Raw genomic sequence first — 56,766 nt, 5'->3', positions numbered from 1 at the left:
AGCTGACATTTGGCGCAACGCGCTATATTGCAGAGGATAACGAAGGAAACGCCGTTAATCCTAATCTGCCTCGCACCACGGTTAAAATGTTCACCAGCTACCGGTTGCCTGTCATGCCAGAGTTGACGGTCGGCGGTGGTGTTAACTGGCAAAATCGCGTGTATACCGACACCGTGACACCGTATGGCACCTTCCGCGCCGAGCAAGGTAGCTACGCGCTGGTGGATCTCTTCACCCGCTACCAGGTGACGAAAAACTTCTCGTTACAGGGGAACGTCAATAACCTGTTCGACAAAACCTACGATACCAACGTGGAAGGTTCTATCGTCTACGGCGCACCGCGTAATTTCAGCATTACCGGCACGTATCAATTCTGAATAACACCTGTAAAAAAGGCAGCCATCTGGCTGCCTTAGTCTCCCCAACGTCTTACGGATTAGTGGTTACGGATGTACTCATCCATCTCGGTTTTCAGGTTATCGGATTTAGTACCGAAAATCGCCTGAACACCAGAACCAGCAACCACTACGCCCGCTGCGCCCAGTTTCTTCAGGCCGGCCTGATCCACTTTAGACACATCAGCAACGCTGACGCGCAGACGGGTAATACATGCGTCGAGGTTAGTAATGTTTTCTTTACCACCAAATGCAGCAACCAGAGCCGGTGCCATTTCGCTGGTACCTGTCGCTTTTGCATCTTCAGTCGCGTCTTCACGACCCGGCGTTTTCAGATCCAGTGCTTTAATCAGCACGCGGAAGATGGTGTAGTAAACAATCGCATAACCGATACCGACGATCGGGAACAGCCACAGTTTGCTGCTGTTACCAGACAGAACGATGAAGTCGATCAGACCGTGCGAGAACGACGTACCGTCACGCATCCCCAGAAGAATACAGATTGGGAATGCCAGGCCTGCCAGAATCGCGTGGATGATGTACAGGATCGGCGCAACGAACATGAAGGAGAACTCGATCGGCTCGGTGATACCGGTCAGGAACGAGGTCAGCGCCGCGGAGATCATAATACCGCCCACTTTCGCGCGGTTTTCTGGTTTAGCAGAGTGCCAGATAGCAATTGCGGCAGCTGGCAGACCGTACATTTTGAACAAGAAGCCACCAGACAGTTTACCCGCAGTCGGGTCACCCGCCATATAACGCGGAATGTCGCCGTGGAAAACCTGACCTGCTGCGTTGGTGTATTCACCAATCTGCATCTGGAAAGGTACGTTCCAGATGTGGTGCAGACCAAACGGTACCAGGCAACGTTCGATGAAACCGTAAATGCCAAACGCAACTACCGGGTTCTGGTAAGCAGCCCACTGAGAGAAGGTCTGGATTGCAGAACCAATCGGCGGCCAAATGAAGGACAGCACAACGCCAGTAAAGATGGCAGCCAGGCCAGAAATGATCGGCACAAAGCGTTTACCGGCAAAGAAGCCAAGATACTCAGGCAGCTTAATACGGTAGAAACGGTTAAACATGTACGCTGCGATCGCACCGGAGATAATCCCTCCGAGTACGCCTGTATCCGCCAGGTGTTTAGAGGCGATTTCTTCAGCAGGTAAATGCAGTACCAGTGGCGCAACCACGGCCATGGTTTTAACCATGATGCCATAGGCAACAACTGCGGCCAGCGCGGATACGCCATCGTTATTGGTAAAGCCGAGGGCGACACCGATCGCAAAAATCAGTGGCATGTTTGCAAAGACGGAACCGCCTGCTTCTGCCATAACATGCGATACAACGGCGGGCAGCCAGCTGAAATTCGCGGAACCGACGCCCAGCAGAATACCTGCGATAGGCAGTACGGATACCGGCAGCATCAGCGATTTACCGACCTTTTGCAGGTTAGCAAATGCATTCTTAAACATAATTGAGAGTGCTCCTGAGTATGGGTGCTTTTTTTACGTTCTCACGCGTGGCAAGGGGGGAGAGCCTCGCCGTGTACAGGGCATCTAAGCGCCCTTTATTTATTACACAGAGTAAAATAATTCAGTGCCAATTTGTTTGACGGCTATCACGTTTCAACTTCAGATCATTGGAGAAGTTGCACATTTTGACAAAACATATGTCACAATATTTCAAACGTGGTTATTCACCGCCCAATTTTCGGCGGTGAACTTTACTCGTTTTAGCCATTAATTACGAGCTTTAAAAAAACTCATTCAACGGATGGATTGAAGGCGGGAAGCGTCGATGTGAAACAGACGGGCGAAGTTATCGGTGGTTACCTGCGCCAGTTCTTCAACGGCAACACCTTTCAACACAGCCATGTATTCTGCAACGTCACGAACCATCGCAGGTTGATTCTCTTTTCCTCGATGCGGTACCGGCGCAAGGTAAGGTGAGTCAGTTTCCACCAGTAACCGATCCAGGGGGACATAACGCGCAGCATCGCGCAGTTGCTCCGCATTACGGAAGGTCACAATGCCGGAAAAGGAGATGTAAAATCCGAGATCCAGTAATTTGCCCGCCGTTTCTCTGTCCTCTGTAAAACAGTGTAGTACGCCACCGCAATCCGTCACTTTTTCTTCGCGCAGAATTGCCAGCGTATCGGCGCGGGCGTCACGGGTATGGACGATAACCGGCTTGTTCAGTTCACGACCAATCTGGATATGATGGATGAAGGACTCTTGCTGACGTACTTTAGTTTCCGGTGTGTAATAATAATCCAGCCCGGTTTCACCCAGCGCTACAACACCCTCTTCTGCCGCCAGACGGCGTAAATCTTCTACATCGTAGGGATCATTCTGGTTGAGTGGATGCACGCCACAAGAAAATACGACGTTGTCACGTTCGCCTACCAGATCCCGCATGTGTAAATAACCCGGTAATGTTGTGGCGACTGCCAGACAAAATTTCACATCGCGTGCGGCGGCTTTCGCCAGAACGTCATCCACGTCCTTATGCAAAGATTCATAATCCAGACCATCGAGATGGCAGTGTGAGTCGACTAAAAACATGATGTCTCTCTTAAAGATGAGGAACCGGTAGCACAACGCCCGGTTGCAGGTAATGCTCAATACGCAGTAAAAGATCGGTGATGAGAAGCTCGCGGTTGATGCCTGTGACAGATATTAACTGTTCACGAATGTGGCAAACATCCCCCAGTATAGCCTGCAGGCGCGAGGGAGAAAGATGGTTTGCTAGTTCGACGACCAGGCCCGGCACATCAACATTGGTCACCTGCGCAGCGCCATGATGGCGTTTTAGCGCATCCATCAGCAACGTTGCCAGCCAGTGTAAACGCGCCGGAGCTTGTTCATGATTAAGGGCCGCCAGCAGCGAATACCAGTCGCCCGATGGCACGCTATATGCCAACGCCTGACACAATGTTTCACGAGCCTGCCAGTTATCTCCCTGAAACAACGCCAGTGCCGCGCCAGGCGAACCGGCGCTTAAGCGCAATGCGGCAAGTAATGCATCCTGTGACATTGTCACTTCGCGTGAAAGCCAGGTCACGGCGTACTGTTCCGGCGGCGGCGCAAGGTAATGTAACCGACAACGACTACGTAATGTTGCCAGTAAACGTTCAGGCTCGTGGGTAGCCAGGAAAAACCAGGTTTCTGCTGGTGGCTCTTCAAGCGTTTTCAGCAATGCGTTAGCCGCGGCGTCGGTTAGTAAGGCAGCATCGGTTACCCAGACAACTTTCGCACCACCTAAGCGTGCGTGCTCATTCAGCTTTTCGGTGACCTCACGTACCGCATCAATGCCCAGCGCATTTTTCCCTTTTTCGGGAGCCAGGGTGTAGTAATCGGGATGCGTGCCAGCCTGCATCAACTGACATCCACGACAGTGACCGCAACTTTTGTGGCCCTGCGGTTGTTGGCAGAGTAAATAACGGCTCAGGGCGTAGATTAAAGCATCATCGCCCATGCCCGGTAACGCCTGAATGAGTAGCGCATGGTGACCTCTTCCGGCCTGATAGCTGGCTACCAGTTTTTCGAAATCAGGTCGTAACCATGGATACCATCTCATGCGTCCAACTCCTTCACCCAGTGGGTCACGGTAGTGCGGATTGCATCCATCACGGCCTCCAGCGGCTGGGTGGCATCAATGGTATGAATACTTTTATCTTGTGCAGCCAGTTCCAGATAGCGGGCGCGGGTGCGATTAAAGAAATCGAAAGACTCTTGCTCAATACGATCCAGCTCGCCGCGCGCACGCGCGCGTTTTAAGCCAACTTCCGGGGTAACATCGAGATAGAGCGTTAAGTCGGGGCGAAAATCCCCGAGAACAGCATCACGCAGTGTTGCCAGCATATGTTGGTCAATACCACGTCCTCCGCCCTGATACGCCTGAGTGGAGAGATCGTGACGATCGCCAATCACCCAGGTGCCGTTAGCCAGCGCAGGTTTGATGACCGTTTCTACCAGTTGAACGCGCGCGGCATAAAACATCAGAACTTCGGCTTTATCGGTAATGACTTCATCGCCTACCGATTTGATATCCAGCACCAGGCTTCTTAACTTTTCGGCAAGTTGCGTACCGCCAGGTTCCCGAGTGAAAACCATGTCGCGGATACCCAGTTGCTCGAGCGTCTCAACCACCACATTACGCGCGGTAGTTTTGCCTGCGCCTTCCAGCCCCTCAATGACGATATACTTACTGCGCATTTTTTTCCTTAAGCACTTTCAGATAATCCTGCACAGACTTGTTATGACTGGCAAGATTGGTATTAAACGTGTGACCACCTTTACCATCGGCCACAAAATAGAGATACGGCGTTTTTGCCGGATGCGCAGCAGCCTTCAGCGAATCCGCCCCCGGCGTAGCTATCGCACCTGGCGGCAAACCGGTAATGGTATAGGTGTTATACGCTGTCGGCGTTTCCAGGTCTGCACGAGAAAGTTTGCCATTATAACGCTCTCCCATCCCGTAAATCACGGTCGGGTCGGTCTGCAGGCGCATACCAATGCGTAAACGGTTGATAAATACCGAGGCAACCTGATCGCGTTCACTGGCAACGGCGGTTTCTTTTTCGATAATTGATGCCATCGTCACCAGCTGATTTTTATCTTTATAAGGCAGACCGTCCGCACGCCCTTCCCAGGCGCTATCGACCGCTTTCACCATTTTCTTGTGCGCTCGCTTGAGTAACGCGACATCGGTAGTATTGGCGGTATACATCCAGGTGTCTGGCCAGAACCAACCTTCAATCCACTCCGGGTTTTCCAGTTCAAGTGCCTGCGCTACGGTGGCGTACTTATCGTCACTCAGCGTGTGCTTGATATACGGAGCCTCACGCAATTGCTTGAGGTAGTCGCTCAAACGCATCCCTTCTACCAGTCGCAGCGGGAACTGGGCTTCTTTACCGCTTTCCAACAATTTCAGCATCTCGCGCACGGTCATCTGCGGTGTAAAGCGGTAAGTCCCGGCTTTAAAGTGAGAAAGATCCGGTTCGATACGCAGCAACCATTGAAAAACCCGTGGGCGATTGATGATCTTATCGGTATAAAGCTGTTCACCTAGCGCCAGACGTCCGGTCCCTGGCTTCAGGGTAAATATCGTCTCTTCTTTGATAAGCAACTTGCTGTCGGCAAGATGGCGAACCTTCCAGATGCCCACACCAGCGGCGATACCCAGTACCACCAGCAATAACAAGATTATCAATAACACTTTTTTCATGACTAATTCGGGCGCTCACAAAGTGGGGCTAAATATTCATATAACGTTGCTGACGAAAAGGAGACATCGCCACAGGCACGTACGGGCATCACTGGCATTAACGCATTACAAATAACCATCTCATCTGCCTGCAACGCCTCTTCCAGAGAAGCTTGCACTTCGACAAGCTGATAAGAGGATTGTGCCAGCAAACGGATACAGAATTGTCGCATAATGCCGTTAACACCTGCCTGATCCAGTCGCGGCGTATAAACTACGTTGCCCTTCCGCCAGAACAAATTAGCCGCACAGCATTCCGTAACCCACCCTTCGCTGTCAAGGACCAGCGCCTCATCAGCGTTTGTCTGCTCAAGATGAGAGCGAATCAATACTTGCTCAAGCCGATTAAGATGTTTAATACCTGCAAGATGAGGATTGCGCCCCAGCCGCACCGGGCTTAGCGCCAACGTCATCCCCTCGTTACGCAAACGGTAGTAATGTGCAGGATAAGCCGTAACGGAGAGAATCCGCGTTGCCGGTCCACTGTTCAATGTGCTGTACCCTCGCCCGCCACTACCGCGACTGATCACGACTTTCAGTACACCATTTTGCTGTTCTGCTGCCAGCGTTTTCATCTCTTGTTCAAGCTGAGGCCAGAAGTCACAGGAAATCATCAACCGCTGACAAGCATCCTGTAGTCGCTGGATATGCGCCGATAACAAACTGACTTTACCGTCGATAACTCTGGCGGTGGTAAAACAACCATCACCAAACTGCGTTGCCCGATCGCTTACTGCCAGCGATTCCTGCTTATGACCGTTAATTAAGAACATACCGGCTCCTTATCAGAGAATTGTTAGTGTGGCAGCATGTTCACTACGGAACAAGTCGGAATAAAAGCTAAGAAAAAAGGCCCGCAAGCGGACCTTTTATAAGGGTGGAAAATGACAATTTAGATCTTTTTAAAGATCAAAGAACCATTAGTGCCACCGAAGCCGAAGGAGTTACACAGAGTGTATTCCATTCCGCTAACCTGACGCGCTTCGTGCGGTACGAAATCCAGATCGCAACCTTCATCCGGGTTATCCAGGTTGATGGTTGGCGGAACAGCCTGATCGCGCAGCGCCAGGATGGAGTAGATAGATTCTACTGCACCCGCCGCACCTAACAGGTGACCGGTCATAGATTTCGTGGAGCTTACCAACACACGGCTTGCAGCTTCACCGAAGATGGTTTTCACCGCCTGCGCTTCAGCTTTATCGCCAGCCGGCGTAGAAGTACCGTGCGCGTTAACGTAGCCAATCTGACTCGCTTCAATGCCTGCATCACGCAGAGCATTTGCCATTGCCAGAGCTGCGCCTGCGCCATTTTCTGGCGGTGACGTCATATGATAAGCATCGCTGCTCATACCAAAGCCGACGAGTTCAGCGTAAATTTTCGCACCGCGTTTTTTCGCGTGTTCGTACTCTTCAAGTACCAGCATACCGGCACCATCGCCCAGTACGAAGCCATCACGCTCTTTATCCCACGGGCGGCTCGCCGCTTGCGGGTTATCATTGCGGGTAGATAATGCACGTGCCGCGCCAAAACCACCAACACCCAGCGGCGTACTGGCTTTCTCTGCGCCACCTGCAACCATCACGTCAGCATCGCCATACGCGATAATACGCGCAGCATGGCCAATGTTGTGCACGCCGGAAGTACAGGCGGTCGCGATAGAGATGCTTGGGCCACGCAGGCCATACATGATAGTCAGATGACCTGCCACCATGTTCACAATCGTTGACGGAACGAAGAATGGGCTGATCTTACGTGGACCACCGTTCATCAGAGATGTGTGGTTTTCTTCGATCAGTCCGAGGCCGCCAATCCCGGAGCCAATTGCGGCACCAATGCGGGTTGCGTTCTCTTCCGTTATTTCAAGGCCAGAATCCTGCATGGCCTGAACGCCAGCGACAATTCCATATTGAATGAAGGCATCCATCTTGCGCTGTTCTTTGCGCGAGATAATGTCCTCACAGTTAAAATCCTTTACTAAGCCAGCAAATTTCGTTGCATAGGCGCTAGTATCGAAATGGTCGATTAGGCTGATGCCACTCTGACCGGCAAGCAGAGCTTTCCAGGTAGACTCTACGGTATTGCCGACAGGAGACAACATGCCCAGTCCGGTCACAACTACACGACGCTTAGACACGTTTGTCCTCCAGGGAGGGAAAAAATGATTCTAGTGGGACAAAAAGATAAAACTCAGGCGGTCGAACGACCGCCTGGAGATGTTCACTTACGCCTGGTGGCCGTTGATGTAATCAATGGCAGCCTGAACGGTGGTGATTTTCTCAGCTTCTTCGTCCGGAATCTCAGTATCAAACTCTTCTTCCAGAGCCATTACCAGCTCAACGGTGTCAAGAGAATCCGCGCCCAGGTCTTCAACGAAAGAAGCATTGTTGGTAACTTCTTCCTGCTTAACGCCCAGCTGTTCGCCGATAATTTTCTTAACGCGTTCTTCGATAGTGCTCATACTCTTAAATTTCCTATCAAAACTCGCTTTCGCGATGGTTTTCGTAGTGTATAAAATGTTGAAAAATTTGCAACTAAATCCCGGCAGGTCTTACCACGATTTTACGTTATTTTGAGGCCTTACCCCCCAATAACGCAAATCATTTTGCACTAATTATTACTCATAACCACGCAGACTGCGCGCAACATGAGCATTTTGTGCAAATCGCGGTCAGACCATGTACATCCCGCCGTTCACATGCAAAGTTTCACCCGTGATGTAAGCTGCTTCGTCGGATGCCAGGAATGCAACCGCGTTGGCGATTTCCTGTGCGCCGCCGAGGCGACCCGCAGGAACCTGCGCCAGGATACCCGCACGCTGGTCATCGCTCAGCGCACGTGTCATGTCCGTTTCAATAAAGCCCGGAGCAACAACGTTTACAGTAATACCGCGTGACGCAACTTCGCGCGCCAGTGATTTACTGAAGCCGATCAAGCCCGCTTTCGCCGCAGCGTAGTTGGCCTGACCGCCATTTCCCATGGTACCAACCACAGAACCGATAGTGATAATACGACCATGACGCTTTTTCATCATAGCGCGCATTACCGCTTTTGACAGACGGAAAACAGATGAAAGGTTGGTTTCGATAATATCGTTCCACTCTTCATCTTTCATTCGCATTAACAGGTTATCACGAGTGATACCGGCATTATTGACCAGGATATCCACTTCACCAAATTCTGCGCGAATTTTTTCCAGAACAGATTCGATAGATGCCGGGTCGGTCACATTCAACATCAGACCTTTGCCGTTGGCACCTAAATAATCACTGATCGCCTGAGCGCCATTTTCACTGGTCGCAGTGCCAATAACTTTCGCGCCACGGGCTGCGAGTGTTTCAGCAATTGCGCGGCCAATTCCGCGGCTTGCACCGGTTACCAGTGCGATTTTTCCTTCAAAATTCATGATTTTCCTCTTTTAAAGCTCGAGCGCCGCTGCCATCGCTGAAGGTTCGTTCAGCGCCGAGGCGGTCAGGGTGTCGACAATGCGTTTCGTCAGGCCAGTAAGCACTTTGCCCGGGCCGACTTCATAGAGATGTTCTACGCCTTGCGCTGCCATGTACTCAACAGACTTCGTCCACTGAACCGGGTTATACAACTGACGTACCAGTGCGTCACGAATGGCATCACCATTGGTTTCGCATTTCACATCAACGTTATTCACAACAGGAACTGTTGGTGCGTTAAAGGTGATTTTCGCTAATTCTACTGCCAGTTTGTCGGCTGCTGGTTTCATCAGCGCACAGTGAGACGGTACGCTCACTGGTAACGGCAGAGCGCGTTTTGCGCCCGCAGCTTTACAGGCAGCGCCAGCACGCTCAACCGCTTCTTTATGACCGGCAATAACCACCTGTCCCGGAGAGTTAAAGTTTACCGGAGAAACGACCTGACCTTCTGCAGCTTCTTCACACGCTTTCGCAATAGACGCATCATCCAGACCGATGATTGCCGCCATAGCGCCCGTTCCTTCCGGTACGGCTTCTTGCATGAACTTGCCGCGCATCTCAACCAGACGCACCGCATCAGCGAAATCAATCACACCAGCGCAAACCAGCGCGGAGTATTCCCCCAGGCTGTGACCGGCCATCATTGCCGGTGCTTTACCGCCCTGCTGCTGCCATACGCGGTACAGCGCAACAGAGGCAGTCAACAGCGCTGGCTGGGTTTGCCAGGTTTTATTCAGTTCTTCAGCTGGCCCCTGCTGGGTCAGCGCCCACAGGTCGTAGCCCAGCGCCGCAGAAGCTTCAGCAAACGTCTCTTCGACAATTGGATAGCTCGCCGCCATATCAGCCAGCATTCCAACGGTTTGAGAACCCTGTCCAGGGAACACAAATGCAAATTGCGTCATGTTTTAATCCTTATCCTAGAAACGAACCAGCGCGGAGCCCCAGGTGAATCCACCGCCAAAGGCTTCAAGCAGAACCAACTGCCCCGGCTTAATGCGCCCGTCACGTACAGCTTCATCCAGCGCGCACGGGACAGAGGCCGCAGAGGTATTACCGTGGCGATCCAGCGTCACCACGACATTGTCCATAGACATACCGAGTTTTTTCGCCGTTGCACTGATAATACGCAGGTTAGCCTGATGCGGAACCAGCCAGTCCAGTTGAGAACGGTCAAGATTATTCGCCGCCAGCGTCTCATCAACGATGTGCGCCAGTTCCGTTACCGCAACCTTGAAGACTTCGTTGCCCGCCATCGTCAGATGAATTGAATTCTCTGGATTCACGCGGTCGGCGTTTGGCAGCGTCAGCAATTCACCATAACTACCGTCGGCATGCAGATGGGTGGAAATGATTCCCGGCTCTTCAGAGGCAGCCAGCACCGCAGCGCCCGCGCCATCGCCAAAAATAATAATAGTCCCACGATCTGTTGGATCGCAGGTGCGCGCCAGTACATCGGAACCGACGACCAGAGCATACTTCACCGCCCCAGATTTCACGTATTGATCGGCTACGCTTAATGCATAGGTGAAACCTGCGCAGGCTGCTGCAACGTCAAATGCCGGGCAACCTTTAATGCCCAGCATGCTTTGAATCTGACAAGCTGCGCTCGGGAAAGCGTGCGTAGCAGAAGTCGTTGCCACAACGATCAGGCCAATCTGGTCTTTCTCAATGCCCGCCATCTCAATTGCGCGTGTCGCCGCTTCAAAGCCCATGGTTGAAACGGTTTCGTTTGGCGCGGCAATGTGGCGTTCGCGGATACCGGTACGAGTGACAATCCACTCGTCAGAGGTGTCCACCATTTTTTCCAAATCGGCGTTTGTCCGCACTTGTTCGGGCAGATAGCTGCCAGTACCAATAATCTTCGTATACATGTACGCTCAGTCACTTTTCGGTTATATACCGTCACTTGCAAACTGCGAGTTCGCTGGCAGCGTCCTGCTACCGCAGAGTTCCGCTTTTGCCACCGTCCAGCAGCTCAAAACCAGCTGGGTATACAGATTCCAGGCGAGCGGCAATTCGCTGAGGAACTTGTCGCTGCACCGCCTGCACTGCCTGTTCAATCGCGACCGCAAAAGCTCGCTGATTGGCTGCACCATGACTTTTTATCACCGTGCCGCGCAATCCTAACAGACAGGCGCCGTTATACTGGTCGGGGTTGAGGTGACTGAATCGCCTCGTCAGGCTCTTTTGTAGCCAACGCTTTAATAACAGTAGCCACCACGACCGTTTTTTCCCTTCACCCTGAGATTTCAGCAGAGAAAGGAACATCCTGACAACACCTTCCATCGTCTTTAATGTGACATTTCCTGTAAAGCCGTCACAAACCAGCACATCTGTCTTGCCAGTTAACAACTCATTGGCTTCAAGATAGCCGATATAATTGATAGAAGGGATTGTTTTAAGCACCGCTGAGGCATCCCGAATACTGTCGAGACCCTTTACTTCTTCTTCACCAATATTGAGCAACGCCACGCGAGGATTGGGAATTTCCACCACCTCTTCAGCCAGAACTGAGCCCATAATGGCAAATTGCACCAACATTGTGCTGTCACAATCGACGTTGGCCCCTAAATCGAGGACCACCGTTTTGCCCTTTTGCTGATGCGGTAATACCGTCACCAGCGCCGGACGCTCAATCCCCTCCAGGGGCTTGAGTAATAATTTTGCCAGCCCCATCAGTGCCCCGGTATTACCGGCACTGACACAGGCTTGCGCTCGACCTTCTTTCACCAGCTCCAGGGCCATGCGCATTGAACTCCCACGACTGGCGCGGATAGCTTGCGAAGGCCGGGCATCACTGGCGATAACTGACTGCGCAGGAATAATCTGCAGACGCGAACGTTGTTCAAAGTCAGCTTTAGCAAATAATGGCGTGATGGCGTCGGGATTGCCGACTAAAAGAAGAGTGAGTTGCGAATTAGAATTCAGTGCCTGCAATGCTGCAGGCACTGTCACGGAAGGACCAAAATCCCCTCCCATGACATCTAACGCCAGGGTTAGACGTGTCAAGGTATCGTCGCCGCCCGGTTTGGTCTTTCCCCAGTTGCCTGGGGAAAATCCTCACTAAGCTTCATCACGCAGACGCGTGATTACTTAGCGATGACCTTGCGGCCGCGGTAGTAACCGTCGGCAGTGATGTGGTGACGCAGGTGTTTTTCACCAGAAGTTTTGTCTACAGACAGGCTGGTGACTGCGGTCAGCGCGTCATGGGAACGACGCATGCCACGTTTGGAACGGGTTGGTTTATTCTGTTGTACGGCCATGGACCTTACTCCTCAATTACGGTTTATCCCCGATCCAACGGGGAGCACCAATTACTTACGCTTTAAGCTGGCTAATACGGCAAATGGGTTTGGCTTTTGCACTTCTTCAGGCAGTTCACCAAAGACCATGTCCGCTTCGGACACTTCACAGTGTTCAGAATCATGCACCGGAACTACCGGCAAGGCGAGGATGATTTCATCTTCAACCATTGCAAGCAGATCGATTTCACCGAATTCGTTAACCTCAATCGGTTCATACGCTTCCGGCAGTGCTTCAGCCTGTTCGTCTGAACGCACAGGACTAAAACAATACGTTGTGTAGACCTGATGAGTAAACGGCTTCCCGCAACGCTGACACTCGAGCGTTACCGTCACCTTCGCATCGCCGTTTAACACTGCGAGACGTTGGTTATCGATAGCGAACGACATGGAGCATTCCACATCACTGTCCACACTGACTACGAATTCGGCGACGCGCTCAACCTGATCAGGGGTATAGATACCCTGGTAATCAAGGCGTTTTTGAGCCGTACGAACCGGATCGAGAGTCAGGGGTAATTTTACCTTTTGCATAGGGCGCGCATATTAACTTTGTAACGTCATAGAGTCAAAGAAAAAGGCAGCCTGTGGTTGCCTTTTGCCAATAATTCGCACACATTGCGGGTTACTGCTTTATTTTCGTTCAGTGCTGATAACGAACATCAACCTGCAAAACGAAGCGCATAGTTTAAAATGGCTATCATCAATACGCTATATCTGATGGAAAAAAATATGCCTAAACTTATTTTAGCCTCCACCTCGCCATGGCGTCGCGCTCTTCTGGAAAAACTGCAAATCTCTTTTGAATGTGCAGCACCCGAGGTCGACGAAACCCCACGCAGCGACGAATCACCGCGACAGTTGGTGCTTCGACTGGCACAAGAAAAAGCGCAATCTCTGGCGTCACGTTATCCGGATCATTTAATTATTGGTTCAGACCAGGTATGTGTTCTTGATGGCGAAATCACCGGTAAACCGTTAACGGAAGAAAATGCCCGTCTGCAATTACGCAAAGCCAGCGGCAATATCGTCACTTTCTATACTGGACTGGCGTTGTTTAATTCGGCGAATGGGCATCTACAAACAGAAGTGGAGCCTTTTGACGTCCATTTCCGTCACCTGAGCGAGGCGGAGATTGATAATTACGTGCGTAAAGAGCATCCCCTGCACTGCGCGGGTAGCTTTAAGAGTGAAGGATTTGGCATTACTCTGTTTGAGCGTTTAGAGGGGCGTGATCCTAACACGCTGGTTGGTTTACCGCTAATCGCGCTGTGTCAGATGTTACGTCGGGAAGGGAAAAACCCGCTGATGGGATAGTTTTTTGCGCCGGATGTGGTTACTTCGCATCCGGCAATCGGTGCTGGCGGCCTGATGCGGCGTAAACGCCTTATCAGGCCAACCGCCCATTATCAGGTTTATATGCTTGTATTAGCGCGCGTTACGCAGCTTTTGCAAACAACGCTTCAAACCATCATCCATCGGCGCTTCGATACGCATCACCTCACCGGTCCCCGGATGGGTAAACTTCAACGCTGCGGCGTGCAGGAACAGACGATTTAATCCCGTGCCTGCTTCAGTGAGCTGTCTGTCAAATTCACGGTCACCGTAGCGATCGTCAAAGGCAATCGGATGACCTGCATACTGTGTATGCACACGGATCTGATGAGTACGCCCTGTTACCGGGCTACAACGCACCAGGGTGGCAAATGCATAGCGTTCTTCCACTTTAAAGCGTGTTTCCGACGGTTTGCCTTCCTGACTGACACGCACGATACGTTCGCCGCTTTGCAGAATATTTTTCAATAACGGCGCTTGAACGCTCTTCACATGCGACTGCCACTGACCGCGCACCAGCGCCAGGTAATCTTTTTGCATCCCTTTTTCACGTAATTGCTCATGCAGAGAACGCAACGCCGAGCGTTTTTTCGCTACCAGCAACACACCTGAAGTGTCCCGGTCGAGACGATGAACCAGTTCAAGGAACCGCGCTTCCGGGCGCAACGCCCGCAAACCTTCAATAACGCCGAAGCTTAAACCGCTGCCGCCATGTACCGCCGTACCGGAAGGTTTATTCAGCACCAGGATATGATCATCTTCATATAAGATGACGTCCGCCAGCGCCGCCACCTTTTGCAGATGTGGTGAAACCGCCTCTTCTTCCCGCTCAGCAACGCGAACCGGTGGGATACGCACCTCATCACCCGCTTCGAGTTTATATTCAGGCTTAATACGTTTTTTGTTCACCCGCACTTCGCCTTTACGCAAAATACGGTAAATCATACTTTTTGGTACGCCTTTCAATTGGGTACGCAAAAAGTTATCGATACGTTGCCCCGCTTCGTCAGCGGTGATAGCAACAATTTTTACGGATGGAGTCTCTGTTTTCATGGTGGGCGATTCTAATTAGCCAACAGGATTCGCGCCACTCATTTTTCTATGCTTATATTTAGTTTTACACCTTATTACTTCACTACGTGATCACTTTATTGATGGTTATTAAACCAATCACCAGCAAGAAGTGAAAAAACTGTGAGTAAGCGGGTGATAAATGGTAAAAGTCATCTTGCTATAACAAGGCTTGCAGTGGAATAATGAGGCCGTTTCCGTGTCCATCCTTGTTAAAACAAGAAATTTTACGGAATAACCCATTTTGCCCGACCGATCATCCACGCAGCAATGGCGTAAGACGTATTGATCTTTCAGGCAGTTAGCGGGCTGCGGGTTGCAGTCCTTACCGGTAGATGGAAATATTTCTGGAGAGTAATACCCAGTCTGTTTCTTTGATAATTGCGCTGTTTTTCCGCATGAAAAACGGGCAACCGACACTCTGCGCCTCTTTGAGCTGACGATAACCGTGAGGTTGGCGACGCGACTAGACACGAGGCCATCGGTTCACACCCGGAAAGGCGTTACTTTGCCCGCAGCTTAGTCGTCAATGTAAGAATAATGAGTAAGTTACGATGAAAAGAATGTTAATCAACGCAACTCAGCAGGAAGAGTTGCGCGTTGCCCTTGTAGATGGGCAGCGTCTGTATGACCTGGATATCGAAAGTCCAGGGCACGAGCAGAAAAAGGCAAACATCTACAAAGGTAAAATCACCCGCATTGAACCGAGTCTGGAAGCTGCTTTTGTTGATTACGGCGCTGAACGTCACGGTTTCCTCCCACTAAAAGAAATTGCCCGCGAATATTTCCCTGCTAACTACAGTGCTCATGGTCGTCCCAACATTAAAGATGTGTTGCGTGAAGGTCAGGAGGTCATTGTTCAGATCGATAAAGAAGAGCGCGGCAACAAAGGCGCGGCATTAACCACCTTTATCAGTCTGGCGGGTAGCTATCTGGTTCTGATGCCGAACAACCCGCGCGCGGGTGGCATTTCTCGCCGTATCGAAGGCGACGACCGTACCGAATTAAAAGAAGCACTGGCAAGCCTTGAACTGCCGGAAGGCATGGGGCTTATCGTGCGCACCGCTGGCGTCGGCAAATCTGCTGAGGCGCTGCAATGGGATTTAAGCTTCCGTCTGAAACACTGGGAAGCCATCAAAAAAGCCGCTGAAAGCCGCCCGGCCCCGTTCCTGATTCATCAGGAGAGCAACGTAATCGTTCGCGCATTCCGCGATTACTTACGTCAGGACATCGGCGAAATCCTTATCGATAACCCGAAAGTGCTCGAACTGGCACGTCAGCATATCGCTGCATTAGGTCGCCCGGATTTCAGCAGCAAAATCAAACTGTACACCGGCGAGATCCCGCTGTTCAGCCACTACCAGATCGAGTCGCAGATCGAGTCCGCCTTCCAGCGTGAAGTCCGTCTGCCATCCGGTGGTTCGATTGTTATCGACAGCACCGAAGCGTTAACAGCCATCGACATCAACTCCGCACGCGCGACCCGCGGCGGCGACATCGAAGAAACTGCGTTTAACACCAACCTCGAAGCCGCCGATGAGATTGCTCGTCAGCTGCGCCTGCGTGACCTCGGCGGCCTGATTGTTATCGACTTCATCGACATGACGCCAGTACGCCACCAGCGTGCGGTAGAAAACCGTCTGCGTGAAGCGGTGCGTCAGGACCGTGCGCGTATTCAAATCAGCCATATTTCTCGCTTTGGCCTGCTGGAAATGTCCCGCCAGCGCCTGAGCCCATCACTGGGTGAATCCAGTCATCACGTTTGTCCGCGTTGTTCTGGTACTGGCACCGTGCGTGACAACGAATCGCTGTCGCTCTCTATTCTGCGTCTGATCGAAGAAGAAGCGCTGAAAGAGAACACCCAGGAAGTTCACGCCATTGTTCCTGTGCCAATCGCTTCTTACCTGCTGAATGAAAAACGTTCTGCGGTAAATGCCATTGAAACTCGTCAGGACGGTGTGCGCTGTGTAATTGTGCCAAACGATCAGATGGAAACCCCGCACTACCACGTGCTGCGCGTGCGTAAAGGGGAAGAAACCCCAACCTTAAGCTACATGCTGCCGAAGCTGCATGAAGAAGCGATGGCGCTGCCGTCTGAAGAAGAGTTCGCTGAACGTAAGCGTCCGGAACAACCTGCGCTGGCAACCTTTGCCATGCCGGATGTGCCGCCAGCGCCAACGCCAGCTGAACCTGCCGCGCCTGTTGTAGCCCCAGCACCGAAAGCTGCACCGGCAACACCAGCAACTCCTGCACAACCGGGGCTGTTGAGCCGCTTCTTCGGCGCACTGAAAGCGCTGTTCAGCGGTGGTGAAGAAACCAAACCGACCGAGCAACCAGCACCGAAAGCAGAAGCGAAACCGGAACGTCAACAGGATCGTCGCAAGCCTCGTCAGAACAACCGCCGTGACCGTAATGAGCGCCGCGACACCCGTAGTGAACGTACTGAAGGCAGCGATAATCGCGAAGAAAACCGTCGTAATCGTCGCCAGGCACAGCAGCAGACTGCCGAGACGCGTGAGAGCCGTCAGCAGGCTGAGGTAACGGAAAAAGCGCGTACCGCCGACGAGCAGCAAGCGCCGCGTCGTGAACGTAGCCGCCGCCGTAACGATGATAAACGTCAGGCGCAACAAGAAGCGAAGGCGCTGAATGTTGAAGAGCAATCTGTTCAGGAAACCGAACAGGAAGAACGTGTACGTCCGGTTCAGCCGCGTCGTAAACAGCGTCAGCTCAATCAGAAAGTGCGTTACGAGCAAAGCGTAGCCGAAGAAACGGTAGTCGCACCGGTGGCTGAAGAAACTGTCGCTGCCGAACCAATTGTTCAGGAAGCGCCAGCTCCACGCATAGAACTGGTGAAAGTCCCGCTGCCAGTCGTAGCGCAAACTGCACCAGAACAGCAAGAAGAGAACAATGCTGATAACCGTGACAACGGTGGCATGCCGCGTCGTTCTCGCCGCTCGCCTCGTCACCTGCGCGTGAGTGGTCAGCGTCGTCGTCGCTATCGTGACGAGCGTTATCCAACCCAATCGCCAATGCCGTTGACCGTAGCGTGCGCGTCTCCGGAACTGGCCTCTGGCAAAGTCTGGATCCGCTATCCGATTGTACGTCCACAAGATGTACAGGTTGAAGAGCAGCGCGAACAGGAAGAAGTGCAAGTGCAGCCGATGGTGACTGAGGTCCCTGTCGCCGCCGCTGTCGAACCGGTTCTTAGCGCGCCAGTTGTTGAAGAAGTGGCTGAAGTCGTAGAAGCCCCCGTTCAGATTGCCGAACCGCAACCGGAAGTGGTTGAAACGACGCATCCTGAAGTAATTGCCGCCGCGATAACTGAACAGCCGCAGGTGATTACCGAGTCTGATGTTGCCGTAGCCCAGGAAGTTGCAGAACACGCAGAACCGGTGGTTGAACCGCAGGAAGAGACGGCAGATATTGAAGAAGTTGCCGAAACTGCTGAGGTTGTAGTTGCTGAACCTGAAGTTGTTGCTCAACCTGCCGCGCCAGTCGTCGCTGAAGTCGCAGCAGAAGTTGAAACGGTAGCAGCGGTTGAACCTGAGGTCACCGTTGAGCATAACCACGCTACCGCGCCGATGACGCGCGCTCCGGCACCGGAATATGTTCCGGAGGCACCGCGTCACAGTGACTGGCAGCGCCCTACTTTCGCCTTCGAAGGTAAAGGTGCCGCAGGTGGTCATACGGCAACGCATCATGCATCTGCCGCTCCTGCGCGTCCGCAACCTGTTGAGTAATAATTAGCTCAATTAATCAAGCCCTGGTAACTGCCAGGGCTTTTTTATTTCATCTTTGAATCAACATATTAAAATTCATCGAATGGCATCCTTGCTAACCAACAATGCAAAATAGGCAAAAAAATGCCCGCCCCGGCGATCCCAGAGCAGGCAGACAAAACATACCCAGTTTCATGATATGTTTTAAAGCGAGCTTATTTGTTGAGCTGGAAGAGCGACAATCCCTGCATATCGGTAAATGCTTTATACGATGCCTGCAATGCCGTTTGCTGCATGATGTAAGATGAAATAGTTGCATTCCAGTCCACATCAACCAGATCGCTCATCTGCTGCGTTTGCCCTAATGCGCGATCGCTACCTAATGAATCCAGCGACTCCAGTTCGTTCAGCTGCGTGCCTAATTCCGCGCGAACGGTCAGCACATTGTTCAGCGAGTTTTTCAGTCCGCGGTTGGTTTTATCTAACGCCGCAGCGGCGGTTTCTTTATCCGCTTCGCTATCCGCGACCGGCGTTTTCAGGGCTGCGATGGCGCTATCCAGCATGGCAAAAAGATTGGTTTCAGAAGCGCTACCGTCTGGTTCCGCTACCGCGTTACTGGTAATACTGTCGAAAATTTTGTCGCCCGTATGTCCTATCACCATCGAACGCGAAGCATCGACCTGTTGCTTAATACTTTCTGTTCCGCCGACATAATCACCGTTAGCCTCACTAAACGGCGCAGTCTCTGTTTTATAACCGGCAAAAATGTAGCGCCCATTACCGTCAGTGGTGTTCGCCAGATTCAGCAACTGGTCACGAAGCCCCTGAATATCCGTAGCCAGCGAGGCCCGGTCATCGTCACTCAAGGTGCCATTGCTGGCGTAGACAATTTTTTCCTGAGCATTCTGGATAGCAGTGGTGACCTGGCTAAGTACACTCTCTTCCAGTGACACTTTTTGAGTGGCGAAAGTACGTGCCAGCGTGTACTGGCTGTTTTGCGCCTGTGCCTGGGAGAGAACAACAGCTTGTGATGCAGCAATGGGATCGTCTGAAGGGTTAACGACTCGCTTACCCGTCGACATCTGCTCGCCGTACTTCATCCATTCTGCCTGAGAATTGGTGATGCCGCGCATGTTTTGCTGGTACATCATCTGGGTACTGAAACGCATTTTATCTCCCCTTAGCGAATGTTAATCAGTGCATCAAAAATCGCGTTTGCCGTCTGCAGAACCTGCGCATTCGCCAGGTAATACTGCTGAAAACGTTGCAGATTTCCATACTCCTCATCGAGATTGACACCGGAAATCGACTGCTGCTGATTGGAAAGCTGCGTCACCACATTACCTTGCGTGGTGCTACTGGTTTTCAACGTCGCGGTTTTATTACCAATATCACTCACTAACGAGGCATAAGCGTCGTTAAAGGATTTCGCACCGCCCACCGTTTTACTGTTGCTTTGCAGATCCAGCAGGGCCTGACCGTTGCGGTTGTCGCTATCACCCGCATCTTCTTCGCTCGCCATCGCTATTTTCGCTTCGTCGGTGATTAATACATCCATGTTGACGATGGCGTCACTTACTGGTTTCAGCGTGAAGCTGTCGTTAACGGCAGGCGTTCCTGTAAACGTCAACTCCAGACCATCAAATGCCACTTTACCGTTGGCATCCGGCGTCACCGTAAAAGTGGTATTGCTGGCAAGGCGGGTGACCTGCCACTGATTATTATCGAACGAGATTTTGTAATCTGTCGCCAGTACCGCGGAGGCATCAGTTACCGTGGCACCGATCGCAACGTTACCGTTGTTTTTAGTGTTTTGCAGAACCGCGGGCTTACCGATAGCAAATAAATCTTCACCCTCATCGCCGTTGGCATCAAATCCGGCTTTGTGTTGGGTGTTGAAAGCCTCAGCAAATGCCAGCGCCAGTTGTCCAAGCGTATTACGCGTCTGGTCCAGATCCTGAGAACGGAATGTCAGAATGCCGCCCAGCGACCCGGTATTCAGCAATTTCTCCGGGATCTCAATATTGCCTGCCGTCCCATCAACGTAAGCGACAGTCGTACGAGAAGGGTCAGCGCTGGAAGGAACTGCCGCCAGTTGCCGAGCCGTACTTCCCTGAACCAGTGAGTAACCATTGGCCATCGTGATGTTATAAGTGCCGCCATCCTGCACGCTGACTTCTACACCAACAATCTGGTTTAATTCGCTCACCAGTTGATCGCGTTGATCCAGCAGATTGTTAGGTGACGCCCCTGCCCCCACGCCTGTCAGGCGGGAGATTTGATCGTTCAGGCTGGCGATTTGTTTAGCGTAATTGTTGATCTGATCAACGCTGGCACCTATCGCGATATTGACCTGTTTGTCCTGGTCGCGAAGATACTGATCGGTGGTTTTAAACTGATTCACCAACCCTTCTGATTTCCCAATCAGCGCCTGGCGCGCTGCCGGGTCTTCCGCGTTACTCACCAGCGTTTGCAGGCTGGTGAAGAAATCCTGCATCTGTGTTGCCAGCGAAGAGGTACTGGTGGAGAGCATATTGTCGATTTTCGACATCTGCTCATAGCGGGCAGTCAGGCCGCTACTTTGCGTCTGCGCCGCACGTAACTGGTTGGTAATAAACGCATCATACTCGCGCTGCACACCAGAAACGTAGACACCATTGCCAACCCAGCCGCCAGCACCCAACGTGCTATTGGCCTGCGCCATAATAGTGGTTTGGCGGGTATATCCGGCAACGTTATAGCTGGAGATATTATTACTTGCCGTATTTAACGCCGCCTGGGCCGCGTTCAGTCCGCTCATGGCGTTATTGATCAAGCTGGACATGGAGGTTCCTTATAAGCCTTCAATTACAGAGTATTATCGGCAGCGCCCCGCCGGACTTGAGTTATTCAGAACAGATTATCAATGTTCATGCTGTAGGTTTTGCTCACCTTGTCGCTTATCGATTTCATCTGCTGAATCATGTTGGTGAGTTTACGGGCATAGTGAGGATCGGTGGCATAGCCCGCGTCCTGTAGGGCCTGCGCCCCCTGTTCCGCACTCGCGGCGGTCGTCACGGCAGCGTAGCGCGGGTTACGGGTTAAAAGCCCAACGTAATCCGACAATGCTTCCAGATACGAGCTGTAGACCCGAAATTTCGCTTTTACTTTCTTCGCTTCGCCATTTTCATATTCAGTCGTGGTGATTTCAGTAACTGGCCCTTTCCAGTTGCCAGAGGCTTTGACGCCAAACAGGTTATAGCTCGGCTCGCCGTTTTCGCGGCGGATTTGCCGTTGCCCCCAACCAGATTCCAGCGCCGCCTGAGCGAGGATCAAATGATGTGGCACACCGCTTTGCTGGCTTGCCAGTTGGGCGGGCAGCGAGAGTTGCGCGAGGAATGCTTTACTGTCACCCGGCAGCGAATCATCGTAGTTACGTGGCACGGCCTTTTGCACCAGCTGCGAAAGCGCCTGATTTTGATAACGCACCACGGTTTCGAGCGGGAATTTCATCGGTGCTGCTGGCGTGGACTCCTCTGGCAATGGTTGTTCTGGCGTCATCTGCTTAACCATCATCTCTGCAAGCCCCAGACCTTTGCCCGCCGTCATCTGTTGGGCAATCTGCTGGTCATACATACTGGTATACAGGCGAGTGTGCTCGCTGCTGAACAGGCCATCTTTTGGTAAAGCGTCGCGCATGCTTTTCAACATCATCTGCACGAACATCCCTTCCACCTGGCGGGCCACCGGACGGATATTTGCCGCCGGATCTTCGCCCGCTTTCGCCTTTAGTTCGTTGAGTGATTGCGCATCCCAGGCCGCACTTGCCAGTAGTTTGCTGTCGCTGATCATCAGATGATTTCCAGTTTTGCCCGCAGACATCCCGCACTTTGCATTGATTGCAAAATAGACATCAGATCCATCGGCGTAGCGCCCAGCGCATTGAGCGCGCGCACCACGTTATTGAGGCTGGCGCTGGAACGTACGCTTTGCAGCGAACCGCCGCTCTGGCGTAAGTCGATCTGCGTTTGTGGCGTTACCACGGTCTGTCCGCCACCAAACGGTGTATCTGGTTGGCTGACATTGGCCTGACGATTGACTGTAACTGAGAGATTCCCCTGCGCTACCGCGCAGCTGTCGAGGGTCACTTCGCGATTCATCACCACCGAACCGGTGCGCGAGTTAATCACTACTTTAGCGTCCTGCGGGGTGACATTAACCTGCATATTCTGGATATCGGCAAGGAAACGGACCTGGGAACTGTTGCCACTCGGTACGCGCACCTGAATAGTCCGCGCATCTAACGCGGTGGCGCTGCCATATCCACGCACGCGGTTGATGGTGTCAGCGATTTGCTGCGCCATGCTGAAATCTTCGTCGTTAAGTTGCAAATTAAGGGTATTCCCGACGCCAAACTGGCTGGGCAATTCACGTTCAATAACCGCACCATTGGTGATCCGTCCACCGTTCAGTTGGTTCACCTGAACACTGCTACCGCCAGCGGAGGCTCCTGCGCCGCCAACCAGAATATTGCCCTGTGCCAGCGCATACACCTGACTGTCAACGCCCTTAAGCGGTGTCATCAACAACGTACCTCCACGCAAGCTTTTGGCATTACCCATGGAAGAAACCACCACATCGATGGTTTGCCCCTGACGTCCAAACGGAGGAAGTGACGCTGTCACCATTACCGCAGCGACGTTTTTTAGCTGCATATTGGTGCCCGTCGGAACGGTAATTCCCAGCTGTGAGAGCATGTTATTAAGCGTTTGTGTGGTAAACGGCGTCTGGGTTGTCTGGTCACCGGTGCCATCCAGCCCCACCACCAGACCATAGCCAATCAGTGAGTTTTGCCTTACCCCCTGAACACTGGTGAGATCGCGAATACGCTCAGCCTGAGCCGCCGTCGTAACCAGTAGAAGAATTAATGCAGAGAGAAATTTAATCACCACAGCCTCACTTACATTGGCGACAGGTTAAGGAAGAAACGCTGCAACCAGCCCATATTTTGCGCTTCGTTAATGTAGCCATTGCCTACGTATTCAATACGCGCATCCGCCACCTGAGTAGACGGTACGGTATTGCTGCCGCTGATAGTGCGTGGATTAACCACGCCCGAGAAGCGAATAAATTCGGTACCCTGATTAATGGCAATCTGTTTTTCACCCACCACATGCAGGTTGCCGTTGACCAGTACCTGGTCAACCGTCACCGTCAACGTGCCGCTAAAGGTATTGCTGGCATTGGCCCCGCCCTTTCCGTTGAACGTGTTACCACCGGAGGCTTCGACATCGGCACGAGCGTTACCAAACAGCCCCTGCAAATAGCGCGGCACAGTATCAAAGCCAAAATTAGTTTTACCGTCACGGCTGGCATTCGCAGAGGAGCTTTTGCTGGCGCTGACGTTCTCCTGCAACACGATGGTCAGCGTATCGCCAATATTGCGTGGTCGACGATCTTCAAACAGCGGTTGATAGCCATAGTTAATCGGCTGAGCAGACTGGAAAATAGAACCGTTGGCGACGGGCGTCGGACCGGGAACCGGTTGTGCACTGGTCGCCCCCTGCACCAGCGGCGTGGAGGGTATCCAGGCGCAGCCGGTTAGTGAAAGCACCAACAAGCTGGAAATGGCATAAGTATGCGCAGCGTTTTTTTGCATGGCTATCATCTTCAAAAATCAATAAACCGGTGAACCTGCCACCGGTTATGCCTTAGAGTTGCGTCAGTTTTTGCAGCATCTGATCGGTGGTGGACACCGCTTTACTGTTGATTTCGTAAGCGCGTTGCACCTGAATCATATTGACCAGTTCTTCCGCCACATTGACGTTAGACGTTTCAACATACCCTTGATACAGCAGTCCCGCGCCGTTCAGGCCCGGCGTGCTTTCGTTCGGTGCACCGGAGGATTGCGTTTCGGTGTAGAGGTTTTCGCCAATGCTCTCCAGCCCGGTGTCATTCATAAAGGTGGTGAGATTAAGCTGCCCAACCTGAACCGGAGCTGCCTGGCCTTGTTGGGTTACGCTGACCACGCCATCACGACCGATGGTGATACTTAACGCATTCGCCGGAATGGTGATCGCTGGCTGCACCTGAAAACCACCAGCCGTCACCAGCTGCCCGTTCTGATCCACCTGGAAAGAGCCGTCACGGGTATAGGCTGATGAACCATCTGGCAACATCACCTGGAAAAAGCCCTGCCCTTTAATCGCGACATCTTTGCTGTTGTTGGTCTGCGACAGGTTTCCCTGGCTGTGTAAGCGTTCAGTGGCGACCGGGCGTACCCCCGTGCCGATTTGTAATCCGGATGGTAAGGTGGTTTGTTCGGAAGACTGTGCCCCCGGCTGGCGAATGGTTTGATAAAGCAGATCTTCAAACACCGCACGCTGACGCTTAAAACCGTTGGTACTGACGTTTGCCAGGTTGTTGGCAATGACGTCCATATTGGTTTGCTGGGCGTCAAGGCCCGTTTTGGCGATCCATAATGAACTGATCATAAAATGTCCTGTAGTGGATTAGTGACAAAGTGCATATGTCTTCTTGCCGGATGCGGCGTAAACGCCTTATCCGGCCTACAAGAGCTCGCAAAATCGATAAATTGCGATTGCCCCCATAGACCCGATAAACTTGCGCATCGGGCAACTTATACTTGTCATGTATCCTTTCAATTAACTCATCGACAGCAGTTGGTTGGCACGGCCTGCGTTATCATCGACGCTGCTGATCACCTTCATCTGCATTTCAAAACGCCGCGCGCTGGCAATCATGTCGCTCATTGCCGCAACGGTATTGACATTACTGCCTTCCAGAACACCCGACATCACACGCAAAGTTGGATCTGCCTGCAGTACAAGCCCACGCGTGGCCTGGGTTTCTGCGCTTAAACGAAAAATGCCGTCGTCACCGCGCTGCACTTCGCTGCCCGTGGCTTTCACCAGTTTAAGACGCCCTACTGGCGCAACCGTATTTGCCGGATCGCCCGGATTCAGCGCCGAGATTGTGCCATCGGCAGCTATCGTGATTTCCGCCCCTTCCGGCACAGCAATTGGCCCCGCCTCGCCTATCACCGGATGCCCCTGAATTGTCAGTTGCCCGGTGGGATCAACCTGAATGCTGCCATTACGCGTATACCCTTCGCTGCCGTCAGCGGTCTGCACGGCCAGCCAGCCATCCTGCTGCAATGCAACGTCCAGCGGGCGCGAGGTGTAATCCATCTTGCCGGGCGTCATGTCTGCACCCGGTGTTGACGCCGTTACCAGCGTGCGCGTGGGCAGTGAAAGCCCTTCCACCGGCACTGCGCGCAAGGCGTTTAACTGCGCACGAAAACCGGGCGTAGAGGCATTGGCCAGATTACTGGCGGTTACCGCCTGTTGATTCAGCGTCTGGCTGGCTGCTCCCATCGCGGTATAAATTGCGTGATCCATTGAGCTATCCCGTCAGCGATTAGCGTAAGTTAACCAGCGTGTTGAGGATCTGGTCCTGGGTTTTGATGGTCTGGGCGTTAGACTGATAGTTACGCTGGGCAACGATCATATTGACCAGTTCTTTACTGAGATCGACGTTGGACGCTTCCAACGCACCGTTGGTCAGGGTGCCAAAGTTGCCCGTTCCGGCTGTCCCCAACAGCGCCACGCCAGAAGATTGCGTCGCAGACCAGACGTTGTCGCCTTCGGATGCCAGACCTTCGTTGTTGGCAAAGTTCGCCAGTACAATCTGCCCCAGCAGTTGGGTTTGTTCGTTGGAATAGTTGCCGACAACCGTACCGTCATCATTGATTTGATAACTCACCAGATCGCCCGGTTTGTAGCCGTTCTGGGTGGTTGCCACAATGTTGTTAGCGCCGGTATTTTGCTGCATGGAGTTGAGGAAACTCAGGCTAAACGTGGCGGGGTCTGCGCCGTTAATTGCGCCGGTTGCGATATTATTCGCCATCGCACCATCCACTAATGTGCCATTAGCATTAAATTCCAGTGTTGTCGCTATCTTCGCAATGCTGTTTGGATCACTGCTATCCTGGGTGTAGACCTCCCAGTTATTATCCCCGGTCTTCACAAAGTACACGCTCATGTCATGAGCATTACCCTGACTGTCGAAAACAGTCACCGAACCTTTTTTGTTATAGCTATCCGCATTGCTGGCATCGAATGCGTTAACAGAGGGAAGCGGATCACTGGAATTCAAGTTGATCTGCATCGACGCCGTGGTGGTAGTTTTCGCTGCCATCAGGGTATTCGGGATCGAAATATTGGTCGGATTCGCCCCTTGCTGAATAGTCGGCGGCGTACCGGTTGCCGGGTAACCCGTCAGCTGTAAACCTTGCATATTCACCAGGTTACGGTTCTCATCCAGCTTAAATTGTCCGTTACGGCTGTAGAACACCGAACCGTTGCTGTCTACCAGACGGAAAAAACCGTTCTGGCTGATAGCAACGTCCAGACCACGCCCGGTGTTGGTGGTCGTGCCATCGGTAAAGTCCTGAGTGATACCGGCAACTTTTACCCCCAATCCCACTTTCGAACCGGCAAACATATCGGCAAAAGAGGCCGTGCCTGATTTAAAGCCGTAGGTGGCGGAGTTGGCGATATTGTTGCCAATAACATCGAGGTTGGTGGCGGCAGCGTTTAATCCGCTAACCGCTTGAGAAAAGGCCATGACTGACTCCTGAAATGTGAAGGCTTAAATTATCTGCCGTACTTCGTCGAGGGTGGTGGTGCCGTAAGTGCCGAGATCCAGCGTATTACCGTTGTTGCCGCGGATCACACCCTGCACCAGAGCAAACTGCAGCGGCTGGGCAACCAGTTGTGTACCACCGTTACTGGCGCTAATCGCTACGTTGTAAGAACCGTTCGGCGCAGTGCTGCCGTCAGTCAACGTACCGTCCCAGGTGAAACTGTGGACTCCGGCGATCAGTTCACCAATATCAATGGTGCGCACAACCGCGCCATTTTTATCGGTGATGGTGGCCGTAACTTTGTCTGCCGCCTGTTGCAGCTCAACACCAAACGGCGTGGTCGTGGTCACAGCCCCTTCTTCACTGCCGGTTCCCGCAAGAACAGTGGTGCCGGGGATCATCACGCCGTGACCGATCAGGTTACTGGCCTGTAACGACTGGCTGTTATCAATCTGTCCGGAAATAGATCCGAGCGTGGTATTGAGTTTTTCAATCCCGCTGACCGTGCTGATTTGTGCCAATTGCGACGTCAGCTCGTTGTTTTCCATTGGATTGGTCGGGTCCTGGTTTTTCAGCTGCGCCACCAACAAAGTCAGAAAACTGCTTTGTAAATCTGCGGCGTTGCTGCCCGTGAGCGAACTACTGCTGGTGATACTGACGCCGATATTTGTCGGATCGGTGGTGGTTACCACAATGGACATAGCTTTCTCCTTTATTGACCGAGCGTAAGGGTTTTCAGCATCATGCTTTTCACCGTGTTGAGCACTTCAACATTGGCCTGATAGCTGCGTGACGCCGACATGGTGTTAACCATCTCTCCGACAACATCAACGTTCGGCATTTTTACGTAGCCCTTTGCATCCGCCAGCGGATTACCCGGTTCATAAACCAGTTTGTCCGGGGCCTGACTTTCTATAACATCGGCAACCTTTACGCCGCCTGTCGCAGCACCTGGTCCAGCGTTAACCTGGAATACCACCTGTTTTGCCCGATATGGCTGTCCATCGGGACCGGTCACGCTATCAGCATTCGCCAGATTACTGGCCGCCACGTTCAGGCGCTGGGACTGGGCAGTTAACGCCGATCCGGCGATATCAAAAATATTCAGCAGTGCCATCCGTTAATTTCCGCTCTGTAAAACGTTCATCATGCCTTTGATTTGCCCGCTCAACGCACTAAGGCTCATCTGGTATTGCAGGCTGTTATCGGCAAACTGGGTGCGTTCGCGATCCATATCGACGGTATTACCGTCAAGCGAAGGCTGGTCCGGAATACGGTATTGCAGTTCTGCGGTAGGAGGCGTCAGCGCCTGCGCCGGAATGTGTTGCGTTGAGGTCATCGTCAGAGCAACCACACTGGTTGCATCCCGTCCACGTTGCATGACTTTTTTAAGTTCACTGGCAAAATCGATATCGCGCGCCTGATAACCAGGGGTATCGGCATTGGCGATGTTTGCTGCCAGCACTTCCTGACGCTGGGCGCGCAGATTGAGCGCCTCTTGTTGAAAACGTAAGGCGGCGTCGAGCTTATCGAGCATATCTCCTCCGCAGGTATCAAAATTCTGCCATCAGCTTAAATGCCTTTACGCGCGCGTTATCGGCGGAATAAACGCAAAATGGGTCGCTATTTATGCCGTTGATGGTCATTGCGGACAGGTACAATTCACGTTGTAGAAATGGCTGGGGGCGAAAATGCTGACAATAAAACGTAGCGTGGCGATCATCGCGATACTGTTCAGTCCGTTAAGTACGGCGAGCAATCTCACATCGCAATTGCACAACTTTTTTAGCGCCCAACTCGCGGGGGTAAGTGATGAGGTTCGTGTTTCTATTCGTACAGCGCCCAATCTACTACCGCCGTGCGAGCAGCCATTGCTTTCGATGAGCAATAATTCCCGCCTGTGGGGCAATGTGAATGTGTTGGCACGCTGCGGTAACGACAAACGATATTTACAGGTTAATGTGCAGGCCACAGGAAATTATGTGGTTGCCGCGATGCCCATTGTGCGGGGAGGAAAGCTGGAAGCTGGCAATGTCAAACTAAAACGCGGACGGCTGGATACCCTGCCGCCGCGTACGGTGCTGGATATCAATCAACTTGTTGATGCCGTTAGCCTGCGCGATCTATCACCCGATCAACCTATCCAGTTAACCCAGTTTCGCCAGGCATGGCGGGTAAAAGCGGGACAACGCGTCAACGTGATCGCCAGCGGTGATGGGTTTAGCGCCAACGCAGAAGGTCAGGCGCTGAACAATGCAGCCGTCGCACAGAATGCGCGGGTGCGCATGGTATCTGGACAGGTAGTCAGCGGCGTTGTTGATGCAGATGGGAATATTCTTATAAACCTGTAAGCTGTTAAAGATTACCCGTCCCTTGCCGATAAATAAGCAACACATGATAAAAGCGCCCTCAATGAGGAATAAACCATGAGTATTGATCGCACTTCGCCTCTGAAGCCCGTAAGCACCGTTCAACCGCGCGAAACCACTGACGCGCCGGTAACGAACACCCGGGCGGCAAAAACAACAGCCTCCACCAGCACCAGTGTGACGTTAAGCGACGCACAAGCAAAACTGATGCAACCCGGCAGCAGTGATATCAATCTTGAACGTGTCGAAGCGTTAAAACTGGCGATTCGTAACGGTGAACTAAAAATGGACACCGGCAAAATTGCCGATGCGCTGATCAACGAAGCGCAGCAAGACTTGCAGAGTAATTAATCGTATGACGCGTCTTGCAGAGATCCTCGACCAGATGTCCGCTGTGCTTAACGATCTCAAAACGGTAATGGATCAAGAGCAGCAACATCTCTCTATGGGGCAGATCAACGACAGCCAGTTGCAATGGATTACAGAACAAAAAAGCTCACTGCTGGCAACGTTGGATTACCTCGAACAGTTACGCAGGAAAGAACCCAATACAGCAAATAGCGTTGATGTTAGTCAACGCTGGCAGGAAATTGCTGTGAAAACGCAGCAACTACGCCAAATGAATCAACATAACGGCTGGTTACTGGAAGGACAGATTGAGCGCAATCAACAGGCGCTGGAAATGTTGAAACCGCATCAGGAACCGACGCTATATGGGGCGAACGGTCAGACCTCAACAACCCATCGCGGCAGTAAAAAGATTTCGATCTGAAGATTATCTCCGGCCTGCACTGCAGGCCGGAATGCATTGTTACACCGTCCGGCGGGCAAATTCTTTAACTTTGAAGCCCAGTACCGCCAGTGCAGCGAAGTACGCGGCAATCCCCGCCAGCACGACCGCCATTAAACGCAGCAAGCGCCAGGGCATGGTACCCAATGACCACTCCGGCATGATATGTAACATACCTAAAAGCACGCCAGACATCACCAGTACCGCCACCACCAGACGCAACAGAAACGCCATCCAGCCAGGTTGCGGGGTAAAGATTTTCTGCTTACGCAACTGCCAGTAAAGCAGCGAAGCATTCAGACACGCCGCCAGACCAATAGAAAGTGACAGCCCGGCATGTTTCAACGGACCAATAAACGCCAGGTTCATCAATTGCGTTAAAATCAGCGTAACGATGGCAATTTTCACTGGCGTTTTAATGTCCTGGCGGGAATAAAAGCCAGGAGCCAACACTTTCACTACAATCAGGCCAATCAAACCCACCGAGTAGGCAATTAACGCCCGCTGGGTCATCAGCGCATCAAAGTCGGTAAATTTACCGTACTGGAACAGCGAAACGGTTAACGGACCGGAAAGAATGCCCAACGCAACCGCACTCGGCAGCGCCAACAGGAAACAAAGACGCAACCCCCAGTCCATCAAACGGTTGTATTCATCATGATTGCCACTGGCAAAACTTTTCGACAGCGACGGCAGCAAAATGGTGCCAAGCGCCACGCCCAGCACACCGGACGGAAACTCCATTAAGCGGTCGGCGTAATACATCCACGACACCGAACCGGAAGCAAGAAACGAGGCAAAAATGGTGTTGATGATTAAGGAGATCTGGCTCACAGAGACGCCAAGGATCGCCGGTCCCATCTGTTTCACCACGCGCATTGCTCCGGCATCGTGGAAGTTAATGCGCGGCAGGACCAGCATGCCGATCTTCTTCAGGTGCGGTAGCTGATACACCAGCTGCAGGACGCCGCCGACCGTAACAGCCCACGCCAGCGCCAGCACCGGTGGGTTAAAGTACGGTGCGGCAAACAGCGCGAAACCAATCATGCTGATGTTAAGCAGTGTTGGAGCAAACGCCGGAATCGAGAAGCGGTTCCACGTATTCAGAATCGCTCCCACCAGCGACGCCAGGGAGATCAGCAAGATATAGGGAAAGGTAATCTTTAGTAGCTGGCTGGTCAGGGCAAATTTATCAGCTGTGTCAGCGAAGCCTGGCGCGGTCACCATGATCACCCACGGTGCGGCGAGCATGCCAGCGACCGTCACAACCGCCAGCGCAAGTGTCAGCAGGCCAGAAACATAAGAGACAAAGACCCGCGTGGCGTCTTCACCCTGCTTACTTTTATATTCCGCCAGAATCGGTACAAATGCCTGGGAAAATGCCCCTTCGGCAAAGATACGGCGTAACAAGTTAGGAAGTTTAAAAGCGACGAAAAAGGCGTCGGTTGCCATCCCTGCGCCAAAGATTCTGGCGACAATTGCGTCACGTGCGAAGCCAAGCACACGCGAAAACATGGTCATCGAGCTGACGGCGGCCAGCGATTTTAATAAATTCATCGGTGTTCTAATCCAGACCCACGGGCAAAACGCCTGCAAGGCAGGCGCTGAAAGAGGCGAATAGTCTACCTGGATTATGGTGAATTGCTACCGCCAGATGTTACAGGGTTTATTCACTCATCGCATCGCGCCAGATCTTGTCAACGATACGTTGCGCCAGCACGGCCTGTTCGCCGGCGGTTTGCGGAACTGTCTGATTTTGCACACATTCAATGAAGTGCCGCGCACAGCCGACAAATCCACGTTGCTCAAGCGTGCTCTGCCAACCAGGAATCGGTTTATTCACTACACCCTGCCCACGCTCCTCACGCCATTCGCGCATTTCCGTAATGTCGATCAGCGCACCGTCAGTCACGGCCTGCACGGTTTCACGCTGACTTCCGGCACGGCGATGCATACAGGTGGTGATCTGCAAAGGACCGGCCGAAAAATGGTGCTCGGCAAACAGCATTTCGCCAGCGTCGTTAGTCAGTAGCGTACCGCCATCCAGAGAGGCTTTGCCGCCCGACAACCACAGCGCGGTATCCACCACATGCAGATAATCATCCAGCAACGTGAAATAAAGATCGTGTGGCCCGACGCTATTGCTACGATGTTTATCCATTCTTAGCGAGGCTGCGGTGGCGAGTTGCGTTTTTAACTCACCGTAGAGTGGTGCGAAACGACGGTTAAAACCGACCATCAACGTCAGTTTTTTCCGCGCCGCCAGTTCCACCAGCCGTTCAGCATCGCGCAGATTTTCTGCCAGCGGTTTATCGACACAGACATGTACCCCCGCATTGAGTAACGTACTGACCACGTCAAAGTGACTGGCGGTGCTGGAATGTACAAAAACCGCATCGCAACTGGCGGCAAGGCTGGATAACGAATCGGCATAAGGAATGCGCCAGCTTTCACAAATTGGCAGGGCTTTCGCGCGCGTAGGCGACCAGGCTCCTTGTAACGTCCAGTCAGACGCTGCCGCCAGCACCGGTAACCACGCTTTTTGCGCAATGCCGCCTAATCCCACTACGCCGATACGTAATTTTTTCACTTTAATCTCCCAGGTGGGCCAGCAACGAATCAAGACGCTGTTTCAGTTCTGCCACTTCGATTTCCAGGGCTTCAACGCGGGCCTGTAAATCACCGTCAACCGCGCTCGACATATCCGTTACCGACGGCTGATCCTCTACCTCACCGCTGAAAAGATGCATGTAGCGGCTTTCGCGTTTACCCGGTTCGCGGGCCAGACGCACCACAAAAGGACCATCTTCGCGATTCGCCAGTTGTTCCAGCGTCAACTCCACTTCCGCCATATCGCTGAATTCATACATTCGCGCGGCGCGGCTGCGCAGTTCACCCGGCGTCTGGGCACCACGCAATAACAACGTGGTGATTAACGCCACTTCTGCGGCGCTCAGTTTCAGATCGCCAAATTCTGAATTACAAAAACGTTGCTCATATTTGGTGACCCGATTACCAAAACCGCTCACCGTGCGTAGATAATGACGTTTGACCAGATTATCCAGCTGTTCCTGCACTTCAGATTCACTCAGATTCATGACCGGTTCACGGTTCGTTTTCTGATTACAGGCCGTTACTACACCATTGACTGAGAGCGGATATTGCTCCGGCGTGGTCACCTGCTTTTCCAGCAAGCAGCCAATCACGCGGGCTTCCAGAGCAGTAAGTTGATATTTCATGAGATTCTCCTTAGCGGCCGGGCGTCCAGTCTGGGGTAGTTAATGCCGTCAGTACGTGATCGCGCCATTGTCCATCAATCAACAGATAGTCTTTCGCATAGCCTTCTTTTTCAAAACCCAGTCGCGCCAGTAAATCACCGCTACGTTTATTGTGCGGCATATAATTAGCCATAATGCGATGAATATGTTGGGTGCGCTGCATATAACGAATGGCTGCGGTCAGGGCTTCAAACATGAGTCCTTTGCCCTGCCATTTTTGCCCAATCGAATAACCGAGATAGCAGGCATGAAAAGAGCCGCGAACAACATTGGAAAAATTGGCAACGCCAATAATCTCTTTTTCGTCCGGGTCGAATAAGCCAAAGTAGAAAGCTGAACCTTGTTTATGAAATTCGTTAATCATCCCCAGCCTGGCCTGCCAGCCTGATGGATAACAGTGGCTTTCGTCGCGCACTGGCTCCCAGGGCTTGAGGAAATGGCGATTCTCTGCGTAATAATCCGCAAGACGCCAGGCATCACGCTCATGCACCAGACGCACGACCAGTCGGTCTGTGGTTAAGCGCACTTTTGGCACGTTACTGCGATAGCCAAACATTCTATACCTACTCCTTCCCGTAACGTCTTTAATACGCTGTAAGTATTACTATACCTGCGCAACCAGACCCTGTGAAAAGTCCAAAATGCCATTGTCTGCATTATTCACATATTTGATAAAAACTCTCTATCAAAGCGACGTTTTGATAAAAAATATTGTCCCCGAAGTGATGGGAAAAGTCTTAGCGGCAATGCAGAATAGAAAGTGCTCATCTTTTATTTCCCGGGAGGGGAAATGTCCCGCGTGTCGCAGGCGAGGAACCTGGGTAAATATTTCCTGCTCATCGATAATATGCTGGTCGTGCTGGGGTTCTTTGTTGTCTTCCCGCTGATCTCTATCCGCTTCGTTGATCAAATGGGCTGGGCCGCCGTCATGGTCGGTATTGCTCTCGGTCTACGCCAGTTTATTCAGCAAGGTCTGGGTATTTTCGGCGGCGCAATTGCCGACCGCTTTGGTGCCAAACCGATGATTGTTACCGGTATGCTGATGCGCGCCGCCGGATTCGCCACAATGGGTATCGCCCACGAACCGTGGCTATTGTGGTTTTCATGCCTGCTCTCGGGACTCGGCGGCACGTTGTTTGATCCGCCGCGTTCGGCGCTGGTGGTGAAACTAATCCGTCCACAACAACGTGGTCGTTTTTTCTCGCTGTTGATGATGCAGGACAGTGCCGGTGCGGTCATTGGCGCATTGTTGGGGAGCTGGCTGTTGCAATACGACTTTCGCCTGGTCTGCGCCACAGGGGCAGTTCTATTTGTGCTGTGTGCGGCGTTCAATGCGTGGTTGTTACCAGCATGGAAACTCTCCACCGTACGCACGCCCGTTCGCGAAGGCATGACCCGCGTGATGCGTGACAAGCGTTTTGTCACCTATGTTCTGACGCTGGCGGGTTACTACATGCTGGCTGTACAAGTGATGCTGATGCTGCCAATTATGGTCAACGACGTGGCTGGTGCGCCCTCTGCCGTTAAATGGATGTATGCCATTGAAGCGTGTCTGTCGTTAACGTTGCTCTACCCTATCGCCCGCTGGAGTGAAAAGCATTTTCGTCTGGAACACCGGTTGATGGCTGGGCTGTTGATAATGTCATTAAGCATGATGCCGGTGGGCATGGTCAGCGGCCTGCAACAACTTTTCACCCTGATTTGTCTGTTTTATATCGGGTCGATCATTGCCGAGCCTGCGCGTGAAACCTTAAGTGCTTCGCTGGCGGACGCAAGAGCTCGCGGCAGCTATATGGGGTTTAGCCGTCTGGGTCTGGCGATTGGTGGCGCTATTGGTTATATCGGTGGCGGCTGGCTGTTTGACCTGGGCAAATCGGCGCACCAACCAGAGCTTCCGTGGATGATGCTGGGCATTATTGGCATCTTCACTTTCCTTGCGCTGGGCTGGCAGTTTAGCCAGAAACGCGCCGCGCGTCGTTTGCTGGAACGCGACGCCTGATTTGATACTCCCCCCTGACTCCTCCATACTGAAAGTGAACTGACAGCCAAATGGAGGAGTCACGTGAAGCTATACATTTACGATCACTGCCCTTACTGCCTCAAAGCCCGCATGATTTTCGGCCTGAAAAATATCCCCGTCGAATTACATGTTCTGCTCAACGACGACGCAGAAACACCCACCCGGATGGTCGGTCAAAAACAGGTTCCCATTCTGCAAAAAGATGACAGCCGCTATATGCCAGAAAGCATGGATATCGTTCACTATGTCGATAAACTCGACGGCAAACCGTTACTGACCGGCAAACGTTCCCCTGCCATTGAAGAGTGGCTGCGCAAGGTCAATGGCTACGCCAACAAACTGCTGTTGCCGCGTTTTGCCAAATCGGCATTTGATGAGTTTTCTACTCCTGCCGCGCGCAAATATTTCGTCGACAAGAAAGAGGCCAGCGCGGGTAATTTTGCCGACCTGCTGGCCCACTCTGACGGTCTGATTAAGAATATCAGCGATGATTTACGTGCGCTGGACAAACTGATCGTCAAACCGAACGCCGTGAATGGCGAACTTTCGGAAGATGATATTCAGCTATTCCCGCTACTGCGTAATCTGACGCTGGTAGCCGGAATTAACTGGCCAAGCCGCGTTGCTGATTACCGCGATAATATGGCGAAACAGACACAAATCAATTTGTTATCATCAATGGCGATTTAATCCTGACCCGCCGCGGCAGCCTGTATTCGCGGGTTGCCGCCGTTTTCAGTTTTTTCTGCTGGCGAGTTTATCGCTGGTGACACATGCTGCGTTGTGTCAGGATATTGACGCAGATTTCATGTCGAGGACTACCATGAACAAGTTTTTATTTGCCGCTGCATTGATCGTCAGTGGCCTGCTCGTTGGCTGTAATCAACTCACCCAATACACCATCACCGAACAAGAAATTAACCAGTCGCTTGCGAAACATAATAATTTCTCAAAAGATATCGGTTTACCCGGCGTGGCTGACGCCCATATTGTTCTGACAAACCTGACCAGCCAAATTGGTCGCGAAGAGCCGAATAAGGTTACCCTAACCGGAGACGCCAATCTGGACATGAACTCCCTGTTCGGTAGTCAGAAAGCGACCATGAAACTGAAGCTGAAAGCGCTGCCCGTGTTTGATAAAGAAAAAGGTGCGATCTTCCTGAAAGAGATGGAAGTGGTCGATGCGACGGTACAACCGGAAAAAATGCAAACGGTGATGCAAACGTTGCTTCCCTATTTGAACCAGGCATTACGCAATTACTTTAACCAGCAACCTGCTTACGTCCTGCGCGAAGATGGCAGCCAGGGCGAAGCAATGGCGAAAAAACTGGCGAAAGGCATTGAAGTGAAGCCAGGCGAAATTGTCATTCCATTTACTGATTAATCACGAGGGCGCATTCGCGCCCTTTATTTTTCGTGCAAAGGAAAACGTTTCCGCTTATCCTTTGTCTCCGGCAAAAACATCCCTTCAGCCGGAGCATAGAGATTAATGACTGCACCATCCCAGGTATTAAAGATCCGCCGCCCAGACGACTGGCACCTTCACCTCCGCGATGGCGACATGTTAAAAACTGTCGTGCCGTATACCAGCGAAATTTATGGACGGGCTATCGTAATGCCCAATCTGGCTCCGCCCGTGACCACCGTTGAGGCTGCCGTGGCGTATCGCCAGCGTATTCTTGACGCCGTACCTGCCGGGCACGATTTCACCCCATTGATGACCTGTTATTTAACAGATTCGCTGGATCCTAATGAGCTGGAGCGCGGATTTAACGAAGGCGTGTTCACCGCTGCAAAACTTTACCCGGCAAACGCAACCACTAACTCCAGCCACGGCGTGACGTCAATTGACGCAATCATGCCGGTACTTGAGCGCATGGAAAAAATCGGTATGCCGCTACTGGTGCATGGTGAAGTGACACATGCAGATATCGACATTTTTGATCGTGAAGCGCGCTTTATAGAAAGCGTGATGGAACCTCTGCGCCAGCGCCTGACTGCGCTGAAAGTCGTTTTTGAGCACATCACCACCAAAGATGCTGCCGACTATGTCCGTGACGGAAATGAACGGCTGGCTGCCACCATCACTCCGCAGCATCTGATGTTTAACCGCAACCATATGCTGGTTGGAGGCGTGCGTCCGCACCTGTATTGTCTACCCATCCTCAAACGCAATATTCACCAACAGGCATTGCGTGAACTGGTCGCCAGCGGTTTTAATCGAGTATTCCTCGGTACGGATTCTGCGCCACATGCACGTCATCGCAAAGAGAGCAGTTGCGGCTGCGCGGGCTGCTTCAACGCCCCAACCGCGCTGGGCAGTTACGCTACCGTCTTTGAAGAGATGAATGCTCTGCAGCACTTTGAAGCATTCTGTTCTGTAAACGGCCCGCAGTTCTACGGGTTGCCGGTCAACGACACATTCATCGAACTGGTACGTGAAGAGCAACAGGTTGCTGAAAGCATCGCACTGACTGATGACACCCTGGTGCCATTCCTCGCCGGGGAAACGGTACGCTGGTCCGTTAAACAATAAAAATCCTAGCTTTCTGTTGTCATTAGGTTATTTTACCTGTATAAATAACCAGTATATTCAACAGGGGGCTATTATGCGAATTGAAGTCACCATAGCGAAAACTTCTCCATTGCCAGCTGGGGCTATTGACGCCCTGGCTGGCGAACTTTCCCGCCGTATTCAGTATGCGTTTCCTGATAATGAAGGCCACGTATCGGTACGTTACGCCGCAGCGAATAATTTATCGGTTATTGGCGCGACAAAAGAAGATAAACAGCGCATTAGCGAAATTCTCCAGGAAACGTGGGAAAGCGCCGATGACTGGTTTGTCAGCGAATAATATGCAGTGATTTTTGTTTTTGCCGGGTCGCCCCGGCTTTTTTATTTTACTTACAAATTTTGAGTACAAAATTTCTACACTTCCTCAAAATAATTGCACAATATGCTAAAAAAATATGAATGACATGCTGTTTTATTGTTCATATAAATCTTAAAAGCAGAAATTTATCCGTTTCCCCCTTTAAAAATTCGGTGAATACCCTTACTTATTGGTATACTGAAGTTGCTTCAGATAAAAACGCATTGAACCTCGAATAACGTTGTCTAGTAACACGAATTAGGGGGCCATGATGGAAAAAAATAATGAAGTCATTCAGACTCATCCGCTCGTAGGGTGGGACATCAGCACCGTTGATAGCTATGATGCGCTGATGTTGCGTTTGCACTACCAGACCCCAAATAAGTCCGAGCAGGAAGGGACTGAAGTTGGTCAGACGCTCTGGTTAACCACTGATGTTGCCAGACAATTTATTTCGATATTAGAAGCAGGAATCGCCAAAATTGAATCCGGTGATTTCCCGGTAAACGAGTATCGGCGTCATTAACATGACATGACCATCCACCCAAAAGGCACCTCACCGGTGCCTTTACCATTTCTGGGTTGTATATCTGCATTCAGTTAATTACTCTGCTTAAACCATGAGAGCAGAGAGAAAAAAATGAAATACGATCTCATCATTATTGGCAGCGGTTCCGTAGGCGCTGCCGCCGGGTATTATGCAACCCGCGCCGGTTTAAACGTGCTTATGACCGACGCCCATATGCCACCACATCAACACGGCAGCCACCACGGCGATACGCGATTAATTCGCCATGCTTATGGTGAAGGCGAAAAGTATGTCCCGCTGGTCCTCCGCGCACAAACGCTGTGGGATGACCTCTCCCGCCACAACGAAGATGATCCCATTTTTGTACGCTCTGGTGTCATTAACCTTGGCCCGGCTGACTCCGCATTTCTCGCCAACGTCGCCCACAGCGCCGAACAGTGGCAACTCAACGTTGAAAAGCTCGATGCGCAAGGGATTATGGCCCGCTGGCCAGAAATACGCGTCCCGGACAACTACATCGGCTTATTTGAGACTGATTCCGGTTTTTTGCGCAGCGAACTGGCGATTAAAACCTGGATCCAACTGGCGAAGGAAGCGGGCTGTGCGCAACTGTTCAACTGCCCGGTCACCGCAATTCGTCATGAGGATGATGGCGTAACTATTGAAACGGCTGATGGTGAGTATCAGGCGAAAAAAGCGATTGTCTGCGCGGGAACATGGGTAAAAGACCTGCTCCCGGAGCTGCCTGTCCAGCCCGTACGTAAAGTATTTGCCTGGTATCAGGCCGATGGCCGCTATAGCGTGAAGAATAAATTCCCGGCGTTTACCGGTGAACTGCCCAATGGCGATCAATATTATGGTTTTCCGGCAGAAAACGACGCGTTGAAGATTGGCAAACATAACGGAGGCCAGGTTATCCATTCAGCGGATGAACGTGTTCCGTTTGCGGAAGTGGCCAGTGATGGGTCAGAAGCCTTCCCGTTCTTGCGCAATGTATTGCCGGGTATCGGTTGCTGCCTGTACGGCGCTGCCTGCACCTATGATAATTCGCCTGACGAAGATTTTATTATCGATACCCTACCCGGCTACGATAATACACTGCTCATTACCGGCCTGAGTGGGCACGGTTTTAAATTTGCGTCAGTTTTAGGGGAAATAGCTGCCGATTTTGCGCAAGACAAAAAAAACGATTTTGATTTGACGCCATTCAGGCTTTCCCGCTTCCAATAATCATCATTACGGCCTCCAGAATGAGGCCGTTTTTACAGGAGTATTTAATGCGTCGGCTGTTGCACTATCTCACCAATAATATTCGCGAGCATCTGATGCTTTATCTTTTTCTCTGGGGATTATTGGCAATTATGGATCTGATCTATGTGTTTTATTTTTAGTTTTCCGCACTGACATAAACTGACAAATATTTAATCTCCCTTTCATTTAGCGTGAAAAATTGAATGAGATTATTCCTGCTTCTACAGCACTCACCAGACATCTCTGATGCTGAACCCACTAAACTTATGAAGATTCTTTCATTATTAATTCAAAATTATTGAAATAAAAATAAATATCATTCAATTTGTTATTTTTGTGTTGCAATTCATTCTCCGACACGCCATTTTCTTTCTCTCGCAAATTCGTTTTGGATGCACTTATGTCATTCACAAATACCCCTGAACGCTATGGTGTTATATCTGCGGCCTTCCATTGGCTAAGCGCAATTATTGTCTACGGCATGTTTGCTTTAGGTCTGTGGATGGTCACGCTCAGTTATTACGATGGCTGGTATCACAAAGCACCCGAACTGCATAAAAGCATCGGTATTTTATTAATGATGGGGCTGGTTATTCGCGTTCTGTGGCGTGTCATATCTCCACCGCCGGGTCCGCTGCCGAGTTATTCGCCCATGACTCGTCTTGCCGCAAAAGCTGGACATCTCGCATTGTACCTATTGCTGTTCGCCATCGGCATCAGCGGCTATCTGATCTCAACTGCCGATGGTAAACCGATCAGCGTTTTTGGCTGGTTTGACGTCCCCGCGACCCTTGCCGACGCTGGCGCACAGGCAGACTTTGCCGGTGCCCTGCATTTTTGGCTCGCGTGGAGCGTCGTGGTACTGTCCGTTATGCACGGATTTATGGCCCTGAAGCATCATTTCATCGATAAAGACGACACTCTGAAGCGCATGCTGGGAAAGTCGTCATCTGACTATGGAGTATAAAAAATGAAAAAAAGCCTGCTTGGTTTAACCTTCGCGTCCCTGATGTTCTCTGCCGGTTCAGCGGTTGCCGCCGATTACAAAATTGACAAAGAAGGTCAGCACGCCTTTGTTAACTTCCGCATCCAGCATCTTGGCTATAGCTGGTTATATGGCACCTTTAAAGATTTCGACGGTACTTTTACCTTTGATGAAAAAAATCCAGCTGCCGATAAAGTGAATGTGACAATTAACACCACCAGCGTCGATACTAACCACGCCGAACGCGATAAACATCTTCGCAGTGCGGATTTCCTCAATACCGCAAAATATCCACAGGCAACATTCACCTCCACCAGCGTGAAGAAAGACGGTGACGAACTGGATATTACCGGCGATCTGACGCTGAATGGTGTAACCAAACCCGTCACGCTGGAAGCGAAATTAATTGGTCAGGGCGACGACCCGTGGGGTGGTAAACGTGCAGGCTTCGAGGCCGAAGGCAAAATTAAGCTCAAGGACTTCAATATCAAGACAGATTTAGGTCCAGCTTCTCAGGAAGTGGATCTGATTATTTCAGTGGAAGGCGTACAGCAGAAGTAAGAGTGAAATGTTGCCGGATGGCACGCATCCGGCAATGATATTTATTCTGTTGGATCAGGAATGCCCAGTGTTGTATTCAGACGTCCACGAGACTTATTAAAGATCTTATTGCCATTTTCACGTCCTGCCCGACGGCGTCTCTGTTCTTCTGGCGGTAACGCGCTTTCTTCGCAGCAAATTTCACTACAACAACCTTTGTATTTTTCCGCGCATACTGGACACTGAATAAACAGCAGGTGGCAGCCATCATTTTTACAGTTGGTATGGCTGTCGCACGGCGCACCGCACTGGTGGCAATGCGCGATAATCTCATCAGATATACGTTCGCCCATCCGCTCGTCAAAAACAAAATTTTTGCCAATAAAACGCACCGGCAAGCCCTGCTCGCGCGCCTTACGGGCGTATTCAATAATTCCGCCCTCGATATGCCAGACTTTGTTGAATCCGTTATGTTTCATCCAGGCACTGGCCTTTTCACAACGAATGCCGCCGGTGCAGTACATAACGATTTTTTTATCTTTATGTGCCTGCATCATCTCGACTGCTTTTGGCAGCTGCTCACGGAAAGTATCTGCCGGAATTTCCAGCGCGTTTTCAAAGTGCCCCACTTCATACTCATAGTGGTTACGCATGTCGATAAACAGTGCATCGGGATCGTCAAGCATGGCGTTCACTTCCGCCGCTTGCAGATACTCACCAACATTGCTGGCATCAAAGTGAGGATCGTCAATACCGTCGGCAACGATACGATCGCGGACCTTCATGCGCAGTACCCAGAAAGATTTCCCATCATCATCCAACGCGATATTCAGGCGTAAACCCTCTAAAGCCGGGTCGAAGGCATAGAGCTGCGCGCGAAATGTTTCAACATTGCTCGCTGGTACGCTGATTTGCGCGTTAATGCCCTCATGCGCCAGATACACTCGCCCAAAAACATTCAGCGCGGTAAACAGCTGATATAAAGCGTCACGGGTCACCTTAGGATCGGCGATGTGGAAATACTTATAAAACGAAATGGTGGTTCGCGGTTCGCTCTCAGCCAACATTTTGGCTTTTAACGCGTCGTTGGAAATGCGGTTGTGTAACACTGGCATGGTGTACGGTTCCTGCGAGATGGGAAAGTAAAAATCCGCGGCATGATATAGCAATTATCGATAATTAACATCCACACATTTTACGCTACATTTGCGCATTAAAAATTATTTGTTATTTACAAGCGCGGCAATTTCGCCCAGTCTTCAGTCACAAATTTTGGTTGCGGACGAAAAAATGCGACAATACATACAATTGCCCGTATAGGTTGAAAAACAGGATTGATATGACGAATCTACCCAAGTTCTCCACCGCACTGCTTCATCCGCGTTATTGGTTAACCTGGTTGGGTATTGGCGTACTTTGGTTGGTCGTGCAATTGCCCTACCCGGTTATCTACCGCCTCGGTTGTGGATTAGGAAAACTGGCGTTACGTTTTATGAAACGACGCGCAAAAATTGTGCATCGCAACCTGGAACTGTGCTTCCCGGAAATGAGCGAACAAGAACGCCGTAAAATGGTGGTGAAGAATTTCGAATCCGTTGGCATGGGCCTGATGGAAACCGGCATGGCGTGGTTCTGGCCGGACCGCCGAATCGCCCGCTGGACGGAAGTGATCGGCATGGAACACATTCGTGACGTGCAGGCGCAAAAACGCGGCATCCTGTTAGTTGGCATCCATTTTCTGACACTGGAGCTGGGCGCGCGGCAGTTTGGTATGCAGGAACCGGGGATTGGCGTTTACCGCCCGAACGATAATCCACTGATTGACTGGCTACAAACCTGGGGCCGTTTGCGCTCAAATAAATCGATGCTCGACCGCAAAGATTTAAAAGGCATGATTAAAGCCCTGAAAAAAGGCGAAGTGGTCTGGTACGCACCGGATCATGATTACGGCCCGCGCTCAAGCGTTTTCGTCCCGTTGTTTGCCGTTGAGCAGGCTGCGACCACGACCGGAACCTGGATGCTGGCACGGATGTCCGGCGCATGTCTGGTGCCCTTCGTTCCACGCCGTAAGCCAGATGGAAAAGGGTATCAGTTGATTATGCTGCCGCCAGAGTGTTCTCCGCCGCTGGATGATGCCGAAACTACCGCCGCGTGGATGAACAAAGTTGTCGAAAAATGCATCATGATGGCACCAGAGCAGTATATGTGGTTACACCGTCGCTTTAAAACACGCCCGGAAGGCGTTCCTTCACGCTATTAAATCTTCCATGCCGGATGCTTCAGAATGGCATCCGGCATTACCACAGCAAATCCCCCTGATTTAGCGATAAAAGCTCTCTGGATTGCGCCCCCTGGAAGTCGGGCGCATAATTAGTGTGCTTATCTTTTCTTCTTATGTTCACCGCGCCTGGCGCACCAACAGCGGATTGCTATGTCACCCTGTGAAAATGACACCCCTATAAACTGGAAACGAAACCTGATCGTCGCCTGGCTAGGCTGTTTTCTTACCGGTGCCGCCTTCAGTCTGGTAATGCCCTTCTTACCCCTCTACGTTGAGCAGCTTGGCGTTACCGGCCACTCCGCCCTGAATATGTGGTCCGGTATTGTCTTCAGCATTACATTTTTATTTTCGGCCATCGCCTCACCGTTTTGGGGTGGACTCGCCGACCGTAAAGGCCGAAAACTCATGCTATTACGCTCTGCCCTCGGCATGGGCATCGTGATGGTGTTGATGGGACTGGCACAAAATATCTGGCAGTTTTTGATCCTGCGGGCGCTTCTTGGTTTACTTGGCGGATTTGTCCCCAACGCTAATGCTCTTATCGCCACACAAGTACCGCGTAATAAAAGCGGCTGGGCGCTGGGTACGCTCTCCACAGGCGGCGTTAGCGGCGCGTTGCTCGGCCCAATGGCTGGCGGCCTGCTCGCCGATAGCTACGGCTTACGTCCGGTATTCTTTATTACCGCCAGTGTGCTCATACTCTGCTTTTTTGTCACCCTGTTCTGCATCAGAGAAAAATTCCAGCCGGTCAGCAAAAAAGAGATGCTGCACATGCGGGAAGTGGTGACATCACTTAAAAACCCGAAACTGGTACTCAGCCTGTTTGTCACTACGTTAATCATCCAGGTGGCGACGGGCTCAATTGCCCCCATTCTGACGCTGTATGTCCGCGAACTGGCGGGTAACGTCAGTAACGTCGCCTTTATCAGTGGCATGATCGCCTCGGTGCCAGGCGTGGCGGCTCTGCTGAGTGCACCACGACTCGGCAAACTTGGCGATCGAATCGGCCCCGAAAAGATCCTGATTACGGCGCTGATCTTCTCTGTACTGCTGTTGATCCCAATGTCATACGTTCAGACGCCATTACAACTTGGGATTTTACGTTTTTTGCTCGGTGCCGCCGATGGTGCACTACTCCCCGCCGTACAGACACTGTTGGTTTACAACTCGAGCAACCAAATCGCCGGACGTATCTTCAGCTATAACCAATCGTTTCGTGATATTGGCAACGTTACCGGACCATTGATGGGAGCAGCGATTTCAGCGAACTACGGTTTCAGAGCGGTATTTCTCGTCACCGCTGGCGTAGTGTTATTCAACGCAGTCTATTCATGGAACAGTCTACGTCGTCGTCGAATACCCCAGGTATCGAACTGATTTTTCGCCTTTCATACTTGCAAAAGCGGAGAATCAGCTATCCTTTTCCCTGAAACCTCATCAACTCAAAGGGAGAATCGTGATGACCATGTACGCAACGCTTGAAGAAGCCATTGACGCTGCACGCGAAGAATTTCTTGCAGACAACCCCGGCATCGACGCCGAAGACGCGAATGTGCAACAGTTCAATGCCCAAAAATACGTTTTGCAGGACGGCGACATCATGTGGCAAGTTGAGTTTTTTGCCGACGAAGGGGAAGAAGGTGAATGTTTACCTATGCTTAGCGGTGAAGCCGCGCAAAGTGTTTTTGATGGCGACTATGATGAGATAGAGATCCGCCAGGAGTGGCAGGAAGAGAATACATTACATGAATGGGACGAGGGGGAATTTCAGCTTGAGCCACCGCTGGATACCGAGGAAGGACGCGCAGCAGCTGATGAGTGGGATGAACGTTAATCACTCATACGGGCCATGATGAATGTCGATCGGCAGCAGTAAAGTATCAAAAACCAGGGAGAATGGCAGATCAAGGATTGTGACATAACGCCAGGCGGAGTCACGCACATCCCATTGCACACCGGGATAATATTGGTTGCCATGCCCCTGCCCCGGTATAGTGCGGCTAATGATGCTGCCACAGCCACTCAGCAAGGTCACCATGATGCTCACCACAATTAAACGCATTTGATACCTCGTCCGTAAAAAAATACCGGCATAACGCCGGTATTTTTATTGGCTCGTTGTTTTTGCCAGATGCGACGCGAACGCCTTACCTAACCTACAAAATCTTGCAAAATCAATAAATTGCAGGAACGATGTAGGCCTGATAAGCGTAGCGCATCAGGCAACTACGTTTTTATTGCGAAGCCGCATCCGGTTTACGCAATGCCAGTGGATTGAGCTTTATCCCTTCGTAATAACTCACCCATGAAGAATATCTCTCCGGGGAATTCCAGACGCGGAAATGCAGACGGGCCATCGTCACCGGATCGCTTAGCAGCACCAGGCGACGATCGCGATTCAGCTTCTCTGGCGTCTCGTTCAGCGCCTGTTCAACGTGGCGGTCACGGGCGATTTCCAGCACCTTACTGGCGCGGTGACGCGCGGTCGCCATTGCGGTGGCCAGAGCGTTAAATGACGGGTTAAATACTGCGTGCATAAAACCATCATCAAGGGAGCGTTGACGGTTCATCTCAAGGAACCGATCGGTATCAACCAGCACCTGCGGCGGTGAATACTCTTCCGGGATCAGGAACAGTTTCCAGCGTTTGGTGCGCAGACCAACGGTGGCACGGCTGGAAATCACCGAAACAAACGGTGACAGGATCAACGAGAAGACAATCGGAGCCAGCCAGAACAGGAAACGCAGATCCAGCCACGCCATCCCAACAGCCCACACTAACCCTAACAGCAGCTGTGAGCCGTGGCGTTTGAACGCTTCACCCCAGGAAGTGGAGTCATCATCACGCTGCGGTGAATTCCACACCACTTCCCAGCCAAGGAACGCGCTGACGACGAAGACCGTATGGAACAGCATGCGTACCGGAGCCAGCAGCACGGAAAACAGCACTTCCAGCAGCAACGATAATGTAACGCGCCAGAAGCCGCCGTATTCTTTCGTTCCTTTGCACCAGATAAGCAAAATGCTCAATAACTTCGGCAGGAACAACAGCACCATGGTCGAAGCAAAAAGTGCAATCGCCAGCTCAGGACGCCACTGCGGCCACACCGGGAACAACTGCCGTGGTTGCAGGAAGTATTGCGGTTCGGTCAACGCATGCACTACCTGCAATGCAGTAGAGAGCGCGAGGAACATAAACCACAGCGGAGCGGAGAGATAAGACATCACGCCCGTCAGGAATACCGCACGGTGAACCGGGTGCATACCCTTCACCAGGAACAGACGGAAGTTCATCAGGTTACCGTGGCACCAGCGGCGGTCACGTTTTAGCTCATCAAGCAAGTTAGGCGGCAATTCTTCATAAGAACCCGGGAGATCGTAAGCAATCCAGACCCCCCAACCTGCACGGCGCATCAACGCCGCTTCCACGAAGTCATGTGACAGGATTGAACCGGCAAAGGAACCTTCGCCCGGCAGCGGAGCCAGTGCGCAGTGCTCGATAAACGGTTTCACGCGGATAATCGCGTTATGCCCCCAGTAGTGCGACTCGCCAAGTTGCCAGAAGTGCAAACCGGCAGTGAACAGTGGCCCATACACGCGGGTCGCGAACTGCTGACAGCGCGCATACAGCGTATCCATACCGGACGCTTTCGGCGACGACTGAATGATCCCGGCGTTCGGGTTGGCTTCCATCAGGCGCACCAGGCCGCACAAACAATCACCGGTCATTACCGAGTCAGCATCCAGCACCACCATATAGCTGTACTGGCTGCCCCAGCGACGGCAGAAGTCATCGATATTACCGCTTTTACGCTTCACGCGACGGCGGCGGCGGCGATAGAAAATCTGACCTTCGCCACCGACTTCAGCGATAAGCTCCATCCAGGCTTTTTGCTCTGCGACGCAGATATCCGGGTTGTAACTGTCACTCAGAATGTAGACATCAAAGTGTTTGGCATTCCCGGTGGCTTTTACTGATTCCCACGTTGCACGCAAGCCAGCAAAAACACGGTTCACGTCTTCGTTACAGATAGGCATGATCAACGCCGTGCGATGCTCCGGGTTTAATGGTTCATCGCCAACTGTTGACGCAGATATACTGTATTTATCGCGACCAATAAGCAGTTGCAGGAAGCCCATTAACGCCGTCCAGAATCCGGCGGACACCCAACAGAACAGTACCGCAAAGAGGATCAGGATACCGGTTTGCAGCATATAAGGCAGAAGCTGCATAAAGGAAACCCACAAATCCTGACCAACCATATCCATAGGATTAATCAGCGCCCAACCCTGATAAGGAAGAATGGTCTTCATATACCAGGTCGCGACGACAGTTTGCGCGAGCGTCAGGATCAACAGAATGTAACGGCGGATGGTACCGACGGTACGCCACTTTTGCTCGCTCTCCTGCTCTTCTTTGGTCAAACGAGCCAGATAGCGCGGCGTGACATCGCGTCCACGCAGGCGATCCCAGAAACGGCCTACCGGGTTGGTACGCCACGGGTCGGGAAACATCGAGGAGCGTTTTGCTTCTGGCATCGCCTTCAGCTGATCGCGCCCTTCGTCGTCTTTAATTAACTGTCCATCAGCAAGTGAATCTGGCCAGGCTTGTTCCAGACGCGCCTTTACCGAGCCTTGCGGGGAGTCATCCTCCCGCGCCCAGGTGCGGTGTTCGGCATCCAGCGCCTGATGAACGGCGCGGATATCAGTCTTCGGCAATGCCGCTTTCTCGCTTGCGGCGATGGGCATTGCGTCAATGTACTCAGTTGTCTTATTCATTGGCAGGTAACTGGTAGCTCCAGGTTTCACTCAACGTCTGATCGGCATTCACCAGCGCAGCGCGCATTTCAGTGGTTTTCTTGGCATCTTTCACTTTCACACGCATCACCAGACGCCAGCCTTTGGTAACCGGGTTATAGCGCACCGTGCTTTCCACTATCTCACCATTATCACCAATGCTGGTTTGCGCTGTGACCGGGGTATCTTCTGGCAGTTTTTTCATCTCTGCGCCGGTAAAATCGACCACAAAGGCGATAGTACCGTCAGGCTGGCGAATCAGGTTCGACTGCTTCACATCCCCCGTTGAACGACGCGTTTGTTGCACCCATGCGTTATCTGGCGCATGCAGTTTGTCTTCATCACGGCTGAAGGTGATGGTGTATTTAAAGTTCATCTCTTTACCCGGCTCCGGCAGCTGATCCGGCGTCCAGTAAGCGACGATGTTATCGTTAGTTTCATCGTTGGTTGGAATTTCCACCAGCTCAACGCTGCCTTTACCCCACTCCCCTTTCGGAGTCACCCATGCGCTTGGACGAAGATCGTAACGATCATCGAGATCTTCAAAGCGGGAGAAATCACGACCGCGCTGCAACAGACCAAAGCCTAGCGGGTTTTCCATGGAGAAGCTGCTGACCGCTAAATGTTTCGGGTTATTCAACGGACGCCAGATCCATTCGCCATTACCGGCATGGATAGAGAGACCGTTAGAGTCGTGCAACTCCGGACGATAGTTATTTGCAGGCGACGGTTGGTTCGGCCCAAACAGGAACATACTGGTTAACGGTGCAACCCCCAGTTTGCCGACTTTATCGCGCAGATAGATTTTCGACTGCACATCCACAACCGTGTCACGCCCTGGCATAACTACGAATTTGTAAGCACCTGTCGCGCGCGGCGAGTCAAGCAATGCATAAATGGTTAAACGTTTATCAGTTGGTTTTGGACGCTCGATCCAGAACTCTTTGAAGCGTGGAAATTCTTCACCCGATGGCAAGGCGGTATCAATTGCCAGACCGCGGGCAGAAAGGCCATAAACCTGACCTGCACCAATCACGCGGAAATAGCTGGCCCCGAGCATGCTGACGATTTCATCGTTTTTATCTTTGCTGTTGATCGGGTAAAGCACTTTAAAACCGGCAAAACCAAGGTCTTTTACCGTGTCTTTGTCATGCTGAACATCGCCGAAAGTGAAATAATCCGGGCTGTATTTGATTCGTTTGACTGCGGTGGCAGTCACTTCATTTATTTTGACCGGGGTATCGAAGTACATACCCTGATGGTAGAACTCGAGTTTGAATGGGGTCTTCAGATTGTTCCAGTACGCTTTGTCATGATTAAACTGGATCTGCTGATAGTCCGCGTATTTCATATCGCGGAAAACGGAGGGCAAGTTGCTTTTGGGCGCCTCATAGCCTTTCCCGGCTAAGGATTGAGCTTGCTTTGCGACATCATCAATACTGAAAGCCCAGCTTGAAGATGTATACAGGGTTAACATTACTGCAGCACTCAACCAACGCATTTTCATCATTTGTAGTTTATGTTTCATAATTAGTAAGCACTTCCCCCTTTGTGTGCTTATATCGATCCGATCTATTTTAATGGATAACCAGCCATTCCGACAACAGAATCCCGGTATCGTTCAGCACGCTGGCTCATGGATTAAGCACCTGATTGCAACCGTTTTCACTTTCCGTGCTTCTCCTAAAGACAGAAGCATCGACTTCGTGTAGGGTTTGCCAGCAAATTTATTTATCAACCGTCTTACAGACGCTTCCATTCTGGTTAGTGGTAGCGATGATGCTATGCATAAAAACCTTGAAGCCTGCGCCTGGCGCGGTCAGGTCGGTGTCGCTATGGCAACAAGCCTAAAGGCATAACCCGACAGGGATAAGACGAAAAATCCGAGATTAGTTAACCATATATGAATCCAGTACCCGCGCAACGTGAATATTTCCTCGACTCCATCCGCGCCTGGCTGATGTTGTTAGGGATCCCTTTTCATATTTCTTTAATCTATTCGAGCCATACATGGCATGTGAATAGCGCCGAACCGTCATTGTGGCTGACCCTTTTTAATGACTTCATCCACTCGTTCCGCATGCAGGTATTTTTCGTTATATCCGGGTACTTTTCCTACATGCTTTTTTTACGCTATCCCTTGAAAAAATGGTGGAAAGTACGTGTCGAACGAGTAGGGATCCCGATGTTAACAGCCATCCCCCTACTGACATTGCCGCAATTTATTATGCTGCAATACGTCAAAGGGAAAGCGGAAAGTTGGCCTGGGCTGTCATTGTATGACAAATATAATACGTTAGCCTGGGAATTAATATCGCACCTGTGGTTTTTATTGGTGTTAGTGGTCATGACGACGCTGTGCGTCTGGATATTCAAACGCATCAGAAATAATTTAGAAAATTCTGATAAAACGAATAAAAAATTCTCGATGGTAAAACTATCGGTGATTTTTTTGTGCCTCGGCATCGGCTATGCGGTAATAAGAAGAACGATTTTTATTGTGTATCCGCCCATTCTGAGTAACGGCATGTTCAATTTTATTGTCATGCAAACGCTATTTTATTTGCCGTTCTTTATCCTCGGCGCACTGGCTTTCATTTTCCCTCATCTTAAAGCCTTGTTTACCACGCCGTCTCGTGGCTGTACCCTTGCAGCAGCATTGGCGTTTGTCGCTTATTTACTCAACCAGCGCTATGGCAGTGGCGATGCCTGGATGTACGAAACCGAGTCGGTGATCACCATGGTCCTCGGTCTGTGGATGGTGAATGTGGTCTTCTCCTTTGGCCACCGTTTGCTTAACTTCCAGTCAGCGCGGGTGACTTACTTTGTTAACGCATCACTGTTTATCTATCTGGTTCACCACCCGTTAACGCTGTTTTTCGGCGCATACATTACACCGCACATCACCTCCAACTGGCTTGGTTTTCTCTGTGGCCTGATATTCGTAGTAGGGATTGCGATAATTCTGTATGAAATTCATTTGCGCATCCCGTTACTGAAGTTTTTGTTTTCTGGTAAACCGGTTGTTAAGCGTGAGAACGATAAAGCACCAGCCCGTTAAGCCACATTTACAATAACCATTCCACGGGCAATATCGACGCCAGTCTGACCATAACCCGCTTCCAGAAACTGGTGGCGGGTTCTTTTTTGAGAATAATCTCTTCCTTTGCATGACGATCAACCCAGTTGATCCGTCCCCACCTGTCCAGACGGAGCTGCCAGGCCGCATCATACTGGCTCTGAATAAAGCGTTTATCAATTAACTGAGCCAGCGTTTCGCTCTCTATCACGAAGCCCATTTCAGTATTGAGCAATGTTGAACGCGGATCGAAATTGAAAGAACCGATAAACACCGTTTTACCATCGATGCTAAAGGTTTTAGCATGCAGGCTGGCACCGGAATTACCGGTTATGCCGCGATCGTGTAACGTACTACTTTGTTCACGCGTCGGCTTGAGTTCATATAATTCCACGCCATAGCGGAGCAATTTTTTGCGCCAGCGCGCGTATCCGGCATGGACGACAGCAACATCGTTAGCGGCAAGAGAATTGGTTAGGATCGCAATCTTTACCCCTTTTCTCACCATCCGTAAGAGTTGTGCCACACCTGCTCGTGTCGGTACAAAATAGGAAGAGATAATATCGATGCGTTCACTGGGTGAGCCCATGATATCGAACAGGCGCTGCGGTAACAGTGAATGCCGTTTTGCCTTGCCCTCCCCTTTCGCCGGATCATCACTTAATAAACGTGTTTTCGCCCAGATAAGCGGCAACGTTCCATCAACCAGATGATTTATAAACGGACTGGATTCCATTTTGCGTAAGTAACGATGCGCCATGGCATCGTTATGCCAGGAGGCGGGTAACTCGATGCGATCCGCCATTTCACCTTCCGGGACATCCAGCACCTGCTGTAAGGGTGAAACCGATTTGCAATACCAGTAGCGAGCGAAATCATCGGCAACGTCCTCTACCACGGGTCCTATTGCCATGACATCTAAATCCGAAAAAAGTGGCTCTTCCCCTGCTCCAAAATAGGCATCACCAATATTTCGTCCTCCCACCAGGGTAACCACGCCATCGACAGTGAAACTTTTATTGTGCATACGGCGATTGAGACGGGAAAAGTCGGTGATATAACCAAGCGGACGCAGCAAGCGAAACGAGAAAGGATTAAAAAGCCGGACTTCAATGCGGGGATGGCTGTCAAGCAAGCGTAAAATATCGTCAAGTCCGGGCGTATTGTTGTCGTCCAGCAACAAACGGACGCGAACGCCACGCTTTGCTGCGGCTAACAGGGCGGAAAACAGTAACCGACCCGACATATCGTCCTGCCAGATGTAATACTGAACATCCAGCGTATGCTCTGCCATTTCGGCCAGACGATACCGGGCGGCAAACGCATCCAGACTTTTCTCCAGAGGGAAAAGACCACACTGACCGGGATGTTGCGAACACAGTGGCAGCACCGCGCTCGCCAGCCGGGGCAAATCATTCATCTCCTTGTTGGGTAAGGAGTCTTTCGTAGAGGTGGGCGTTTTCTTCATCATAACAGACAAAGTATACCTGTTCGGGTAAAGCGTGACGGGTAATAAATTCTGAAACGGTTTTTACTGCGATTTCAGCCGCTGCCGCACGAGGGTAACCATAAACCCCAGTACTGATTGCAGGAAAAGCCACTGACGTATAGCTGTTTGCCGCCACCAGTCGTAGGCTATTGAGATAGGCATCCTGCAAAAGCTGGTCTTCGTTTTGTTCACCACCACGCCAGACTGGCCCGACGGTGTGCACTACGGCTTTAGCGGGAAGATCGCCTGCAAGCGTAATAACGGCATGCCCCGTAGGGCAATCGCCCTGCTGTTGCCTGACTTTTAAACAAGCATCCAGCAGGGCCGGACCCGCTGCGCGATGAATGGCCCCATCGACGCCGCCGCCTCCCATTAATGACGGATTAGCCGCATTCACAATCACATCAACGGCCAGTTTGGTAATATCACCCTGCACAACATGAATACGCGTTTTCATAACGCCTCCTTACACCTTCTTGTTTCTTAAGTGTACAGCAGGCTTTTTGGTTAAATCGCATTTTTCTGCTCAGCAACGTGAGTTGTTCAGAAACTTAGTTATATTCGATGTTCATTACAGCCAGCTTTTTCTGTTTATCAAGATACTGCACTTTTACTGAGGCTACTTGCGAGTTTTTAACATTGCCGCTCATTAACGCTTTGCTGGAATAGGTTTTACCCGGAACAGAACCATTCTGTGGGCAGTTCATTTCTACGGGTGATGACTGGGTGCTGACGTCACATGCCGGTTCCACAATTTGGCCATAAAAATGGATCACGCCCCCTTGCGCGGTGCTTCCTGCGATGGCAATAAAAGGAAAAAACAAACTGCCGAGCATAAGAGAGTTTAAAAAAGGTCTGAACATTTATTCTATTTCCTCAATGATTAGTCATCCTTGAGGGTTGTGTTATCCATACTTTCAGGTTGGCTGATTCGCAGCAGACCATTCTCTCCAGATTCATCTTATGCTCGATATTTCAACAAATTAAGACTTTTCTGAAGAGGGCGGCCATTGTTGTGATAAATGAAGTGACTGTCCATCAGAAACAGTAACAACTATTTTCACCCGATCGTCCGGGGAAATATTTAAACTCAACTTCGTCAAAGCAATGGGTTGATTAGCAGGCAATGAAAGGGTCTTTTCTTGCTTCGTCTGACTTTGCCCTGAACTGCCTTCGCGCAGGGACAATATTTGTACTCTGCACAGACAAGATTGAGTAAGAGTGACTTCAGGAATAATGGTGTACATATCCCCTTGCTGGGTCGTATTAAAGGTTATCTGACTGGAAAGTGCCGCAAGGAGTAATAACGCATTCATATTCTTCTCCCGAAAAAAAACAGGGCTTGCGCCCTGTTTCTTTAATACAGATGATGTATTAGTACTGATGAGCAGTCGCGTTGTTACCAAAGCCAACCTGAGTTACGTTGACGGTGGAATTAGATGCAGTCTGGTCAACTGCTGCACCGTTGCCGCCACCGAACTGTTTAACTGTCATATGAGAGTCTTTACCGTTCCACTGATCAAGAGTGGCGCTGTTACCAAAGCCACGTTGGGTCAGATCGATTGAGCTGTCATCTGAGCCCTGACCAACATCTGCACCGTTACCACCACCATGCTGGGTAATAGTAAGATCAGAGTTACGAGCATCAGCTTGCAGAGCAAGTGCAGAGTTACCACCACCGTACTGATAAATATTCAGCTCTGAATTCGGGCCGCTGTTATTACCGCCACCACCGTGGTTACCGCCACCGCCGCCGTACTGAGGAACAACACCTGCCAGAGCGCTACCGGAGAATACGATTGCTGCAATTGCTGCTACTTTTAAAAGTTTCATGTAAAACCCCCATCGGATTGATTTAAAAGTCGAATGGAAATTAACGTTGTGTCACGCGAATAGCCATTTGCGACTGTCTCTGCACTACAATTGCCGTTTTTTGAGTACCATACTGTGTAATATTTGCTTTATTACCAGAACCTTTCTGGATAATCATCGCAGTATTACCATAAGCACCTTGCGAAATACTGGCATCGTTGGCACTGCCCGCCTGATCAATATATGCAAGGTTATAATCTCCTGTCTGGTCAATCTTTGCCCGGTTGCTACTACCTTCTTGCGCAACAACCGCCAAAAGTTTTGAGCCTCCCTGCCGTAACTGAGCACTATTATTAGTCCCAGCTTGACCAATTATGGCTGCCTGATTAAATGAAGACTTACTCAATTCATTTACCGCGAAGTTATATTCTGAATTAGCTAAATCATAACCTGCTGCGGCTGCAATCCCAGACGCACCCAGTATTGTTAACATCATAAATAACAATTTGTTTTTCATGTTGTCACCCTGGACCTGGTCGTACTTTTAAGAAATTAAATCATTTCAACTTGGTTGTTAACGCAACCTGTATTTTGTTAACGCTGCGTTACGATGGAAAGTATGTCTGCGGAAATATTTTTAATAACTCACCCGCGCGTTGTATTTTTCTTTTTTTGTTCATACCAAAGTATTAAAACCCACGTAAATACGCTGTTATCTACGCAAAAAATATTTTGTTTTCTTTTAAATCTCCGTTTTCCGCTAGCAAAAAACACCAGACAGTCATTCTTCTTGCCCGTCGCTGATTGCTGCGATATGTCTTGCGCACAAGCCGTGACAAACCTCGTCTTTTTGCAGTAAAAAATTGTCCACGGTGGTGTGGAGAAAAAACAAGAACGTTTTACATGACGAAAGGACTACACCGAAATATTTTTTATATGCATTATTAGTAAGTTAGCACCATTTGTATGATTTTTTAAAATTGTGCAATAAAAACAAAATGTACAACTTTTCTATCATTCCTAAACTTAATAAAACCTTAAAGTTAACATTTTAATATAACGAGTTACATTTAGTTACATGTTTAACACTTGATTTAAGATTTGTAATGGCTAGATTGAAATCAGATGTAATCCATTAGTTTTATATTTTACCCATTTAGGGCTGATTTATTACTACACACAGCAGTCCAACATCTGTCAGTACTTCTGGTGCTTCTATTTTAGAGGCAGCTGTCAGGTGTGCGATCAATAAAAAAGCGGGGTTTCATCATGTTTAATGAAGTCCATAGTATTCATGGTCATACATTATTGTTGATCACTAAACCTTCTTTGCAGGCGACAGCTCTCTTGCAGCACCTTAAACAATCGCTGGCAATTACAGGAAAATTACATAATATTCAACGTTCTCTGGACGGGTAATGACTCCAACTTATTGATAGTGTTTTATGTTCAGATAATGCCCGATGACTTTGTCATGCAGCTCCACCGATT

The 56,766-nt window shown here is 51.0% G+C and carries 61 protein-coding genes and 1 pseudogene (1 of these 62 only partly in view); 21 read left to right on the top strand and 41 right to left on the bottom strand.

The genetic code is table 11. The annotated features are described in order from the left end of the window. On the top strand, positions 1-377 hold the 3' portion of the coding sequence (gene fhuE, locus OQV04_RS05895) for a ferric-rhodotorulic acid/ferric-coprogen receptor FhuE (protein WP_000953457.1). Its footprint begins 1,813 nt before the window's first position; the window shows 377 of its 2,190 coding nt (coding positions 1,814-2,190); its start codon lies beyond the left edge, outside the window; the stop codon is at positions 375-377. A gap of 59 nt (positions 378-436) precedes the next feature. Here the strand turns inward: fhuE and ptsG are convergent, their stop codons facing one another. From ptsG to yceD, 14 genes are all read right to left on the bottom strand, one after another. Then, complete coding sequence (gene ptsG / locus OQV04_RS05890; RefSeq protein ID WP_000475719.1) at positions 437-1,870, bottom strand: PTS glucose transporter subunit IIBC; 1,434 nt, start codon at positions 1,868-1,870, stop codon at positions 437-439. Between the two features lie 294 nt (positions 1,871-2,164). Then, positions 2,165-2,962, bottom strand: a complete 798-nt coding sequence (locus OQV04_RS05885) for a metal-dependent hydrolase (RefSeq protein ID WP_000480245.1) — start codon at positions 2,960-2,962, stop codon at positions 2,165-2,167. A 10-nt stretch (positions 2,963-2,972) separates the two neighbouring features. Further along, complete coding sequence (gene holB / locus OQV04_RS05880; protein ID WP_001267908.1) at positions 2,973-3,977, bottom strand: DNA polymerase III subunit delta'; 1,005 nt, start codon at positions 3,975-3,977, stop codon at positions 2,973-2,975. Next, entirely contained in the window at positions 3,974-4,615 is a 642-nt protein-coding gene (gene tmk, locus OQV04_RS05875) for a dTMP kinase (protein WP_001257000.1), read from the bottom strand. The genes holB and tmk overlap by 4 nt, the downstream gene beginning before the upstream one ends. Beyond that, the gene (yceG, locus tag OQV04_RS05870; RefSeq protein ID WP_032280739.1) at positions 4,605-5,627 is read right to left on the bottom strand and encodes a cell division protein YceG; all 1,023 of its coding nucleotides are present in this window, start codon (positions 5,625-5,627) and stop codon (positions 4,605-4,607) included. Before yceG ends, tmk begins: the two co-directional genes overlap by 11 nt. Before the next feature lie 2 nt (positions 5,628-5,629). Next, positions 5,630-6,439, bottom strand: coding sequence for an aminodeoxychorismate lyase (gene pabC / locus OQV04_RS05865; protein WP_000478688.1), 810 nt, complete (start codon positions 6,437-6,439; stop codon positions 5,630-5,632). A gap of 119 nt (positions 6,440-6,558) precedes the next feature. Then, entirely contained in the window at positions 6,559-7,800 is a 1,242-nt protein-coding gene (gene fabF, locus OQV04_RS05860; RefSeq protein ID WP_000044679.1) for a beta-ketoacyl-ACP synthase II, read from the bottom strand. Positions 7,801-7,887: 87 nt separating this feature from the next. Beyond that, the gene (gene acpP, locus OQV04_RS05855; protein WP_000103754.1) at positions 7,888-8,124 is read right to left on the bottom strand and encodes an acyl carrier protein; all 237 of its coding nucleotides are present in this window, start codon (positions 8,122-8,124) and stop codon (positions 7,888-7,890) included. A 210-nt stretch (positions 8,125-8,334) separates the two neighbouring features. Further along, positions 8,335-9,069, bottom strand: a complete 735-nt coding sequence (gene fabG / locus OQV04_RS05850; RefSeq protein WP_001008535.1) for a 3-oxoacyl-ACP reductase FabG — start codon at positions 9,067-9,069, stop codon at positions 8,335-8,337. Between the two features lie 12 nt (positions 9,070-9,081). After that, entirely contained in the window at positions 9,082-10,011 is a 930-nt protein-coding gene (gene fabD, locus OQV04_RS05845; protein ID WP_000191372.1) for an ACP S-malonyltransferase, read from the bottom strand. Between the two features lie 15 nt (positions 10,012-10,026). Further along, positions 10,027-10,980, bottom strand: coding sequence for a beta-ketoacyl-ACP synthase III (fabH, locus tag OQV04_RS05840; RefSeq protein WP_000288132.1), 954 nt, complete (start codon positions 10,978-10,980; stop codon positions 10,027-10,029). Positions 10,981-11,047: 67 nt separating this feature from the next. Then, the gene (gene plsX / locus OQV04_RS05835; protein ID WP_332641603.1) at positions 11,048-12,118 is read right to left on the bottom strand and encodes a phosphate acyltransferase PlsX; all 1,071 of its coding nucleotides are present in this window, start codon (positions 12,116-12,118) and stop codon (positions 11,048-11,050) included. Between the two features lie 80 nt (positions 12,119-12,198). Beyond that, positions 12,199-12,372, bottom strand: coding sequence for a 50S ribosomal protein L32 (gene rpmF, locus OQV04_RS05830; RefSeq protein WP_000290727.1), 174 nt, complete (start codon positions 12,370-12,372; stop codon positions 12,199-12,201). Positions 12,373-12,423: 51 nt separating this feature from the next. Beyond that, positions 12,424-12,945, bottom strand: a complete 522-nt coding sequence (gene yceD / locus OQV04_RS05825; RefSeq protein ID WP_247806655.1) for a 23S rRNA accumulation protein YceD — start codon at positions 12,943-12,945, stop codon at positions 12,424-12,426. A 198-nt stretch (positions 12,946-13,143) separates the two neighbouring features. Between yceD and yceF the strand changes: the two genes are divergently transcribed. Next, positions 13,144-13,728 (top strand): 7-methyl-GTP pyrophosphatase, encoded by a 585-nt coding sequence (yceF, locus tag OQV04_RS05820; protein ID WP_001125202.1) that lies wholly within the window; start codon positions 13,144-13,146, stop codon positions 13,726-13,728. A gap of 111 nt (positions 13,729-13,839) precedes the next feature. On the opposite strand, the gene rluC is transcribed toward yceF, so the two are convergent. After that, the gene (gene rluC, locus OQV04_RS05815) at positions 13,840-14,799 is read right to left on the bottom strand and encodes a 23S rRNA pseudouridine(955/2504/2580) synthase RluC (protein ID WP_000846342.1); all 960 of its coding nucleotides are present in this window, start codon (positions 14,797-14,799) and stop codon (positions 13,840-13,842) included. Between the two features lie 572 nt (positions 14,800-15,371). Between rluC and rne the strand changes: the two genes are divergently transcribed. Continuing rightward, positions 15,372-18,557 (top strand): ribonuclease E, encoded by a 3,186-nt coding sequence (gene rne, locus OQV04_RS05810; RefSeq protein WP_274446609.1) that lies wholly within the window; start codon positions 15,372-15,374, stop codon positions 18,555-18,557. A gap of 194 nt (positions 18,558-18,751) precedes the next feature. Here the strand turns inward: rne and flgL are convergent, their stop codons facing one another. The 11 genes from flgL to flgB all read right to left on the bottom strand — a co-directional run bounded on the left by flgL (position 18,752) and on the right by flgB (position 28,720). Continuing rightward, entirely contained in the window at positions 18,752-19,705 is a 954-nt protein-coding gene (gene flgL / locus OQV04_RS05805) for a flagellar hook-associated protein FlgL (RefSeq protein ID WP_001212776.1), read from the bottom strand. An 11-nt stretch (positions 19,706-19,716) separates the two neighbouring features. After that, on the bottom strand, positions 19,717-21,360 hold the full coding sequence (gene flgK / locus OQV04_RS05800; RefSeq protein ID WP_032280736.1) for a flagellar hook-associated protein FlgK: 1,644 nt from the start codon (positions 21,358-21,360) through the stop codon (positions 19,717-19,719). Positions 21,361-21,425: 65 nt separating this feature from the next. Then, positions 21,426-22,367 (bottom strand): flagellar assembly peptidoglycan hydrolase FlgJ, encoded by a 942-nt coding sequence (gene flgJ, locus OQV04_RS05795; RefSeq protein WP_001295441.1) that lies wholly within the window; start codon positions 22,365-22,367, stop codon positions 21,426-21,428. Beyond that, entirely contained in the window at positions 22,367-23,464 is a 1,098-nt protein-coding gene (gene flgI, locus OQV04_RS05790) for a flagellar basal body P-ring protein FlgI (RefSeq protein WP_000589326.1), read from the bottom strand. Before flgI ends, flgJ begins: the two co-directional genes overlap by 1 nt. An 11-nt stretch (positions 23,465-23,475) precedes the next feature. Next, positions 23,476-24,174 carry a flagellar basal body L-ring protein FlgH gene (flgH, locus tag OQV04_RS05785; protein WP_001295442.1) on the bottom strand — a complete coding sequence of 233 codons (699 nt, stop codon included), beginning with the start codon at positions 24,172-24,174 and terminating at the stop codon, positions 23,476-23,478. Positions 24,175-24,226: 52 nt separating this feature from the next. Next, positions 24,227-25,009, bottom strand: coding sequence for a flagellar basal-body rod protein FlgG (gene flgG / locus OQV04_RS05780; RefSeq protein ID WP_000625837.1), 783 nt, complete (start codon positions 25,007-25,009; stop codon positions 24,227-24,229). A 171-nt stretch (positions 25,010-25,180) separates the two neighbouring features. Then, entirely contained in the window at positions 25,181-25,936 is a 756-nt protein-coding gene (gene flgF / locus OQV04_RS05775; RefSeq protein WP_000349313.1) for a flagellar basal-body rod protein FlgF, read from the bottom strand. A 19-nt stretch (positions 25,937-25,955) separates the two neighbouring features. After that, entirely contained in the window at positions 25,956-27,164 is a 1,209-nt protein-coding gene (flgE, locus tag OQV04_RS05770) for a flagellar hook protein FlgE (protein ID WP_045176284.1), read from the bottom strand. A gap of 24 nt (positions 27,165-27,188) precedes the next feature. Beyond that, the gene (gene flgD, locus OQV04_RS05765) at positions 27,189-27,884 is read right to left on the bottom strand and encodes a flagellar hook assembly protein FlgD (protein WP_032280733.1); all 696 of its coding nucleotides are present in this window, start codon (positions 27,882-27,884) and stop codon (positions 27,189-27,191) included. Between the two features lie 11 nt (positions 27,885-27,895). After that, positions 27,896-28,300, bottom strand: a complete 405-nt coding sequence (gene flgC / locus OQV04_RS05760) for a flagellar basal body rod protein FlgC (protein ID WP_032280732.1) — start codon at positions 28,298-28,300, stop codon at positions 27,896-27,898. Positions 28,301-28,303: 3 nt separating this feature from the next. Beyond that, positions 28,304-28,720, bottom strand: a complete 417-nt coding sequence (gene flgB / locus OQV04_RS05755) for a flagellar basal body rod protein FlgB (RefSeq protein ID WP_000884702.1) — start codon at positions 28,718-28,720, stop codon at positions 28,304-28,306. Between the two features lie 154 nt (positions 28,721-28,874). Between flgB and flgA the strand changes: the two genes are divergently transcribed. The 3 genes from flgA to flgN all read left to right on the top strand — a co-directional run bounded on the left by flgA (position 28,875) and on the right by flgN (position 30,324). Beyond that, entirely contained in the window at positions 28,875-29,534 is a 660-nt protein-coding gene (gene flgA, locus OQV04_RS05750; protein WP_000955724.1) for a flagellar basal body P-ring formation chaperone FlgA, read from the top strand. Between the two features lie 75 nt (positions 29,535-29,609). Next, positions 29,610-29,903, top strand: coding sequence for a flagellar biosynthesis anti-sigma factor FlgM (gene flgM / locus OQV04_RS05745; RefSeq protein ID WP_000020884.1), 294 nt, complete (start codon positions 29,610-29,612; stop codon positions 29,901-29,903). 4 nt (positions 29,904-29,907) lie between these two features. Next, complete coding sequence (gene flgN / locus OQV04_RS05740) at positions 29,908-30,324, top strand: flagella biosynthesis chaperone FlgN (protein ID WP_247806656.1); 417 nt, start codon at positions 29,908-29,910, stop codon at positions 30,322-30,324. Positions 30,325-30,363: 39 nt separating this feature from the next. On the opposite strand, the gene murJ is transcribed toward flgN, so the two are convergent. The 4 genes from murJ to rimJ all read right to left on the bottom strand — a co-directional run bounded on the left by murJ (position 30,364) and on the right by rimJ (position 34,176). Next, positions 30,364-31,899, bottom strand: a complete 1,536-nt coding sequence (gene murJ / locus OQV04_RS05735; RefSeq protein WP_032280731.1) for a murein biosynthesis integral membrane protein MurJ — start codon at positions 31,897-31,899, stop codon at positions 30,364-30,366. A 109-nt stretch (positions 31,900-32,008) separates the two neighbouring features. Continuing rightward, the gene (locus OQV04_RS05730; protein ID WP_000736162.1) at positions 32,009-32,932 is read right to left on the bottom strand and encodes a Gfo/Idh/MocA family protein; all 924 of its coding nucleotides are present in this window, start codon (positions 32,930-32,932) and stop codon (positions 32,009-32,011) included. Position 32,933: 1 nt separating this feature from the next. Continuing rightward, complete coding sequence (locus OQV04_RS05725; RefSeq protein ID WP_000877102.1) at positions 32,934-33,581, bottom strand: YceH family protein; 648 nt, start codon at positions 33,579-33,581, stop codon at positions 32,934-32,936. Between the two features lie 10 nt (positions 33,582-33,591). Further along, positions 33,592-34,176, bottom strand: a complete 585-nt coding sequence (gene rimJ / locus OQV04_RS05720) for a ribosomal protein S5-alanine N-acetyltransferase (RefSeq protein WP_032280730.1) — start codon at positions 34,174-34,176, stop codon at positions 33,592-33,594. A 234-nt stretch (positions 34,177-34,410) separates the two neighbouring features. Between rimJ and mdtH the strand changes: the two genes are divergently transcribed. The 10 genes from mdtH (at position 34,411) to OQV04_RS05670 (ending at position 41,839) form a co-directional block, all read left to right on the top strand. Next, entirely contained in the window at positions 34,411-35,619 is a 1,209-nt protein-coding gene (gene mdtH / locus OQV04_RS05715) for a multidrug efflux MFS transporter MdtH (RefSeq protein WP_000092206.1), read from the top strand. Between the two features lie 63 nt (positions 35,620-35,682). Then, entirely contained in the window at positions 35,683-36,330 is a 648-nt protein-coding gene (gene grxB / locus OQV04_RS05710; protein WP_000780912.1) for a glutaredoxin 2, read from the top strand. A gap of 133 nt (positions 36,331-36,463) precedes the next feature. Further along, a complete protein-coding gene (locus OQV04_RS05705) occupies positions 36,464-37,024 on the top strand; it encodes a lipoprotein (protein WP_001295443.1) in 561 nt (186 codons plus the stop codon). 105 nt (positions 37,025-37,129) lie between these two features. After that, entirely contained in the window at positions 37,130-38,176 is a 1,047-nt protein-coding gene (gene pyrC / locus OQV04_RS05700) for a dihydroorotase (protein ID WP_000126534.1), read from the top strand. 73 nt (positions 38,177-38,249) lie between these two features. Then, the gene (gene dinI, locus OQV04_RS05695; RefSeq protein ID WP_001217754.1) at positions 38,250-38,495 is read left to right on the top strand and encodes a DNA damage-inducible protein I; all 246 of its coding nucleotides are present in this window, start codon (positions 38,250-38,252) and stop codon (positions 38,493-38,495) included. 289 nt (positions 38,496-38,784) lie between these two features. After that, positions 38,785-39,039: a biofilm formation regulator BssS gene (gene bssS, locus OQV04_RS05690; RefSeq protein ID WP_000414437.1), complete on the top strand. Its 255-nt coding sequence runs from the start codon at positions 38,785-38,787 to the stop codon at positions 39,037-39,039. 114 nt (positions 39,040-39,153) lie between these two features. After that, positions 39,154-40,272: an N-methyl-L-tryptophan oxidase gene (solA, locus tag OQV04_RS05685; protein ID WP_151322894.1), complete on the top strand. Its 1,119-nt coding sequence runs from the start codon at positions 39,154-39,156 to the stop codon at positions 40,270-40,272. Positions 40,273-40,319: 47 nt separating this feature from the next. Further along, on the top strand, positions 40,320-40,433 hold the full coding sequence (locus tag OQV04_RS05680; protein WP_032280727.1) for a YceO family protein: 114 nt from the start codon (positions 40,320-40,322) through the stop codon (positions 40,431-40,433). 260 nt (positions 40,434-40,693) lie between these two features. After that, a complete protein-coding gene (locus OQV04_RS05675; RefSeq protein WP_000011108.1) occupies positions 40,694-41,260 on the top strand; it encodes a cytochrome b in 567 nt (188 codons plus the stop codon). A 3-nt stretch (positions 41,261-41,263) separates the two neighbouring features. Next, a complete protein-coding gene (locus OQV04_RS05670) occupies positions 41,264-41,839 on the top strand; it encodes a YceI family protein (RefSeq protein WP_000749261.1) in 576 nt (191 codons plus the stop codon). A gap of 41 nt (positions 41,840-41,880) precedes the next feature. Here OQV04_RS05670 and trhO read toward each other — a convergent pair whose 3' ends face one another. Then, the gene (gene trhO / locus OQV04_RS05665) at positions 41,881-42,933 is read right to left on the bottom strand and encodes an oxygen-dependent tRNA uridine(34) hydroxylase TrhO (RefSeq protein WP_001295959.1); all 1,053 of its coding nucleotides are present in this window, start codon (positions 42,931-42,933) and stop codon (positions 41,881-41,883) included. A gap of 224 nt (positions 42,934-43,157) precedes the next feature. On the opposite strand from trhO, the gene lpxL reads away from it, so the two are divergent. The 3 genes from lpxL to OQV04_RS05650 all read left to right on the top strand — a co-directional run bounded on the left by lpxL (position 43,158) and on the right by OQV04_RS05650 (position 45,933). Next, positions 43,158-44,078: a kdo(2)-lipid IV(A) lauroyltransferase gene (gene lpxL / locus OQV04_RS05660; RefSeq protein ID WP_000183364.1), complete on the top strand. Its 921-nt coding sequence runs from the start codon at positions 43,158-43,160 to the stop codon at positions 44,076-44,078. A gap of 171 nt (positions 44,079-44,249) precedes the next feature. Next, the gene (mdtG, locus tag OQV04_RS05655; protein WP_000074172.1) at positions 44,250-45,476 is read left to right on the top strand and encodes a multidrug efflux MFS transporter MdtG; all 1,227 of its coding nucleotides are present in this window, start codon (positions 44,250-44,252) and stop codon (positions 45,474-45,476) included. 82 nt (positions 45,477-45,558) lie between these two features. After that, complete coding sequence (locus OQV04_RS05650) at positions 45,559-45,933, top strand: MysB family protein (protein WP_000180056.1); 375 nt, start codon at positions 45,559-45,561, stop codon at positions 45,931-45,933. Here OQV04_RS05650 and OQV04_RS05645 read toward each other — a convergent pair whose 3' ends face one another. The 3 genes from OQV04_RS05645 to mdoG form a co-directional block, all read right to left on the bottom strand. Further along, positions 45,934-46,161: a YceK/YidQ family lipoprotein gene (locus OQV04_RS05645; RefSeq protein ID WP_001237205.1), complete on the bottom strand. Its 228-nt coding sequence runs from the start codon at positions 46,159-46,161 to the stop codon at positions 45,934-45,936. A 172-nt stretch (positions 46,162-46,333) separates the two neighbouring features. Continuing rightward, positions 46,334-48,877 (bottom strand): glucans biosynthesis glucosyltransferase MdoH, encoded by a 2,544-nt coding sequence (gene mdoH / locus OQV04_RS05640; RefSeq protein WP_001295445.1) that lies wholly within the window; start codon positions 48,875-48,877, stop codon positions 46,334-46,336. Beyond that, positions 48,870-50,405: a glucans biosynthesis protein MdoG gene (gene mdoG / locus OQV04_RS05635; RefSeq protein ID WP_077757366.1), complete on the bottom strand. Its 1,536-nt coding sequence runs from the start codon at positions 50,403-50,405 to the stop codon at positions 48,870-48,872. The genes mdoH and mdoG overlap by 8 nt, the downstream gene beginning before the upstream one ends. Positions 50,406-50,798: 393 nt before the next feature. Here mdoG and mdoC point away from each other — a divergent pair, with 393 nt between their 5' ends. Then, entirely contained in the window at positions 50,799-51,956 is a 1,158-nt protein-coding gene (mdoC, locus tag OQV04_RS05630) for a glucans biosynthesis protein MdoC (protein WP_001070350.1), read from the top strand. A gap of 7 nt (positions 51,957-51,963) precedes the next feature. Here mdoC and clsC read toward each other — a convergent pair whose 3' ends face one another. The 6 genes from clsC to csgB form a co-directional block, all read right to left on the bottom strand. Continuing rightward, complete coding sequence (clsC, locus tag OQV04_RS05625; protein WP_122999006.1) at positions 51,964-53,445, bottom strand: cardiolipin synthase ClsC; 1,482 nt, start codon at positions 53,443-53,445, stop codon at positions 51,964-51,966. Next, entirely contained in the window at positions 53,387-53,920 is a 534-nt protein-coding gene (ymdB, locus tag OQV04_RS05620) for an O-acetyl-ADP-ribose deacetylase (protein ID WP_000857405.1), read from the bottom strand. The genes clsC and ymdB overlap by 59 nt, the downstream gene beginning before the upstream one ends. Positions 53,921-54,014: 94 nt before the next feature. Continuing rightward, positions 54,015-54,326 carry a protein YmdA gene (gene ymdA, locus OQV04_RS05615; protein ID WP_000489581.1) on the bottom strand — a complete coding sequence of 104 codons (312 nt, stop codon included), beginning with the start codon at positions 54,324-54,326 and terminating at the stop codon, positions 54,015-54,017. 120 nt (positions 54,327-54,446) lie between these two features. Continuing rightward, positions 54,447-54,779, bottom strand: a complete 333-nt coding sequence (gene csgC, locus OQV04_RS05610) for a curli assembly chaperone CsgC (protein ID WP_000992818.1) — start codon at positions 54,777-54,779, stop codon at positions 54,447-54,449. Between the two features lie 58 nt (positions 54,780-54,837). After that, a complete protein-coding gene (csgA, locus tag OQV04_RS05605) occupies positions 54,838-55,296 on the bottom strand; it encodes a curli major subunit CsgA (RefSeq protein ID WP_000771428.1) in 459 nt (152 codons plus the stop codon). 40 nt (positions 55,297-55,336) lie between these two features. Beyond that, on the bottom strand, positions 55,337-55,792 hold the full coding sequence (gene csgB / locus OQV04_RS05600; RefSeq protein ID WP_002431194.1) for a curli minor subunit CsgB: 456 nt from the start codon (positions 55,790-55,792) through the stop codon (positions 55,337-55,339). A gap of 752 nt (positions 55,793-56,544) precedes the next feature. Here csgB and OQV04_RS05595 point away from each other — a divergent pair. Continuing rightward, positions 56,545-56,688, top strand: a pseudogene (locus OQV04_RS05595) (biofilm master transcriptional regulator CsgD); the annotation flags it as partial. Positions 56,689-56,704: 16 nt separating this feature from the next. Here OQV04_RS05595 and OQV04_RS25010 read toward each other — a convergent pair. Continuing rightward, positions 56,705-56,766, bottom strand: a 62-nt coding sequence (locus OQV04_RS25010) for an IS1 family transposase (RefSeq protein ID WP_071528444.1), incomplete at its 5' end; no start/stop codon positions are given.

This window comes from Escherichia sp. Lx600-2 (genome assembly GCF_036662595.1).
GTDB lineage: Bacteria > Pseudomonadota > Gammaproteobacteria > Enterobacterales > Enterobacteriaceae > Escherichia > Escherichia coli.
The sequence above is the reverse complement of the archived record's forward strand: the minus strand, read 5'-3'. Positions and strand labels throughout refer to the sequence as shown.

Bases quoted from the DNA above. Each gene is read 5' to 3' on its own strand.
- ptsG (WP_000475719.1), bottom strand. From the start codon at position 1,870: ATGTTTAAGAATGCATTTGCTAACCTGCAAAAGGTCGGTAAATCGCTG.
- OQV04_RS05885 (WP_000480245.1), bottom strand. From the start codon at position 2,962: ATGTTTTTAGTCGACTCACACTGCCATCTCGATGGTCTGGATTATGAA.
- holB (WP_001267908.1), bottom strand. From the start codon at position 3,977: ATGAGATGGTATCCATGGTTACGACCTGATTTCGAAAAACTGGTAGCC.
- tmk (WP_001257000.1), bottom strand. From the start codon at position 4,615: ATGCGCAGTAAGTATATCGTCATTGAGGGGCTGGAAGGCGCAGGCAAA.
- yceG (WP_032280739.1), bottom strand. From the start codon at position 5,627: ATGAAAAAAGTGTTATTGATAATCTTGTTATTGCTGGTGGTACTGGGT.
- pabC (WP_000478688.1), bottom strand. From the start codon at position 6,439: ATGTTCTTAATTAACGGTCATAAGCAGGAATCGCTGGCAGTAAGCGAT.
- acpP (WP_000103754.1), bottom strand. From the start codon at position 8,124: ATGAGCACTATCGAAGAACGCGTTAAGAAAATTATCGGCGAACAGCTG.
- fabG (WP_001008535.1), bottom strand. From the start codon at position 9,069: ATGAATTTTGAAGGAAAAATCGCACTGGTAACCGGTGCAAGCCGCGGA.
- fabD (WP_000191372.1), bottom strand. From the start codon at position 10,011: ATGACGCAATTTGCATTTGTGTTCCCTGGACAGGGTTCTCAAACCGTT.
- fabH (WP_000288132.1), bottom strand. From the start codon at position 10,980: ATGTATACGAAGATTATTGGTACTGGCAGCTATCTGCCCGAACAAGTG.
- rpmF (WP_000290727.1), bottom strand. From the start codon at position 12,372: ATGGCCGTACAACAGAATAAACCAACCCGTTCCAAACGTGGCATGCGT.
- yceD (WP_247806655.1), bottom strand. From the start codon at position 12,945: ATGCAAAAGGTAAAATTACCCCTGACTCTCGATCCGGTTCGTACGGCT.
- yceF (WP_001125202.1), top strand. From the start codon at position 13,144: ATGCCTAAACTTATTTTAGCCTCCACCTCGCCATGGCGTCGCGCTCTT.
- rluC (WP_000846342.1), bottom strand. From the start codon at position 14,799: ATGAAAACAGAGACTCCATCCGTAAAAATTGTTGCTATCACCGCTGAC.
- rne (WP_274446609.1), top strand. From the start codon at position 15,372: ATGAAAAGAATGTTAATCAACGCAACTCAGCAGGAAGAGTTGCGCGTT.
- flgL (WP_001212776.1), bottom strand. From the start codon at position 19,705: ATGCGTTTCAGTACCCAGATGATGTACCAGCAAAACATGCGCGGCATC.
- flgK (WP_032280736.1), bottom strand. From the start codon at position 21,360: ATGTCCAGCTTGATCAATAACGCCATGAGCGGACTGAACGCGGCCCAG.
- flgJ (WP_001295441.1), bottom strand. From the start codon at position 22,367: ATGATCAGCGACAGCAAACTACTGGCAAGTGCGGCCTGGGATGCGCAA.
- flgH (WP_001295442.1), bottom strand. From the start codon at position 24,174: ATGCAAAAAAACGCTGCGCATACTTATGCCATTTCCAGCTTGTTGGTG.
- flgG (WP_000625837.1), bottom strand. From the start codon at position 25,009: ATGATCAGTTCATTATGGATCGCCAAAACGGGCCTTGACGCCCAGCAA.
- flgF (WP_000349313.1), bottom strand. From the start codon at position 25,936: ATGGATCACGCAATTTATACCGCGATGGGAGCAGCCAGCCAGACGCTG.
- flgE (WP_045176284.1), bottom strand. From the start codon at position 27,164: ATGGCCTTTTCTCAAGCGGTTAGCGGATTAAACGCTGCCGCCACCAAC.
- flgD (WP_032280733.1), bottom strand. From the start codon at position 27,884: ATGTCCATTGTGGTAACCACCACCGATCCGACAAATATCGGCGTCAGT.
- flgC (WP_032280732.1), bottom strand. From the start codon at position 28,300: ATGGCACTGCTGAATATTTTTGATATCGCCGGATCGGCGTTAACTGCC.
- flgB (WP_000884702.1), bottom strand. From the start codon at position 28,720: ATGCTCGATAAGCTCGACGCCGCCTTACGTTTTCAACAAGAGGCGCTC.
- flgA (WP_000955724.1), top strand. From the start codon at position 28,875: ATGCTGACAATAAAACGTAGCGTGGCGATCATCGCGATACTGTTCAGT.
- flgM (WP_000020884.1), top strand. From the start codon at position 29,610: ATGAGTATTGATCGCACTTCGCCTCTGAAGCCCGTAAGCACCGTTCAA.
- flgN (WP_247806656.1), top strand. From the start codon at position 29,908: ATGACGCGTCTTGCAGAGATCCTCGACCAGATGTCCGCTGTGCTTAAC.
- murJ (WP_032280731.1), bottom strand. From the start codon at position 31,899: ATGAATTTATTAAAATCGCTGGCCGCCGTCAGCTCGATGACCATGTTT.
- OQV04_RS05725 (WP_000877102.1), bottom strand. From the start codon at position 33,581: ATGAAATATCAACTTACTGCTCTGGAAGCCCGCGTGATTGGCTGCTTG.
- rimJ (WP_032280730.1), bottom strand. From the start codon at position 34,176: ATGTTTGGCTATCGCAGTAACGTGCCAAAAGTGCGCTTAACCACAGAC.
- mdtH (WP_000092206.1), top strand. From the start codon at position 34,411: ATGTCCCGCGTGTCGCAGGCGAGGAACCTGGGTAAATATTTCCTGCTC.
- OQV04_RS05705 (WP_001295443.1), top strand. From the start codon at position 36,464: ATGAACAAGTTTTTATTTGCCGCTGCATTGATCGTCAGTGGCCTGCTC.
- pyrC (WP_000126534.1), top strand. From the start codon at position 37,130: ATGACTGCACCATCCCAGGTATTAAAGATCCGCCGCCCAGACGACTGG.
- dinI (WP_001217754.1), top strand. From the start codon at position 38,250: ATGCGAATTGAAGTCACCATAGCGAAAACTTCTCCATTGCCAGCTGGG.
- bssS (WP_000414437.1), top strand. From the start codon at position 38,785: ATGGAAAAAAATAATGAAGTCATTCAGACTCATCCGCTCGTAGGGTGG.
- solA (WP_151322894.1), top strand. From the start codon at position 39,154: ATGAAATACGATCTCATCATTATTGGCAGCGGTTCCGTAGGCGCTGCC.
- OQV04_RS05680 (WP_032280727.1), top strand. From the start codon at position 40,320: ATGCGTCGGCTGTTGCACTATCTCACCAATAATATTCGCGAGCATCTG.
- OQV04_RS05675 (WP_000011108.1), top strand. From the start codon at position 40,694: ATGTCATTCACAAATACCCCTGAACGCTATGGTGTTATATCTGCGGCC.
- OQV04_RS05670 (WP_000749261.1), top strand. From the start codon at position 41,264: ATGAAAAAAAGCCTGCTTGGTTTAACCTTCGCGTCCCTGATGTTCTCT.
- trhO (WP_001295959.1), bottom strand. From the start codon at position 42,933: ATGCCAGTGTTACACAACCGCATTTCCAACGACGCGTTAAAAGCCAAA.
- lpxL (WP_000183364.1), top strand. From the start codon at position 43,158: ATGACGAATCTACCCAAGTTCTCCACCGCACTGCTTCATCCGCGTTAT.
- mdtG (WP_000074172.1), top strand. From the start codon at position 44,250: ATGTCACCCTGTGAAAATGACACCCCTATAAACTGGAAACGAAACCTG.
- OQV04_RS05650 (WP_000180056.1), top strand. From the start codon at position 45,559: ATGACCATGTACGCAACGCTTGAAGAAGCCATTGACGCTGCACGCGAA.
- OQV04_RS05645 (WP_001237205.1), bottom strand. From the start codon at position 46,161: ATGCGTTTAATTGTGGTGAGCATCATGGTGACCTTGCTGAGTGGCTGT.
- mdoH (WP_001295445.1), bottom strand. From the start codon at position 48,877: ATGAATAAGACAACTGAGTACATTGACGCAATGCCCATCGCCGCAAGC.
- mdoG (WP_077757366.1), bottom strand. From the start codon at position 50,405: ATGATGAAAATGCGTTGGTTGAGTGCTGCAGTAATGTTAACCCTGTAT.
- mdoC (WP_001070350.1), top strand. From the start codon at position 50,799: ATGAATCCAGTACCCGCGCAACGTGAATATTTCCTCGACTCCATCCGC.
- clsC (WP_122999006.1), bottom strand. From the start codon at position 53,445: ATGATGAAGAAAACGCCCACCTCTACGAAAGACTCCTTACCCAACAAG.
- ymdB (WP_000857405.1), bottom strand. From the start codon at position 53,920: ATGAAAACGCGTATTCATGTTGTGCAGGGTGATATTACCAAACTGGCC.
- ymdA (WP_000489581.1), bottom strand. From the start codon at position 54,326: ATGTTCAGACCTTTTTTAAACTCTCTTATGCTCGGCAGTTTGTTTTTT.
- csgC (WP_000992818.1), bottom strand. From the start codon at position 54,779: ATGAATGCGTTATTACTCCTTGCGGCACTTTCCAGTCAGATAACCTTT.
- csgA (WP_000771428.1), bottom strand. From the start codon at position 55,296: ATGAAACTTTTAAAAGTAGCAGCAATTGCAGCAATCGTATTCTCCGGT.
- csgB (WP_002431194.1), bottom strand. From the start codon at position 55,792: ATGAAAAACAAATTGTTATTTATGATGTTAACAATACTGGGTGCGTCT.